At 65.5% G+C, this 55,551-nt stretch carries 57 protein-coding genes and 1 pseudogene (2 of these 58 only partly in view); 35 read left to right on the plus strand and 23 right to left on the minus strand.

Features of this window, described 5'->3' with window-relative positions; translation table 11 throughout:
* Together AC5RT8_RS06105 and AC5RT8_RS06110 are read right to left on the minus strand one after the other, a co-directional pair.
* A protein-coding gene (locus AC5RT8_RS06105) for an SDR family NAD(P)-dependent oxidoreductase (protein ID WP_494094822.1) crosses the window boundary here: on the minus strand, positions 1-119 show its start. 613 nt of this gene lie to the left of the window's left edge; the window shows 119 of its 732 coding nt (coding positions 1-119); it begins with the start codon at positions 117-119; its stop codon lies beyond the left edge, outside the window.
* A 29-nt stretch (positions 120-148) separates the two neighbouring features.
* Entirely contained in the window at positions 149-874 is a 726-nt protein-coding gene (locus AC5RT8_RS06110; RefSeq protein WP_494094823.1) for a DUF72 domain-containing protein, read from the minus strand.
* 128 nt (positions 875-1,002) lie between these two features.
* Between AC5RT8_RS06110 and AC5RT8_RS06115 the strand changes: the two genes are divergently transcribed.
* The 5 genes from AC5RT8_RS06115 (at position 1,003) to AC5RT8_RS06135 (ending at position 3,716) form a co-directional block, all read left to right on the plus strand.
* A complete protein-coding gene (locus AC5RT8_RS06115; protein ID WP_494094824.1) occupies positions 1,003-1,992 on the plus strand; it encodes an LLM class flavin-dependent oxidoreductase in 990 nt (329 codons plus the stop codon).
* A gap of 56 nt (positions 1,993-2,048) precedes the next feature.
* Positions 2,049-2,519: an acyl-CoA thioesterase gene (locus tag AC5RT8_RS06120; RefSeq protein WP_494094825.1), complete on the plus strand. Its 471-nt coding sequence runs from the start codon at positions 2,049-2,051 to the stop codon at positions 2,517-2,519.
* 16 nt (positions 2,520-2,535) lie between these two features.
* Complete coding sequence (locus tag AC5RT8_RS06125; protein WP_494094826.1) at positions 2,536-2,667, plus strand: hypothetical protein; 132 nt, start codon at positions 2,536-2,538, stop codon at positions 2,665-2,667.
* Positions 2,668-2,718: 51 nt separating this feature from the next.
* Entirely contained in the window at positions 2,719-3,264 is a 546-nt protein-coding gene (locus AC5RT8_RS06130) for a DUF421 domain-containing protein (RefSeq protein WP_494094827.1), read from the plus strand.
* 248 nt (positions 3,265-3,512) lie between these two features.
* Positions 3,513-3,716, plus strand: a complete 204-nt coding sequence (locus AC5RT8_RS06135; RefSeq protein WP_494094828.1) for a cold-shock protein — start codon at positions 3,513-3,515, stop codon at positions 3,714-3,716.
* A gap of 381 nt (positions 3,717-4,097) precedes the next feature.
* Here AC5RT8_RS06135 and glsA read toward each other — a convergent pair whose 3' ends face one another.
* Positions 4,098-5,912: a glutaminase A gene (gene glsA, locus AC5RT8_RS06140; protein WP_494094829.1), complete on the minus strand. Its 1,815-nt coding sequence runs from the start codon at positions 5,910-5,912 to the stop codon at positions 4,098-4,100.
* A gap of 207 nt (positions 5,913-6,119) precedes the next feature.
* Here glsA and AC5RT8_RS06145 point away from each other — a divergent pair, with 207 nt between their 5' ends.
* The 6 genes from AC5RT8_RS06145 (at position 6,120) to AC5RT8_RS06170 (ending at position 12,358) form a co-directional block, all read left to right on the plus strand.
* Positions 6,120-6,323 (plus strand): cold-shock protein, encoded by a 204-nt coding sequence (locus AC5RT8_RS06145; protein WP_494094830.1) that lies wholly within the window; start codon positions 6,120-6,122, stop codon positions 6,321-6,323.
* 283 nt (positions 6,324-6,606) lie between these two features.
* Positions 6,607-7,905, plus strand: a complete 1,299-nt coding sequence (locus AC5RT8_RS06150; protein ID WP_494094831.1) for an Nramp family divalent metal transporter — start codon at positions 6,607-6,609, stop codon at positions 7,903-7,905.
* A 184-nt stretch (positions 7,906-8,089) separates the two neighbouring features.
* A complete protein-coding gene (locus AC5RT8_RS06155; RefSeq protein WP_494094832.1) occupies positions 8,090-9,562 on the plus strand; it encodes a serine/threonine-protein kinase in 1,473 nt (490 codons plus the stop codon).
* Between the two features lie 28 nt (positions 9,563-9,590).
* On the plus strand, positions 9,591-10,004 hold the full coding sequence (locus AC5RT8_RS06160; protein WP_494094833.1) for a YchJ family protein: 414 nt from the start codon (positions 9,591-9,593) through the stop codon (positions 10,002-10,004).
* A gap of 148 nt (positions 10,005-10,152) precedes the next feature.
* Positions 10,153-11,208, plus strand: coding sequence for a zinc-dependent alcohol dehydrogenase family protein (locus tag AC5RT8_RS06165; RefSeq protein WP_494094834.1), 1,056 nt, complete (start codon positions 10,153-10,155; stop codon positions 11,206-11,208).
* Between the two features lie 133 nt (positions 11,209-11,341).
* Entirely contained in the window at positions 11,342-12,358 is a 1,017-nt protein-coding gene (locus tag AC5RT8_RS06170; protein WP_494094835.1) for a zinc-binding dehydrogenase, read from the plus strand.
* A gap of 62 nt (positions 12,359-12,420) precedes the next feature.
* Here the strand turns inward: AC5RT8_RS06170 and AC5RT8_RS06175 are convergent, their stop codons facing one another.
* Entirely contained in the window at positions 12,421-13,071 is a 651-nt protein-coding gene (locus AC5RT8_RS06175) for an NADPH-dependent F420 reductase (protein ID WP_494095182.1), read from the minus strand.
* Positions 13,072-13,228: 157 nt separating this feature from the next.
* Between AC5RT8_RS06175 and AC5RT8_RS06180 the strand changes: the two genes are divergently transcribed.
* On the plus strand, positions 13,229-13,978 hold the full coding sequence (locus tag AC5RT8_RS06180) for a sulfite exporter TauE/SafE family protein (protein ID WP_494094836.1): 750 nt from the start codon (positions 13,229-13,231) through the stop codon (positions 13,976-13,978).
* Between the two features lie 14 nt (positions 13,979-13,992).
* On the opposite strand, the gene AC5RT8_RS06185 is transcribed toward AC5RT8_RS06180, so the two are convergent.
* Positions 13,993-14,598: a hypothetical protein gene (locus tag AC5RT8_RS06185; RefSeq protein WP_494094837.1), complete on the minus strand. Its 606-nt coding sequence runs from the start codon at positions 14,596-14,598 to the stop codon at positions 13,993-13,995.
* A gap of 196 nt (positions 14,599-14,794) precedes the next feature.
* Here AC5RT8_RS06185 and AC5RT8_RS06190 point away from each other — a divergent pair, with 196 nt between their 5' ends.
* The gene (locus AC5RT8_RS06190) at positions 14,795-15,691 is read left to right on the plus strand and encodes a phosphodiesterase (RefSeq protein ID WP_494094838.1); all 897 of its coding nucleotides are present in this window, start codon (positions 14,795-14,797) and stop codon (positions 15,689-15,691) included.
* Here the strand turns inward: AC5RT8_RS06190 and AC5RT8_RS06195 are convergent.
* A complete protein-coding gene (locus AC5RT8_RS06195; protein ID WP_494094839.1) occupies positions 15,688-16,113 on the minus strand; it encodes a pyridoxamine 5'-phosphate oxidase family protein in 426 nt (141 codons plus the stop codon). The two genes, AC5RT8_RS06190 and AC5RT8_RS06195, sit on opposite strands and share 4 nt — an antisense overlap.
* A gap of 140 nt (positions 16,114-16,253) precedes the next feature.
* Between AC5RT8_RS06195 and AC5RT8_RS06200 the strand changes: the two genes are divergently transcribed.
* Positions 16,254-17,927, plus strand: coding sequence for a catalase (locus AC5RT8_RS06200; protein WP_494094840.1), 1,674 nt, complete (start codon positions 16,254-16,256; stop codon positions 17,925-17,927).
* Between the two features lie 80 nt (positions 17,928-18,007).
* Here AC5RT8_RS06200 and AC5RT8_RS06205 read toward each other — a convergent pair whose 3' ends face one another.
* Positions 18,008-19,501 carry a stealth family protein gene (locus AC5RT8_RS06205; protein ID WP_494094841.1) on the minus strand — a complete coding sequence of 498 codons (1,494 nt, stop codon included), beginning with the start codon at positions 19,499-19,501 and terminating at the stop codon, positions 18,008-18,010.
* Positions 19,502-19,789: 288 nt separating this feature from the next.
* Here AC5RT8_RS06205 and AC5RT8_RS06210 point away from each other — a divergent pair, with 288 nt between their 5' ends.
* Positions 19,790-20,461, plus strand: a complete 672-nt coding sequence (locus AC5RT8_RS06210) for a hypothetical protein (RefSeq protein WP_494094842.1) — start codon at positions 19,790-19,792, stop codon at positions 20,459-20,461.
* Here AC5RT8_RS06210 and AC5RT8_RS06215 read toward each other — a convergent pair.
* Positions 20,458-21,060, minus strand: coding sequence for a GNAT family N-acetyltransferase (locus AC5RT8_RS06215; protein ID WP_494094843.1), 603 nt, complete (start codon positions 21,058-21,060; stop codon positions 20,458-20,460). The genes AC5RT8_RS06210 and AC5RT8_RS06215 overlap by 4 nt on opposite strands.
* A gap of 259 nt (positions 21,061-21,319) precedes the next feature.
* On the opposite strand from AC5RT8_RS06215, the gene AC5RT8_RS06220 reads away from it, so the two are divergent.
* From AC5RT8_RS06220 to AC5RT8_RS06230, 3 genes are all read left to right on the plus strand, one after another.
* On the plus strand, positions 21,320-21,964 hold the full coding sequence (locus tag AC5RT8_RS06220) for a DUF6318 family protein (protein WP_494094844.1): 645 nt from the start codon (positions 21,320-21,322) through the stop codon (positions 21,962-21,964).
* A gap of 327 nt (positions 21,965-22,291) precedes the next feature.
* The gene (locus tag AC5RT8_RS06225) at positions 22,292-22,867 is read left to right on the plus strand and encodes a hypothetical protein (RefSeq protein WP_494094845.1); all 576 of its coding nucleotides are present in this window, start codon (positions 22,292-22,294) and stop codon (positions 22,865-22,867) included.
* A 46-nt stretch (positions 22,868-22,913) separates the two neighbouring features.
* Complete coding sequence (locus tag AC5RT8_RS06230) at positions 22,914-23,606, plus strand: DUF6318 family protein (RefSeq protein WP_494094846.1); 693 nt, start codon at positions 22,914-22,916, stop codon at positions 23,604-23,606.
* Here AC5RT8_RS06230 and AC5RT8_RS06235 read toward each other — a convergent pair.
* Together AC5RT8_RS06235 and AC5RT8_RS06240 are read right to left on the minus strand one after the other, a co-directional pair.
* Complete coding sequence (locus tag AC5RT8_RS06235) at positions 23,603-24,397, minus strand: MSMEG_6728 family protein (RefSeq protein ID WP_494094847.1); 795 nt, start codon at positions 24,395-24,397, stop codon at positions 23,603-23,605. The two genes, AC5RT8_RS06230 and AC5RT8_RS06235, sit on opposite strands and share 4 nt — an antisense overlap.
* Positions 24,398-24,474: 77 nt before the next feature.
* Positions 24,475-25,110 (minus strand): DUF1684 domain-containing protein, encoded by a 636-nt coding sequence (locus AC5RT8_RS06240; protein WP_494094848.1) that lies wholly within the window; start codon positions 25,108-25,110, stop codon positions 24,475-24,477.
* 23 nt (positions 25,111-25,133) lie between these two features.
* Here AC5RT8_RS06240 and AC5RT8_RS06245 point away from each other — a divergent pair, with 23 nt between their 5' ends.
* The gene (locus AC5RT8_RS06245) at positions 25,134-25,880 is read left to right on the plus strand and encodes a TSUP family transporter (protein ID WP_494094849.1); all 747 of its coding nucleotides are present in this window, start codon (positions 25,134-25,136) and stop codon (positions 25,878-25,880) included.
* 115 nt (positions 25,881-25,995) lie between these two features.
* Positions 25,996-27,246, plus strand: a complete 1,251-nt coding sequence (locus AC5RT8_RS06250; RefSeq protein ID WP_494094850.1) for a cell division protein PerM — start codon at positions 25,996-25,998, stop codon at positions 27,244-27,246.
* On the opposite strand, the gene AC5RT8_RS06255 is transcribed toward AC5RT8_RS06250, so the two are convergent.
* Complete coding sequence (locus AC5RT8_RS06255; RefSeq protein WP_494094851.1) at positions 27,243-27,674, minus strand: hypothetical protein; 432 nt, start codon at positions 27,672-27,674, stop codon at positions 27,243-27,245. The two genes, AC5RT8_RS06250 and AC5RT8_RS06255, sit on opposite strands and share 4 nt — an antisense overlap.
* Positions 27,675-27,714: 40 nt before the next feature.
* On the opposite strand from AC5RT8_RS06255, the gene purN reads away from it, so the two are divergent.
* Entirely contained in the window at positions 27,715-28,293 is a 579-nt protein-coding gene (gene purN, locus AC5RT8_RS06260; RefSeq protein WP_494094852.1) for a phosphoribosylglycinamide formyltransferase, read from the plus strand.
* Between the two features lie 7 nt (positions 28,294-28,300).
* On the opposite strand, the gene AC5RT8_RS06265 is transcribed toward purN, so the two are convergent.
* Positions 28,301-29,653: an MFS transporter gene (locus AC5RT8_RS06265; RefSeq protein ID WP_494094853.1), complete on the minus strand. Its 1,353-nt coding sequence runs from the start codon at positions 29,651-29,653 to the stop codon at positions 28,301-28,303.
* Between the two features lie 133 nt (positions 29,654-29,786).
* On the opposite strand from AC5RT8_RS06265, the gene AC5RT8_RS06270 reads away from it, so the two are divergent.
* The 4 genes from AC5RT8_RS06270 to AC5RT8_RS06285 all read left to right on the plus strand — a co-directional run bounded on the left by AC5RT8_RS06270 (position 29,787) and on the right by AC5RT8_RS06285 (position 35,111).
* The gene (locus AC5RT8_RS06270) at positions 29,787-30,812 is read left to right on the plus strand and encodes an endonuclease domain-containing protein (protein ID WP_494094854.1); all 1,026 of its coding nucleotides are present in this window, start codon (positions 29,787-29,789) and stop codon (positions 30,810-30,812) included.
* A gap of 197 nt (positions 30,813-31,009) precedes the next feature.
* A complete protein-coding gene (gene purH / locus AC5RT8_RS06275) occupies positions 31,010-32,623 on the plus strand; it encodes a bifunctional phosphoribosylaminoimidazolecarboxamide formyltransferase/IMP cyclohydrolase (protein WP_494094855.1) in 1,614 nt (537 codons plus the stop codon).
* A gap of 164 nt (positions 32,624-32,787) precedes the next feature.
* A complete protein-coding gene (locus tag AC5RT8_RS06280) occupies positions 32,788-34,023 on the plus strand; it encodes an NADP-dependent isocitrate dehydrogenase (RefSeq protein WP_494094856.1) in 1,236 nt (411 codons plus the stop codon).
* 125 nt (positions 34,024-34,148) lie between these two features.
* Positions 34,149-35,111 (plus strand): bile acid:sodium symporter family protein, encoded by a 963-nt coding sequence (locus AC5RT8_RS06285; RefSeq protein WP_494094857.1) that lies wholly within the window; start codon positions 34,149-34,151, stop codon positions 35,109-35,111.
* 299 nt (positions 35,112-35,410) lie between these two features.
* On the opposite strand, the pseudogene AC5RT8_RS06290 reads toward AC5RT8_RS06285, so the two are convergent.
* The 3 genes and pseudogenes from AC5RT8_RS06290 to AC5RT8_RS06300 all read right to left on the minus strand — a co-directional run.
* Positions 35,411-35,806: pseudogene (locus tag AC5RT8_RS06290) on the minus strand (Hsp20/alpha crystallin family protein); the annotation flags it as partial.
* A gap of 184 nt (positions 35,807-35,990) precedes the next feature.
* Complete coding sequence (locus AC5RT8_RS06295; protein ID WP_494094858.1) at positions 35,991-37,460, minus strand: glutamate-cysteine ligase family protein; 1,470 nt, start codon at positions 37,458-37,460, stop codon at positions 35,991-35,993.
* 6 nt (positions 37,461-37,466) lie between these two features.
* Positions 37,467-38,006, minus strand: coding sequence for a hypothetical protein (locus AC5RT8_RS06300; RefSeq protein WP_494094859.1), 540 nt, complete (start codon positions 38,004-38,006; stop codon positions 37,467-37,469).
* A gap of 231 nt (positions 38,007-38,237) precedes the next feature.
* On the opposite strand from AC5RT8_RS06300, the gene AC5RT8_RS06305 reads away from it, so the two are divergent.
* Genes AC5RT8_RS06305 through AC5RT8_RS06320 form a run of 4 tightly spaced genes read left to right on the plus strand, consistent with a single transcriptional unit; the run spans position 38,238 to position 40,326 of the window.
* Positions 38,238-39,017 (plus strand): hypothetical protein, encoded by a 780-nt coding sequence (locus tag AC5RT8_RS06305; protein WP_494094860.1) that lies wholly within the window; start codon positions 38,238-38,240, stop codon positions 39,015-39,017.
* Entirely contained in the window at positions 39,017-39,442 is a 426-nt protein-coding gene (locus AC5RT8_RS06310; protein ID WP_494094861.1) for a phage holin family protein, read from the plus strand. Before AC5RT8_RS06305 ends, AC5RT8_RS06310 begins: the two co-directional genes overlap by 1 nt.
* Positions 39,439-40,068, plus strand: a complete 630-nt coding sequence (locus AC5RT8_RS06315) for a DUF3618 domain-containing protein (protein ID WP_494094862.1) — start codon at positions 39,439-39,441, stop codon at positions 40,066-40,068. Before AC5RT8_RS06310 ends, AC5RT8_RS06315 begins: the two co-directional genes overlap by 4 nt.
* Positions 40,069-40,116: 48 nt before the next feature.
* Positions 40,117-40,326, plus strand: a complete 210-nt coding sequence (locus tag AC5RT8_RS06320; RefSeq protein WP_494094863.1) for a hypothetical protein — start codon at positions 40,117-40,119, stop codon at positions 40,324-40,326.
* 90 nt (positions 40,327-40,416) lie between these two features.
* On the opposite strand, the gene AC5RT8_RS06325 is transcribed toward AC5RT8_RS06320, so the two are convergent.
* The 7 genes from AC5RT8_RS06325 to purU form a co-directional block, all read right to left on the minus strand.
* Complete coding sequence (locus tag AC5RT8_RS06325) at positions 40,417-41,505, minus strand: Gfo/Idh/MocA family protein (protein WP_494094864.1); 1,089 nt, start codon at positions 41,503-41,505, stop codon at positions 40,417-40,419.
* A 189-nt stretch (positions 41,506-41,694) separates the two neighbouring features.
* Positions 41,695-42,777 (minus strand): substrate-binding domain-containing protein, encoded by a 1,083-nt coding sequence (locus tag AC5RT8_RS06330; protein WP_494094865.1) that lies wholly within the window; start codon positions 42,775-42,777, stop codon positions 41,695-41,697.
* 64 nt (positions 42,778-42,841) lie between these two features.
* Positions 42,842-44,122: a multiple monosaccharide ABC transporter permease gene (gene mmsB / locus AC5RT8_RS06335; RefSeq protein ID WP_494094866.1), complete on the minus strand. Its 1,281-nt coding sequence runs from the start codon at positions 44,120-44,122 to the stop codon at positions 42,842-42,844.
* The gene (mmsA, locus tag AC5RT8_RS06340; RefSeq protein WP_494094867.1) at positions 44,119-45,690 is read right to left on the minus strand and encodes a multiple monosaccharide ABC transporter ATP-binding protein; all 1,572 of its coding nucleotides are present in this window, start codon (positions 45,688-45,690) and stop codon (positions 44,119-44,121) included. Before mmsA ends, mmsB begins: the two co-directional genes overlap by 4 nt.
* A gap of 326 nt (positions 45,691-46,016) precedes the next feature.
* Positions 46,017-47,228: an ROK family transcriptional regulator gene (locus AC5RT8_RS06345; protein WP_494094868.1), complete on the minus strand. Its 1,212-nt coding sequence runs from the start codon at positions 47,226-47,228 to the stop codon at positions 46,017-46,019.
* Between the two features lie 49 nt (positions 47,229-47,277).
* The gene (locus tag AC5RT8_RS06350) at positions 47,278-47,805 is read right to left on the minus strand and encodes a gamma carbonic anhydrase family protein (RefSeq protein WP_494094869.1); all 528 of its coding nucleotides are present in this window, start codon (positions 47,803-47,805) and stop codon (positions 47,278-47,280) included.
* A 31-nt stretch (positions 47,806-47,836) separates the two neighbouring features.
* On the minus strand, positions 47,837-48,712 hold the full coding sequence (purU, locus tag AC5RT8_RS06355; RefSeq protein WP_494094870.1) for a formyltetrahydrofolate deformylase: 876 nt from the start codon (positions 48,710-48,712) through the stop codon (positions 47,837-47,839).
* A 45-nt stretch (positions 48,713-48,757) separates the two neighbouring features.
* Between purU and AC5RT8_RS06360 the strand changes: the two genes are divergently transcribed.
* Positions 48,758-49,294, plus strand: coding sequence for a GNAT family N-acetyltransferase (locus tag AC5RT8_RS06360; RefSeq protein WP_494094871.1), 537 nt, complete (start codon positions 48,758-48,760; stop codon positions 49,292-49,294).
* Here AC5RT8_RS06360 and AC5RT8_RS06365 read toward each other — a convergent pair.
* Positions 49,263-50,339 carry an FAD-dependent oxidoreductase gene (locus tag AC5RT8_RS06365; RefSeq protein ID WP_494094872.1) on the minus strand — a complete coding sequence of 359 codons (1,077 nt, stop codon included), beginning with the start codon at positions 50,337-50,339 and terminating at the stop codon, positions 49,263-49,265. The genes AC5RT8_RS06360 and AC5RT8_RS06365 overlap by 32 nt on opposite strands.
* Positions 50,340-50,641: 302 nt before the next feature.
* On the opposite strand from AC5RT8_RS06365, the gene glyA reads away from it, so the two are divergent.
* The 5 genes from glyA to AC5RT8_RS06390 all read left to right on the plus strand — a co-directional run.
* Positions 50,642-51,925: a serine hydroxymethyltransferase gene (gene glyA, locus AC5RT8_RS06370; RefSeq protein WP_494094873.1), complete on the plus strand. Its 1,284-nt coding sequence runs from the start codon at positions 50,642-50,644 to the stop codon at positions 51,923-51,925.
* A 101-nt stretch (positions 51,926-52,026) separates the two neighbouring features.
* Positions 52,027-52,920 (plus strand): bifunctional methylenetetrahydrofolate dehydrogenase/methenyltetrahydrofolate cyclohydrolase, encoded by an 894-nt coding sequence (locus AC5RT8_RS06375; protein ID WP_494095183.1) that lies wholly within the window; start codon positions 52,027-52,029, stop codon positions 52,918-52,920.
* A gap of 80 nt (positions 52,921-53,000) precedes the next feature.
* Positions 53,001-53,966, plus strand: a complete 966-nt coding sequence (locus AC5RT8_RS06380) for an ABC transporter ATP-binding protein (protein WP_494094874.1) — start codon at positions 53,001-53,003, stop codon at positions 53,964-53,966.
* Entirely contained in the window at positions 53,959-54,855 is an 897-nt protein-coding gene (locus tag AC5RT8_RS06385; protein ID WP_494094875.1) for an ABC transporter permease, read from the plus strand. Before AC5RT8_RS06380 ends, AC5RT8_RS06385 begins: the two co-directional genes overlap by 8 nt.
* Positions 54,852-55,551 carry the 5' portion of an ABC transporter permease gene (locus tag AC5RT8_RS06390; protein ID WP_494094876.1) on the plus strand. Its footprint extends 134 nt past the window's final position, so the window shows 700 of its 834 coding nt (coding positions 1-700); its start codon is at positions 54,852-54,854; its stop codon lies beyond the right edge, outside the window. Before AC5RT8_RS06385 ends, AC5RT8_RS06390 begins: the two co-directional genes overlap by 4 nt.

Consider the following 55,551-nt stretch of genomic DNA (forward strand, 5'->3'; position numbering starts at 1 on the left):
GGATGCTCCGGTCCAGGGACTTGGTCGAGGCTGACGACATGACCGGTTTCCGCGAGATACCCGGCGAGGGAGCGGCCTATTCCGCGACTGCCGCCGGTGACAACGAATGAAACCGCCATGGCCCTACCTCCGTTGGATAATTGCCGGCTTAGCCCAGCAGCTCCCGCAGCCGCCGGGCGTTCCGGACCGCGTTCCCCTCAAGGTCGTTGTTGAAGTAGGCGTACACGTCCTTGCCCGCTGCTTCCCACTCACGGATCCGTGCCGCCCACCACTGCAGGTCCTTCTCCGTGTAGGAGCCAACGTAGAGATGCTCCGGGTCCGGTCCGTGCAGCCGGACGTAGACAAACTCTGCCGTTGCGCGCAGGGTGCACGGCAGGTGTGCTCCGCTCATCACCGTGTACGCGGCACTGTGCTTCTCCAGCAGGCGGAAGACGTCTTCGGAATTCCAGCTGTCATGGCGGAACTCTACGGCGACCCGGATCTCCTTGGGAAGGTTCGACAGCACATAGTCCAACCGTTCGTCGTCGCGCTCCATGTCCGGGGAAAGCTGGAGCAGGAGCACTCCGCTGCGGTTCCCGAGCTCCGCAAAGCAGCGCGTGATGCGTCCGATCCACTCGTCCGGATCCCGCAGCTTGCGGGCGTGGGTCAGCCCGCGGGGCGCCTTGACGGAAAACACGTACCCTTCCGGCAGCCGGTCCCGGTAGGCCGCGAATGCCTCCTCGCGCGGCCAGCGGTAAAAGCTGCCGTTCAGTTCCACGGTGTCGAATTCGCCGGCGTACTGTTCCAACCACAACCGGGCCGGCACCCCCTTGGGGTACAGCACATTGCGCCAGTGGTTGTAGGCCCAGCCCGAAGTTCCGATATGGATGCTCACACCCTCCAAACTATCCGGTCCCGGCACCGTGGCGGCGAAGCATGAAATATCCCGGCCGCTGCCGGGGTTGCTACTAAGGCGCCCGGACAAAAAGGTCCGGAGCGCAGGCAACTGAAAGGCACGCTTCAATGACTGTTCCGCTCTCCATTCTCGATCTCGCCATCATCGATGAGGGCGAGACCGCACGTGATTCCTTTGCTTCTTCCCTGGCTCTGGCGCAGGAAGCGGAAAAGCTCGGCTACACCCGTATCTGGTACGCGGAACACCACAACATGCCCACCATCGCGTCCTCGGCAACCAGTGTGGTGATCGGCTACATCGCTGCGCACACGCAGAGCATCCGGCTGGGCGCCGGCGGGGTGATGCTGCCCAACCACGCTCCGCTGACCATCGCCGAGCAGTTCGGCACCCTCGAAACGCTTTTCCCGGGACGCATTGACCTGGGCCTGGGCCGTGCCCCCGGCAGCGACCAGAAAACCATGCGCGCCCTGCGGCGCGATCCGATGTCCTCGGACAGCTTCCCGCAGGACGTCCAGGAGCTGCAGGGCTACCTGACCGGCAACACCCTCATTCCGGGCATCCACGCGACGCCGGGCACGGGCACCAATGTGCCGTTGTACATTCTTGGTTCCTCCCTCTTCGGCGCAAAGCTCGCGGCTGCCCTGGGCCTGCCGTACTCCTTCGCCTCGCACTTCGCTCCGCAGGCGCTGCAGGACGCGGTCACCATTTACCGCCGCGACTTCAAGCCCTCGGCCCAGCTGGCCGAGCCGTACGTCATTGCCGGCGTGAACGTGGTGGCTGCCGAGACCTCCGAGGAAGCCCAGGAGTTGTTTACCGATTCCCAGCGCCGCCGCGTGACCCAGCTCTTCGGCCGCGACCGCACCTTTACCGATGACGAGGCAGATGCCATCCTGCAGTCGCCCGGCGGACAGCAGGTCAAGCAGATGGGCCGTTACTCCGCCGTCGGCAACCCGGAAGAAGTCCGGGATTACCTCGACTGGTTCACCGGACATGCGCAGGCCGACGAACTGATCGTTGCCACGCAGACCGCCACGGTGGAATCCCGGCTGCGTTCCTTCCAGCTGCTCGCGGAAGCCGCACTGCCTGTCAGTGCCTAACCCTCCGCGCCCGGCACGTCGTACGGAGAGTGTTACCCCTGTGCTAGATATGAAGGATGAGCTCTAAGTCCTATGTCATCCCCTGTTCCGTCGGCATGCGCTGGGGGGACATGGATGCGTACGGGCACGTCAACAACGTGGAAATTGTCCGCATCCTCGAGGAAGCACGCGTGCATGCCTTCGGCCCTCCCGGCGGAACGGGAGGGCCCGGGCGGCAGGCAGCGGTTCCGCTGTTCAGCGATGTTCCGCCCGGCACCCAGTCACTCGTGGTGGAACACCGGATCCGGTATGTCGCCGAACTGACCTACCGGAACATCCCCGCCGACGTCGACGTCTGGATCAGCGCGGTCAAGGGAGCCAGCCTCACCCTGGCCTACGTCATCCATGACCCGGTCACCCGGGAGGCCTGTGTGCGGGCCGAAACAACCCTGGCGTTCGTTGACGGCGCCACGGGCGCCCTGCAGCGACTGACGGCAGCCCAGAGGCAGATGGCCGCCGCCCATACCGGGCCCCCACTCTTCGCCTGACCGCACGGACCGGCCTGTGCCGACCTCCCACGGTGTGGACCAGCGGCACCCGGCCGACCAGCGGCACCTGGCCGACCAGCGGCACCCTGTCGACCAGCGGCACCCGGCCGACCAGCGGCCCCTGTCACCGGGCCGCTTCGGCCACTAGCATCTTCGGTAGCTACCGGCAGTTCCGTACCGGCTCCCAAGGAGATGCACCGTGTGGCACAACCTCGGCATCACCCCGTCCGAAGCACTCTGGGTTGTCCTGAGCGCCCTGGGCATTTATGCGGCCTTCTCCCTTCTGGTCCGCGGCTTCGGGCAGCGCGCCCTGGCGAGTTGGTCCACCTTGGACCGGGCGATCGTCATTGCCCTGGGGTCCGTCCTGGGCCGCGTCGTCCTCGGGTACACACCCACGCTCACGGCCGGCATCATCGCGCTGGCCACCATGTTCGGCATGCTGCGGGTGGAAGGCTACCTGCGTCGGAGCCGGCACGGTGCCTATCTCACCAGCCGGCCGATCCTTCTAATGGCGGGAAGCGAGGTCCTCGAGGAAGGACTCCGCAAGGCCCGCATCCTTGAGGAGGAACTGTACTTCCAGCTCCGGCAGTCCGGCATTCGGAACCGCTCCGAAGTGGCCGTGGCGATCCTGGAGCCCACGGGGGAGGTCAGCATCCTGCGCCGGGGCCAGCTCATTGACCCCCTGTTGTTGAGCAGAGTGCCTAACCAGGCCCGCATTCCCCGGGAGTTGCTCCAGCCGAAGTAGGGCAGGCCCCTTCCTGTCGACGGCTCCGGACAGCAGGCGGCAGCGGTCAAAACATCGGCCCGGGGAGCGGATTAGGTGTGTGGGCAGGACTCGTGTAGGCTGAAACGCAGTTGTTGTGTTGCGCATTTTGTATTTCAAGCGGCGAAACCCAAACGGGCTAGCCGCTTTTCTGTAAAAGCGGTAAAGGAACACCGCGACTGAAACCTCCCGAAAGTCGGGAAGTGTTTCAATCCAGAAGGAATATTAAAATGGCTACAGGTACCGTGAAATGGTTCAACTCCGAAAAGGGCTTCGGCTTCATTGAGCCCGACGACGGCAGCGCCGACGTCTTCGCTCACTACTCTGCAATCAACTCCAGCGGCTACAAGTCCCTGGACGAGAACCAGAAGGTTAGCTTCGACACCGAGCAGGGCCCCAAGGGCCCGCAGGCCTCGAACATCCAGGCCCTCTAATTTCTTAGAGACTTTGTAACGGCTTCCATGCCGTAACAGCATCAAGCAGGACGGGTTCGCCCGTCCTGCTTTTGCGTTAACTGCCCCGGTCGCGCATTCGTCCCCGGGCCCGGGACTATGCCAACCTGCCTATGCAGGGGTGCGGAGCGTCCGGGGGAGCGTGCCAGCGTAGCGGTGCGGAAGCGCGGGGTGCGTATCAGCGCAGCGGCGCGTCCGGGGGAGCGTGCCAGCGTAGCGGCGCAGGCGTCCGGGTAAGGCGGCTTTAATATTCCTGCGAGCTCTGCGAGCAAGGAATTTCGTTGCAGCCGTCCCGGACCCCGGAGCCGCGGACCCGGCCGCAGACCCAGCCGGGCACCGGAGCGGGGACACCGGCCTCGCAGACTAGTCGTGGATCCGCACTGCTGCCTCGCGCAGGTACTGCTCCACCCGGCTGTACGCGTCCTGGGTCAGCGCCTTCCACAGGTTCATGCTCAGTACCGGGTCCTTTTCGGCCAGCTCGTCGATGGACTCCGCCGTCAGCACCTTGACCTTCACGGGCCCGGACGCCTTGACGGTGGTTTCCTGGCGCTTGTCTTCGCCCATCGCCATTTCGCCGAAGGTCATGCCCGGACCCAGGGTGGCGAGTTTGACCCTGCTGCCGTCCGGGCCGGGCATGGAGGTGGTGATGTGGCCGGACACGATGAAGAAGACGCCGCCGAACCGCTGCCCCACGCGCCGGACCACGTCGCCGTCGTCATACGTCCGGTCCTCCATCATCTGCTGCAGCAACTGTGCCTCCTCAGGCTCCAGCGGGCTGAGCGCGGGGGAATCGGCTGGGTCGATGGTGTCCGGCAGGACGAGTTCGGTGCCGTAGCCTTCCAGCATCTTGTTCTCGCACCATTCAATGGCCGCAGACCGCGTGGTGAAGGAGGCCGTGTTCCGGCCCATCTCCTGCAGGGCGTCGGTCACCGACCCCTCGATGTCCACCAGGGCCAGCTCCCGTCCGCTCCGCCGGAGCATGTCCTCTGCCTCGGCCATCAGTCGGATGGCGACGTCGGACACCTCGTCGACGCTGCGCAGGTCGGCGACCACAAGGTCGACGTCGTCGGGTAGCTCGCTCAGGGCCCGCACCATGGATTCGGCGCCGGCGAAGAGCAGGTCGCCGTTGAGCTCCATGACCTGCACACGGTGCCCGTGTTCGGCCAGGATCTCGGCTGCCTCATCGGTGCGCCGGATGCCGGAGGGGGTCGAGGTGATGTCGTAGATGGCGCGGATGGCGGACCGGCCGGTCCGGGCGGCCCGCACGAAGTGCAGTCCGAGGTCATGTGACAGCCGCTGGCTGACCGCCACGCCGCGCACGCTGTTGCCGTGCTGGTCGAGGGGAGGGGAATAGACGGCCAGGCCCACCTGGCCCGGCAGCACGGCGAGGATCCCTCCGGCCACGCCGGACTTGGCGGGCATGCCGACACTGCTGATCCAGGAGCCGGCGTCGTCGTACATGCCGCAGGTGGTCATCACCGACAGGACGCGTTCCACCGACGGCAGGTCCAGGACCTCTTCCCCGGAGAGGGGATGCCGGCCGCTGTTGGCCAGGGTCGCCGCCATCAGGGCCAGGTCCCGCGCGTTGACCATGACCGAGCACTGCCGGAAGTAATCCTTGATGATCGGCGCGGGATCGGTTTCGATGATGCCGAAGGAACGCAGCAGATAGCCCAGCGCTGTATTACGGTGCCCGGACCGCAGCTCGGAGGTGTATATGCGCTGGCTGACGTCGAGGTCACGCCCGGCGAAGGCGGAATAGGTATCCAGGATGCGCTTGAAGCGGGACCTGCCGCCGGATCCCTTGACCAGGGAAGTGGCGGTCAGGGCGCCTGCATTGATCATGGCGTTGGCGGGCCGCCCGGTGCCTTCGGCGAGGGAAATCTCGTTGAACGAATCGCCGGACGGTTCCACGTCCACCTTCTCGTCCACCGCCTCCATGCCGCGGTCGGCGAGGGCCAGTGCGTAGGTAAACGGCTTGGAGATGGACTGGATGCTGAACTCCTCGCGGGTGTCGCCTACCTCGTAGACGAAACCGTCGGCAGTGGCCAAAGCTATCCCGAAGCAGTCCGGGTTCACGTTGGCCATGGCCGGTATGGCGCTGTACGGTTTGCCGTCTTTCAGGTCGGCGATCTCGGCGTGGATCCTGCGCAGGTAGTTCTCGATCGGGGAGTCCATACTTCCAGCCTAGGGGCTTGCGGAGGGGTGACTCTCCACGGGGTGCGCGGTATACTTTTGGTTGTTGCAGTGTTGTGCAATCTGTACGTTCAAGCGGCGAAACCCAGATCCAGGGCCAGCCGCTTTTTCTGTATTTTGCGCGGAAGGCACGGCAGCGTGAAACTCCCCGACGGTCGGGGCAGGTTTCGTTCAGAAGGATGATTAAAAATGGCAACAGGTACCGTGAAATGGTTCAACGCTGAAAAGGGCTTCGGCTTCATCGAGCCCGACGACGGCAGCGCCGATGTTTTCGCTCACTACTCCGCTATCAACGCCAGTGGCTACCGGTCTCTCGAAGAGAACCAGAAGGTCAGTTTCGACACCGAGCAGGGCCCCAAAGGTCCGCAGGCGGTAAACATCCAGGCTGTCTAGTCAGACATTAGGTCCGTTTCACGGGCCGGCTGGAATCAGGAGCAGGACGGGATCAAATCCGTCCTGCTTTTGTTTTGCCTGCCGCATTCTTTCCTTATCCGGCAGACAATAGCCAATTGTTTCCGGGCACGGAGAACTCCGCCCCGGGTGAGCAATCTAACTGACTATGACTCGAAGAATTCGAAGTTCGGCCTGCTTGGTGCGAAGATTGCCGGGCCGGACGTGAGACGCAGCACACACTCAGCTGTTTCCGGCCACACGCACCCAAGGTTAGGAATCAAGCATGTCTGCTGACACCCCACCCAAACGGCCCCTGGACCATTCCACCGCCGTGGACGACGACGGCGGCCGTCCCGCGAAATGGAAAGTGATCGGTCCCGGGCTGGTCGTCGCCGCCACCGGCGTCGGCGCCGCCGACATGGTGGCCACGCTGGTCGCCGGCTCCCGGTACGGATACGCGCTGCTCTGGGCCGTGGTCCTTGGGGTGGTGCTGAAGATCATCCTCGTGGAAGGCGCCGGCCGCTTCACCCTGGCCACGGGCCTGACAATTTTTGAAGGCTGGCGTTCCCTCGGGAAATGGACCACCTGGTACTTCGGCCCTTACATCATGATCTGGGGCTTCATTTACGGCGCCACTGCCATGTCTTCCGCAGCCCTGCCGCTGGCGGCCGTTTTCCCGGCACTGCCGCTGACGGCGTGGGCGGTCCTGATGGGACTGGCCGGTTTCGTGATGGTCTGGTTCGGCAGATATGCCACCTTCGAGAAAATCACCGCGGTGCTGGTCGGCCTGATGTTCGTCACCGTGGTGGGCCTGGCCGTGATTGCCGCCCCCAATATCCCGGCAATGTTCGCGGGCCTGGTGCCGATGATTCCCGAAGGCGGACTCTTCTACACGCTGGCGCTGGCCGGCGGCGTCGGCGGCACCATCACCCTGGCCGCTTACGGCTACTGGCTGCGTGAGAAGGGCTGGTACACCCCCAAGTGGATGCGGGTCATGCGCATCGACAATTCCATGGCGTACGTCATGACCGGAATCTTCGTGGTGGCCATGCTCATTGTCGGCGCCGAAGTGGTCCGCGCGGCAGGCGTGTCCATCTCCAGCGGCGACGCCGGCCTGCTGGACCTCTACGACGTGCTGAAGGCTGAATACGGCGATGTTGTCGGCACCGGTTTCCTGATCGGATTCTGGGCTGCATCGTTCTCCTCGATCATCGGGGTCTGGAACGGTGTCTCGCTGATGTTTGCGGACTTCTGGGGGAACATCCGCGGAAAGGAATCCGGGCACCCGGATACCCGCATCGGAGGAAAATATTTCCGCTTCTATGTCCTGTGGCTGACTTTCCCTCCGATGATCCTCTTCCAGCTCGGACAGCCCATCGGCCTGATCCTGGCATACGGTGTGCTCGGCTCGCTCTTCATGCCCTTCCTTGCCCTGACCCTGCTGGGACTGCTCAACGGCCGCCGCATCCCCAAGCAGTGGGCCAACAAACTCCACACCAACCTTGCCCTTGGCTTCACGGCGCTGCTGTTCGTTGCCCTGGGCATCCAGCAGCTCTGGGACAACATCGCCAAGGTGTTGTAACGCCACGGAATCCCCGGAACTCCCCGGGCACGCTAGCCCGCCGGCGGCCATTCGCGGCGGGCTAGTGTAGCTCAGAAAACGGGCTTCCACGAGAGGTAAAACAGAGTAAAAGAAAAGTCGTTACGGGCCATCTACGCAGCGAATCTGCTCCGCTACGCTATTAGCGGCGAGAGAAGGTTGCAGGATGGAAACCAGCGCAACGGGCGGCCCGGACAGGCTCATTGCAGGCCGATACCGACTCATCGAACCCATTGGACGCGGCGGCATGGCCACCGTCTACCGGGGCCAGGATGAAGCGCTCGGGCGCGACATTGCGGTTAAGGTCTTCCGCACAGGCGCCGCGGCTCCGGATGACATCGGGCGGCAGGAAAATGAAATACGCCTCCTCGCCTCGCTCTCGCATCCGGGCCTGGTCACCCTGTTCGACGCCGGCAAGGACGACGCCGCTGCCGGAGCGGACGACGCCGGGCCACGGTCCTTCCTGGTCATGGAACTGGTGGACGGACCGGATCTGCGCAAGCGGCTGCGCCAGGGCGGGGTGATGCCTGCGGATGTCCCCTACATCGGCGCCGAACTAGCCGGAGCCCTCGCCTACATCCACGACAGGGGCGTGGTCCACAGGGACGTCAAACCGGCAAACATCCTGCTGCCGCCGACGGTCGTGGGAACGCCGCCGCGGGCCAAACTCACGGATTTCGGCATTGCCCGTATCCTGGACGGTGCCCGGATCACCGCCGCCGGCGCCACCCTCGGTACAGCCAACTACCTCAGCCCAGAGCAGGCGTCCGGCCTCGGGGCAGAAGCCGCGAGCGACATCTACTCATTGGGCCTGGTGCTGCTTGAATCCGTCACCGGCCGGGTCGAGTTCAACGGCAGCGCGATCGAGGCAGCGGTTGCCCGGCTCAGCCGGGACCCGGAGATCCCTTCCACTCTCGAGCGCACCTGGCGCGGCCTGCTGGCAGCTATGACCAGCCGTGATCCCGACGTCCGGCCGACAGCGGCCGAGGTCTCCGCGTCCCTGTTGGACTACCGCTGGGCCGAAGGAATGGGGCAGTCGGGGAGAGTTCCGCAGTTATCGGCGGCGGTGCCGGGCGGTCCAGCCGATCAGGGAGGATCCGCCGATCGGCCAGGCACAGCCGGATCGGTCTGGGACCCCTGGAGCGGTCCCGCAACGGTGGAGGCGGGCGGGGAACCCGCACGGATCGACGGCGAACCGTCCCGGGGCGGCCCCGCAGGGACAAGCCCCGACCCGGCGGTGGCCCGCCCCGACCCGGCGGCACGGAGAACCGACGCCGACGCTGCCCGGGAATCGGCTACAGGGGACGGACAGTCCCTGGGGCGGCACCCGTCCGCTCCGCTGCCGTCGGTGCCTCCACCGATGGACCTGCCGGCCCTGTCCGGGCCGCTCGCATCGCCGCCGGCCGTCCCGCCGAGGGTAGGAACCGCCACGCCGGCACCGGAGCCGGCGCCGCGCATTCTCGCCGGGCCGAGGCTGTCCTCCTCCGGGCGCGCGCTGCTGGCAATCCTGGTGATGGCCGTGCTGACCGTAGCGGTGGTCCTGGTGCTGGGGCGCATGGGTGCATTGCCGGACCGGGGAGGCATTCCGGGGGATACCGGACAGAACGTTGAACGCCTGCAGGACAACTCCGGCCGGTAACCGGGGCCCGGCGCGGGATACTGGAGTCATGAGTTCCTCCCCGCGCGTCCCGCCTGCTGCCCTCACCGATGAAGATCGGTGTCCCTGCCTCAGCGGGGAGACCTATGGAAACTGCTGCCGGCGATTCCATTCCGGGACTGCCTCGGCGCCCACTGCGGAGGCGCTGATGCGTTCGCGGTACAGCGCGTTCGCCACCGGCAACGCGCCCTACCTTTTGGCCACCTGGCATCCCTCCACCCGCCCGGCGGAGCTGGAACTCGACGCAGGGATCGAATGGCGGCGGCTGGATATCCTCTCCACCTCCGGAGGCGGCCCCCTGGATGCCACGGGAACGGTGGAATTCCGTGCCCACTACCGGCAGGACGGTCAGCGCGGTACACAGGCCGAGAACAGCAGCTTCATCCGTGAACGGGGTAAATGGCTGTATGTGGACGGGCGATAGCCCACGGCTTCTTCCGGACCGCAGCGCACGCGGCCTAGCATTGAAGGCATCCGACGGCGGTGCCTGAGACAGGACCGCTCCGGGAAGCTCCCTGAATGCAGGCGCATTACAGGCCCTGCACCATGTCGGATGAGCAGGCGAGGACACTATGAAAGCACTCGTATACGACGGTCCCGGCCAGAAGTCCTGGAAGGATGTTCCCGATCCTCAGATCCAGGAACCACGCGACGCCATCGTCAAGATCGACACCACCACCATCTGCGGCACGGACCTGCATATCCTGAAGGGAGATGTCCCGGCGGTAACACCGGGCAGGATTCTCGGGCATGAAGGCGTCGGCACGGTAACGGAGACAGGCTCCGGGGTGAACGCCTTCAAAACCGGCGACAATGTGATCCTTTCCTGCGTGTCGGCCGACGGATCCTGCAGTTTCTGCAAGGAAGGCCTCTATTCGCACTGCACCGGTGCCGAAGGGCAGTCGGGCATCGGCTGGATTTTCGGACACCTGATTGACGGGACACAGGCTGAATACGTCCGGGTGCCGTACGCGGACACGTCGATGTACCGGCTGCCGGAAAACGTTTCGCAGGAGCACGGTGTCCTGCTCAGCGACATCTTCCCGACCGGCTTTGAAATCGGCGTGCAGTACGGGCATGTCCAGCCGGGCGACGTCGTCGCGGTGGTTGGTGCCGGCCCTGTCGGGCTTGCCGTGATTGCCACAGCCGGACTGTACGGCGCGGCCAAGATCATTGCGGTGGACCTGGATGCCAACCGCGTGGAGCAGGCCCGCAGGTTCGGAGCAACCCACGGAGTGAACTCCGGTGAGGAAAACTGGCGGGAGCAGATTATGGACCTCACCGACGGCTGGGGTGTGGACGTTGCGGTGGAAGCCGTGGGCATTCCGACGACGTTCGAGATGTGTACCCGGATTGTCCGGCCAGGCGGGAACGTGGCCAATGTCGGCGTGCACGGCACGCCCGTGAGCCTGGAGCTGGACCGGTTGTGGATTGAGAACATCGACATTTCCACCGGCCTGGTTAACACCAACACCCTCTCGATGCTGCTCAAGCTGATTGCGGAGGGAAAGCTGCCGGCGGAGGAGTTCATCAGCCACCGTTACCCGCTGGGCGACATCATGACGGCGTACGACACCTTCTCCAAGGCTGCGGAAACCAATGCCTTGAAGGTGATCCTGCAGGCCTGAGGCGTTTCCGACGGGCACAAGGGCGGCAGCCGGTACCGGCTGCCGCCCTTGTGTGCGCGCCGGGAGCCCGGGCAGATAATGGGACCTGCGGCCGCGTTTGCCACCGCAGTTCCCAGCTTAAAAGAGGTTTTCCATGTCTAACGGCACCATGATTGCAGGACGGCTCAACGTGGAGACGGGCACCTTCGCCATGAAGGAAGTTCCGATTCCCGATCCCGGACCGGGCTTTGTGCGCATCAAGGTAGGAGCTGCGGGTGTGTGCCTGTCCGACGTGCACCTGATCCAGGGCCTGCTCCGCCCGCAGTTCCTCAAGGGCAGCGAGGTGACCCTCGGCCACGAGGTGGCGGGCACGGTGGATCTTCCCGGTGCGGGCGTCACCTCGGTCGCTCCCGGCGACCGGGTGGTGGTGCAGGCCGGGTACGAATACAACGGCGTCACGCTGACCATGGGTGTTGATTACGACGGCGGGTGGGCCGAGTACCTCGTGGTTCCCGCCGGTGTGCTGGTGCCGCTGGGGGATGACATTCCCTTCGACCAGGCCTCCATCATTCCCGACGCCGTGTCCACCCCGTGGGGCGCCATTGCCTCCACCGCCGACGTGCGCGCCGGTGAAGCCGTGGGTGTCTGGGGCATCGGCGGGCTCGGTGCCCACGGTGTCCAGCTGCTGCGCCTGATCGGTGCCGCGCCCATCATTGCCGTTGATCCCATCCCCGAGGCCCGGGAGCGCGCCCTGGAATTCGGTGCGGATCTGGCCCTCGATCCGATGGCTGAGGACTTCTCGGACGCAATGAAGGCCGCCACCGCGGGCCAGGGGCTCGACGTCGCCCTGGACTTCGCCGGTGTCGACGCCGTCCGGGCCCAGGCCATCAACTGCCTGGGCAGGAGCGGACGCCTGGTGCTGGTGGGTCTGTCAGGCAAGCCGATGACCATCAATGACAGCACCGGTTTCTCCTACGCGCGCAAGCAGATCCGCGGCCATTACGGCTCGGACGCCCACCACGTGCCGCAGCTGGTGTCCCTTGCCCGGCTGGGCCGGCTCGATTTCGCCAAGTCCGTCAGCGCCCGCATCCCGCTGGCCGACGCCGAGCAGGCGGTCAAGGCGCTCGACGCGAAGGAAGGCAACCCGATCCGTCTGGTGCTGGTCCCGTAGCTGTCCCTTAACGGCGGCAGCCTCCCGTGTGGTGCGGCGGGAGGCTGCTGTTCGCTTTTGCGTCAGGGCATTTCGGTATACCGGACGGCCCCGGCCAGGGCTTGTTCAAGGCGCTTGCTGTCCAGTGCGGTGACGTAGGCCGGTGTGTCCCGCTGCCAGCGCCAGCCTTCGGCAAGGGGGCCGGCGTTGACGACGTCGAAACCGAATTCGTGAATCAGGGAAGTCACCCGTTCCTTGGATGCGGCGTCGTTGCCGGCAATCGGCAGCGCGCGGCGGTTGGGGGTTCCGGCGGGTGCGGACTGGGTCGCCAAATGACCGGCGGCGATGTTGTTGAAGGCCTTCACCACGTGCGAATCGGGAAGGTGGTTCTGCAGCAGTTCGCTGGTGGTGAGGGATTCGTCGTCGAGCTCGGCGATGTTCCCGTCCCGCTGCGGGTAATAGTTCATGGTGTCGATGACGGTCTTACCTCGCAGTTCCTCCACCGGCACCTGCGGGTAGTTCTTCAGCGGGATGCTCACCACCACCAGGTCCCCGGCCGCGGCGGCTTCGGCCGGGGTGGCTGCCCGGGCATGCTCGCCGAGGTCCAGCACGAGTGCCTGCAGCGTCTCGGGCCCGCGCGAGTTGCTGAGGACGACGTCGTACCCCTGCTTCACTGCGAGGCGCGCCAGCTGGGATCCGACGTTCCCGCTGCCGATGAAGCCGATGGTCCGAATCCGGGGCGTGCTCTCCAATGTGCTCATAAAGGCATAACCGGGGAAGGGCGCAAATATTCCTCCTCTTCACGGCACGTCCCGCTCGAGCCGCCGCAGGTACCGTCCGGTGACGGCAGGAAATTGGAGGCGGGGGGCCCAGCAGCCATAGACTTCGGCGGTGAGCTACGGACTGCTGCTGACCATACTGACCGCCGTCTTTGCCGGCGGCATCGCACAGCGGGTGGCCGGCATCGGCTTCGGGCTCCTGCTCGCACCGTTCCTCATCGTCGCCCTCGGCCCGTACCAGGGGGTGGTGGTCACCAATGTCTGCGGCGCGCTTGCGGCCGGACTGGTGATCCGGCACGTGTGGCGGCGCATCGAGTGGAGCATGTACGTCTCCCTGGCAGTGCCGGCGGCATTCGGCGTGCTGCTGGGCACCTATGCTGCGTCGGTGCTGCCGGCGGGGCCGCTGGAGATCGGCGTCGGCATTTTCATGCTTGCCGCACTGACATCCTCGATTCTGCTGAACCGCACGGAGACGGTGCTTAGCGGACGCACTTTCAAGACGGCAGCCGGCCTGCTGGCGGGAGTCAGCAACTCCATGGCGGGCGCGGGTGTTCCGGCAGTAAGCGCCTATGCGGTACTGGCCCGCTGGCCGCAGGCATCCTTTATGGCCACGATGCAGCCCTTTCTCGCGACGCTGAGTCTGACCACCTTGGCCGCCCACGCCCTGGTTGACCCGGGGGAGTGGCCGCAGCTTGCCTGGTGGACGTGGGCGGTGCTGTGCGTCGTCACCGCCGCGGGCCTGCGGGCAGGAAGCCTGCTCGCACCGCACGTCCCTGAAGCAACAGCACGCCGCATCGTCGTCGCCCTGGCGTATCTGGGCGCTGCCTCCGCCCTGGTTAAGGGAATCCTGGACCTGCAGTAACCCGCCCCGGGGGTTTACTTGCCGGAGGACTTACGGTCTTTGACTGACTTGGCCACTTTGGCGGCTGCCGCGACCTTCGCAGCCTTGGCGACTTTGCCTTTGCCGGCCTTGGCGGTCTTGCCCGCCGCCGCTGCTGCCTTGCCTGCGCCCTTGACGCCGGCGGCCGCCGCAGTGCCCATCACCGGCGTCGGAACCTTGACCACCTTCAGCTTGGTCTTGGGCCGTTTGCGGTCCAATATCAGCGCGGCGGCAATTCCCGCCATCCAGGTGTCCTTCGCCAGTCCCATGCCGTCCGGGCTCGGGCGGATGCCGTCCGCTTCGGTCATTCCCGGAGTCTTGAGGTACATCCGGATCATGCCCCCGGAGAAGCAGCCCAGGATAAGTCCCGCCAGACGGCTGGGAACGAACGGAAGCAGCAGGGACAACCCCACGCAGATCTCGGCGTTGCTCAGCAGTTTGCCGAACCTGGCGGGTTCAATGTCCTGAACCTGGGGAAAGGCGTTGGCAGCCATCTGCTGCAGGCCCGCCGCGCTTTCCGCGTCCAGGTTGCGCTTATTGAGGCCGGAGTTGAGGATGTACGCCCCGGTGGTCAGGCGCAGGGGAAGATGGCTGATTTTCATGGGAATCCCTTCACAGACGATGCACCTCCGAGCGTACGGCCGGAGTGGTGCCTGCGCCAGAGGAGGAGTGGGAACATGTGGGGAGCCGAGTAACCGGAAAAACCCCGAAACGCGCCGGCGCAGGTTACTCACCGGTTGCCAAGTCTGCTTTCATGAAGGGGTACGCAGCAGCAGTTGCCGACCCAAGAAGGTTCCGATGGAATTCCTCCCGGGCGAACACCCGCGCCCGCGCCATTTCCTCCTCCATCTCAGCGACACGCACCTGCTGGCGGCCAGCGGCAGGCTTTACGGCGCCGTGGACAGCCACGCGAATCTTCGGAACCTCCTCCACCGGGTGGAGAAGAGCGGAGAACCGCCCGAAGCCATCATTTTCACCGGCGACCTGGCAGACCACGGTGAAGCCGGCGCCTATGTCAGGCTCCGCGAGATTGTCCTCCCGGCCGCCGAACGGATGGGCGCCCGGGTGATCTGGGCCATGGGCAACCATGACAACCGGGCGGCTTTCCGCGAGGTGCTGCTCAACGAGGCTCCGGAAATGTCGCCGGTGGACCAGGTGCATCACCTCGACGGGCTGCGGATCATTACCCTTGACACCACTGTTCCCGAGCATCACCACGGAGAGCTCAGCGAGGGCCAGCTTTCCTGGCTGCGGCGGGAACTGCAGACGCCCGCTCCGGAAGGAACCATCCTGGCGATGCACCATCCGCCGGTTCCCGGTGTGCAGGACCTGGCCATCCTGGTGGAGCTGCGGCACCAGCACCGGCTCGCGGAGGTCCTGGCGGGCAGCGATGTCCGGACCATCATCGCCGGGCACCTGCATTACTCCACCTTCAGCACCTTTGCCGGGATTCCCGTTTCCGTAGCCTCGGCCACCTGTTACACCCAGGACCTTGCGACACCGGGAACCCGGGGCCAGGATGCCGGCCAGTGCTACAACATGGTCCACCTGTACGAGGACTCGGTGGTGCATTCCGTGGTGCCCCTGGAGGAGAGCAGCACGGTCGGGCAGCCCGTGGGACCGGCGGAAACCCAAACCCGGCTGGCCGAGGCCGGCATCCGGATTACGGACGCCCGCACAATGGCGTCTGCCTAATCCCGGGCCGGTTCCGGACCCAGATTGAAGAACCGCCCGGTCACGGACTCGGGCACGATCTCCACGTAGCGGTACTTCTCCGTCCGGACCCACGGCTGGAGGGGAAGCTGGTCCGCGGCTTCGATTTCGCCCGAGGTCTCCAGCATGCGGGTGGTCCCCTTCACGATGACGGACCAGGCCTGGTCGCTGTGCACCCCGTCCGCTTCGAAGGCGACATGGGCGTTGACCGCCATTTCCGCGAGCTTGGTGCCCGGCGCGGTGCGGAGGAGGATGACGCCGTCGTGCGCCAGATAGTTGATGGGATAGATGCTGGGCCGGTCCGCCACACTCACAGCGAGGCGTCCGTGATGGGTGTGTTCCAGATACTTCCAGCTTTGTTCTGAAGACAGTTCAACCACGGGCGGCAGCTCTTCATTAGTCATGCACACAGTGTGCCAACGGTGCCTTTCGCCCGCCACCATCAGGGTGCTTATGAACTTGACTCGGTCCCTTCCCTTGCAAGAGAGTGGAGTAGGTAGTATTGCCAGCCAGCAATAGACCTCACCACCGAGGAGCACATGTTATGACAGACGCAGAACAGCAGCATCCCGCTACCGCCCAGAACGGCGCCGGAGACCCGAAGACCCTCACCACCCGCCAGGGACACCCGGTCTACGACAACCAGAACACCCGGACGGTGGGTGCCCGCGGCCCGGCCACACTGGAGAATTACCAGCTCCTCGAGAAGATCAGCCACTTCGACCGTGAGCGGATCCCCGAGCGCGTAGTCCACGCCCGCGGTTTCGTGGCGTACGGCGAGTTCGAAGCGACCGGCAAGTGGGGCGACGAACCCATTGCCAAGTACACCCGCGCCAAGCTTTTCTCCGAACCCGGCAAGAAGACCGACGTCGCCATCCGGTTCTCCTCCGTGATCGGCGGCCGCGACTCCTCCGAAACCGCCCGCGACCCGCGCGGCTTCGCCATCAAGTTCTACACCGAAGACGGCAACTGGGACCTGGTCGGAAACAACCTCGGTGTCTTCTTCATCCGCGACGCCATCAAGTTCCCGGACGTCATCCACTCCCTGAAGCCGGACCCCGTCACCTTCCGCCAGGAACCGGCCCGCATCTTCGACTTCATGTCGCAGACCCCCGAGGCCATGCACATGCTGGTGAACCTCTTCAGCCCGCGCGGCATCCCCGCGGACTACCGCCACATGCAGGGTTTCGGCGTGAACACCTACCGCTGGGTGAACGCCGCCGGCGAGTCAAAGCTGGTCAAGTACCACTTCCAGCCGCGGCAGGGCGTGAAGTCCCTGACCGAGGAAGACGCCGCCAACATCCAGGCCAATGACCTGGGCCACGCATCGAAGGACCTCTACGAGGCCATCGAAAGCGGCAACTACCCGAAGTGGGACCTGTACGTCCAGATGATGGATGACCACGACCATCCCGAACTGGACTTCGATCCGCTGGATGACACCAAGACGTGGCCGGAGCAGGACTTCGAACCCAAGCTCATCGGCACCATGACGCTGAACCGCAACGTCACGGACCACCACAACGAAAACGAGCAGATCGCTTTCGGCACCGGTGTCCTGGTGGACGGCCTGGAATTCTCCGACGACAAGATGCTCGTTGGCCGTACGTTCAGCTACTCGGACACGCAGCGTTACCGCGTCGGCCCGAACTACCTGCAGCTTCCGGTGAACTCCGCGAAGAACGCACGGGTGGCCACCAACCAGCGCGGCGGCCAGATGTCCTACGGCACCGACCTCGCGCCGGGCCAGAACCCGCACGTGAACTACGAGCCGAACATCACCGGCGGCCTGCAGGAAGCACCCAAGCCGGAACAGGCCGAGGTTGGCCCCGAGCTCGAAGGCCGCCTGACCCGCGCACGCCTGCCCCGCACGAACGACTACATGCAGGCTGGCCAGCGCTACCAGCTGATGGAGCAGTGGGAGAAGGACGACCTGGTCGCCAACTTCATTGCCAACGTTGGCCAGGCAGTCCGCCCGGTCCAGGAGCGCATGCTCTGGCACTTCTACATGACCGACGACGAGCTGGGCGCACGCGTGGGCGAGGGTCTGGGCATCAGCCTGGACGAGATCAAGGACCTCGGCCCGCTGGCCACCCAGACGCTCAATGAGGAAGAAACCGAGCGGATGAAGAACCTGGGCCACAACGGTCCCCGGAACGTTGAAGGCCTCACCATGACCCACTGCGTACCTAACGAGCACGTAGTAGTCACCCGGTAGGGAACTTCCCGTCCCTTACGACGGCGTTTCCCTAACGACGGCGCGGGCGCACCTCGGTGCGTTCCGCGCCGTCGTCGTTTCTACTGTTCCCAGGGCGCCTTGATGGGGAAGTACTGCTCCAGGAACTGTGTGACCCGTTCGGCCCGTTCCGCTGACGGAACTTCCGGGAAGCTTCCGTCATTGAGGCAGAACATGTCCTTGTGGCGCTTGGCGAGCAGCCGGTCCATTCCCTTCAGCCCGGCGTAGCTTGTGGTGTCCACGTACCGGACCTTGGCCGTGTCTTGGGTAACTGCCCGGCCCGTCAGCAGCGCGTAGTAGTGGTAGAGGGAATTGGTCACCGAGATGTTGTCCTTGGCGCGGAAGGTGCTGGCCGCCGTGGCCGCGAACTCCGCAGGGAACTCGGCCTCCATTTCCAGCAGGACACTGCGCCGCAGGGGAGCGGCTGCATGTTCCAGATGGCGGGTGGTGACCCGGCCGAACCGTTCCCACAACAGCCGCCGGTTCACGCGCGCGGCGTTTTCGAAGCCGCTGCGCTCCGGGTCGTTGGCACCGAGGCCGATGCGGGTGCTGGCCTCGATGAACTTGGTGATCCCGCCGGGGGAAAAGAACATGTCCGGGGATACCGGGCGCCCGAAGAACATGTCGTCATTGGAGTACAGGAAGTGTTCGGCCAGCCCCGGAATGTGCTGCAGCTGGGACTCGACCGCCTGTGAATTGTGCGTCGGCAGCACGGAAGGGTTGCTGAAGTGGGCCGCCGCCGGAACGAAGGTCACGGACGGATGCTCGGCGAGCCAGTCGGGGCGTTCCGAATCCGAGGCAATGAAGATACGGCGGATCCAGGGGGCGAACATGTGCACCGAACGAAGGGCGTATTTCAACTCATTGATCTGCCGGAACCGGGCCTCGTGGCCATCGCCCTCGCCCACCACGGTGCCGTTCATCCGCGCGGCACGGGCTGCCTGGTATTCGGGGGAACTGCCGTCCACCCAGGAGAAGACCAGATCGATGTCGAACCGGATGTCCGTGGCGTGGTCGGCAAACATGTTTTCGATGGTGGGCCAGAGCCGTCCGTGCTTTTCCACGGTTCCCCGCACCGCTTCGGCTGCCGGGAGGGTGCGGCGGGTCAGGGAGTTTTCGACCGGCAGGGTGATATCCTCTCCCGCCAGGTCCCAGAGTTCAATCTGCACGCCGGCCGCGGCGGATATCAGCAGGTTGGAGTCCGTGAAGGACCGGGGCCGGTAGACACGGATGATCCGGGCCGTATCGCTGGAGGAGAGGCTGCCGTCGGCAATCAGCAGGGTCCGGCTCTTTTTGGTATCCACGGTGTGGGCGTAGAACGGTTCGTCGCGGCAGGCCTCGACCATCGCCTTCCGCAGCCGCTCGCGGCTCCGGAGGTCGACGGCGATGACGGGGCGCTGGTCATTGCCGCGGACCAGGAGGAAGGCCACGCCGGCGTCGTCCAGGACGCGGCGGACGAATAAGAGGTCTTCCACCATGGCTTCATGCGGCGTCAGCCCGGTATCCATGAGGGTCAGGCGCCCCCGGACGACGGCGACATTCGGCCGCTGCTCCACCCGATGGAGCACGGCGGGGGAAGCGGCCTGCAGCGCTTCCGGTTCGAGATCCGGTTCCGGGGCTCCGAAGTAGACGTCGTGTTCTGCGGCGGTGTCGGTAATGGGAACCTCCTAGGACGGATGCGGCGCCCGCTGCGCAGGCGCTGGTGGAGTGCAGCGCTGCACGGGAACTGCTGCCGGGGGTCCGGCGGGTCCTTCGGGATGCGTCCGAGATGCTGCGGGCGCTATGGGATCAACTGCGGGCCGCCAGTAGCATTGTCTTTGGACACGGACATTCCGGGAGTCGATGTGGCATACCGTAGCACCGCCCGGGGCAGCACCGCCCGCAACAGTGGCCTGCTGGCAGCAGTATTACTCCTGGCCATCTCATCCTGCGGCGAACCGCCGCAGGAGCGCCCGGCGTCGTCGTCCCGGCAATGGCCGAGCTATACAACCGCGGACGGCAGCCTGAGGTTTGAACATCCGCCGGAGTGGATGGTTACGGAGCTTCCGTCACGTGCCAACGATCCTGCGGGCGGGGTGTCCCTGGAGGTGCTCGACGACGGCGGCCGTACGCTTGCCCGCCTGGATACCGGCATCATCACGGACCTGACCTGCACGGAACCTACCGAACCGGCGTCGTACGTGGAGTATGAGAGCATCCCGATGCCGGACTTGGTGTCGCAACAGGGGTCGGACCAGCGTTTTGTCTACCGCTCGCTTGCCCCGTCCGGGCCACGGGCCGCCCAGGCGACGTACGCGGTGGTAAGCGGCCAGCAGCAGGCAGGCCAGTGCGGGTTGTTCGATTTCTTCACGTTGACCGAGTCCAGCGGAGGCCGGTTTGCGGGGGAGTACGCGGACGGTTCTTTGGGCTCGCGGGATGCCGATGCCTACCTGGAGGGTGCCGAAGGGTACCGGCAGACGCAGGAATACCGGGACATCAAGGAGATGCTGACGTCCCTGCGCAACGCGGAGCGCTAGGGCAGGTCCGCAGCCGTGCGCCGCCGTCGTGCCTTGCCCGGGGTTCGGAGAGCGAAACGGGACCAGTGCCTCCGTGGAATCAGTCCCTGATACTTAGGTTTTCCGGCGAGGTAGGTCCTGGTCTGCGGGCAGAAGGGCAGCACTGCGAGGCGGCGGCGCAGCGCGTTGGCCAGGACGTCTTCAATCAGCAGGACATGGACCTTTTTCCGCCGGTAGTCCGGGTCCACGCTGACCCGCAGGGCCCAGAGTTCGCTGCCGTGCATCTCGTATTTCAGGTGGGCCACCAGCGTCCCGTCGACGAAGAGTTCGTAGCGGCCGTGCAGGTGGTTGTTGTAGGTGGTGGTGTTCTGCCGCGTTACCTTTTGGGGTTTCAGGGCTCGTTCCCTGCCCCTGCTGGTGTCAGGCCGGCCTTCCAGTGCTGCCAGGACCGTCAGGTACCGTTCCTTGGCTGCACCGTCCTGGACACGGGCGAGGTCTTCGGCCGCGGAGGCCACAAGGTCCTGGAGGTCGCTGGTGGAGAGGCCACCGAGATTGTCGGGAAGGTCAGCAAGTGTCGGTGCGGACTCTGGGACGGCTTCGAGGGTGATGGGGGGATTCATTTGCAGGCTCCGCGGAAGTAGAACTTTGCGGACAGCTGCTGGACCACGTCTTGAGCATAGCCGCGGCGGCGGGTCTCAACAAATTTATAAGCAGACTGATCTTTCGTGACCACTCTGGTGCCCTGTGGATAAGCCGTTACTGTCTGTCCGGGCTGGCTACTATGGCCGGACCGGCTGCCCGATGGTGTGTTTCGCGGCCAACCCAACCTTGGGGGGTTTTCGAATGCGTAGAAGCTCTACTTCCCGCTACTCCTTGCGCATGAAGCTCGTAGCTGCCGTCGCTGCGGTGCCGGCGCTGTTCCTGGCGGCGTGTTCTGGGGCTGCCGGGGATCCCGGAGAGGGGCAGTCGCCTCCGGGGCCGACGTCCTCTGCGACGGCGTCGGAAACAGCGACGCCGACTCCGAGTCCTACGCCGACTCCCAGTGCTGTGTATAAGCCGGCCTCCGCTGAAGGTCCGGCGGAGAACGTGCCTCTGCCGGTGATGCCGGAGGAGGCGAAGGTGCAATCCAAGGAGGGGCTGGAGGCATTTGCTCGGTATTGGTACGAGGCAGCGAATTACGGATACGAGACCGGCGATGTTGGTCTGGTGCAAGCAGTAAGTAGCCCCGACTGCACCACATGCGCAAACTACTATGCCGTGGTGGACGAAGGGTTTCGTGATGGTGCATGGATGGCGAAGTCTCAGATCGACATTCGAGACTCATACTCAGAACTTCTCCTGACCCCCGAAAATCGGTATCAAGCGGTGGTGCAGTTGCGTCAAGACGACATGGAGTATTACGGGCCCGCAGGACATATTCGGACTGACGAGAGTCGGCCTATGCCTTCGGCTCAACTATTCGAGGCGACGTGGACGGATATGGAGTGGACGGCCGTAAACATTGTGACTCTAAAGGCTGGCTGACCCTGTATGAATATCCATGGTGCCGCTCGTCATTTCTCAATCTGGGTTGTCAGTTGTCTTTTCCTGCTCTGGACCGCTGGGGGTGCTGTCGCCACAACAAACGGGGACATCACGGGCAACGGCAATGTCCGGGGAACGACCTACCACGAGGATCCTGACAGCGGAATGTGGACTTCAATGCCAGTGGGTATTCCTGATGATCCTAACGGGTACCGATTTGAAGTCGTCTGTTTCGATGACCTTGCCGGAGATGTGGAGTGCCTTGCCGCGAACCAGGACGCCTGCACGGCTGGGAAAAACGGGAGGTTGGTCTTCTGGTTTAGCGGCTTGAAAACACGGGATCCAGCACTGTGGGAAAAGGTCGAGGAAACCCCCTCATGCGTCTATTCGGAAGAGCCCGTCGATGTGGGGGAGCGGATCCAGGAGCAGATCCTGACCGCATTCCAGGAGCACCCGATAGCTGCCGGGCAATTAGTCCTCCAGCCCAGCCCGCACACGCTGGTGGGGATGGAAACCAACGTCTACATCGACGCCGCTGAGCAGGTCTTCGAGATGGTCCTTCTGGATCAGACCATCAGGATTATCGCGACCCCAACCGAATTTGAAATCGACTACGGCGACGGGTCCGTATACGGTCCCACCAGTGTGCCAGGAGCACCGCTGCGGCAGGACCGGTGGGGCGAGCAGACCCAGACAAGCCACAGGTACGCGGCCAGCGGGGACTATCTGGTGGGAGCGACGGTCCATTTCTCGGGAACGTACTCGGTGAACGGCGGGCCGATGATTCCCATCGACGGACGGGCAGCTGTCTCCTCCGAACCTCGGACCCTGCAGGTGTGGCGGGCCGAAACCCGCAGCGTGGCGGATAACTGCCTGATCAACCCCAGCGGTGTCGGATGTTGAGCCCGAGACCGGTCCTGTCTTCGGCCCTGGCGAGTGAGGATTCATAATGCGCAGACGTCATGCTGGTCATCGTGTTCGACTCATGGTTGCCGTTCCGATGCTGTTCCTCACGGCGTGTTCGGGGGCTGCCGGGGATCCCGGGGCGGGGGAATCGCCTCCGGGCTCGACATCCTCTGTGACGGTGTCGGAAACCGCCTCTCCGACTCCGACGCCCACGCCGACCGCCGAGTACAAGCCGGCGTCAGCTGAGGGGCCCGCGGAGAACGTGCCGCTGCCGGTGATGCCGGAGGAGGCGAAGGTGCAGTCCAAGGAAGGGCTGGAGGCCTTTGCCCGGTATTGGTATGAGGCAGCGAACTACGGATACGAGACCGGCGATGTTGGGCTAGTCCAGGAGATAAGCAGCCCGGACTGCACGACATGCGCGAACTATTACGAAGTGGTGAACCTCGGGTATGTGGATGGCGATTGGATTGCGAACGCGACGATAAGAATTCGGCAGGTTCATTCAGATTACGTATTAACCCCGGATGGGCGTTATCAGGCGTTGGCACAACTTCAACAGGATGCAATGGAGTATTACGGTCCGGAAGGGTTGCAAACCAGCGAGGAAGTCGACATGACGCCTTTTGTCCAACTCTTCGAAGCAGTATGGATGGAAGACCATTGGGTTGCCGACAACATCGCGACCATGCAAACACCTGGCATGTGCATGGTGGACCCAACAGATGACAGTTGCTAGAGCGACTCCGGGCGGGGCACTGCAAACAGGGTCCGGGGATCCTGGAGCACGGCAGGGTAACCAAAGGCAGTCCGGGGGATCTCATCCGTCAGCTTCACCCGCCGCACCGCCGTATCGTTCGTGAGCTCCACCGGACCGGCACGGCCCAGCAGCAGACGGGTCCGGTCAGCCGGAGGAAGGACCGCCACCGTGTCGCCGTCGTCCATATCCTCCAGCAGCCGCACCAGCTGCCGGCCCTTCTTTCCCGTGACCGGCGTGCCCTTCACGGAAAGCATCGGCAGCACAATGGCAGCGGAATTGCCCTCGGGAACGGCGCGCGCCACCCACAGGGCCCTGTCGGGTGCCGGATCCGCCGGGTCGGGGACCTCCAAAGGGGTCGGCCAGACGTAGGGAAGGCCGCCGTCGGTGTCCGGAAACAGGGGGCCGTAGACCTCCGGGGATTTGTGGATCAGGTTCGAACGGTGGCTGCGGTGCAGCTCCTCGTCACCAATCCAGGGCGGAAGGTCGACGTCGGCGTCCGCAGCCTCCGGCGCGAACTCCAGGATCTGTTCCCGGACGGTATCTGCGTGCCCGCGCGCGACCCACTCGTCCGTCATGGCCAGCCCGTAGGAGGTCAACGCCGGCACGAACCCTTTCCACATCAGCAGGGCCGGATGGCGCTGCCAACCGTAGTCGGGCACCACCAGCCCGCGCAGCAGCTGCAGGGTTTCCACCCGCTGCTTACCGAGCCGCGCCTGGTCCAGGACGGCAGCACTGCGGGCGAAACCCGCGTACGGAAGGAAGGTCTGCACGGGGCTAGTCTGTCACTCCCGGCAGCCGGGAGCCGGCTGCTGCGGGGTTACGTCGTGGCACAGCGGGCGCAGCACTATCAGTACCGGGCGTACAGCTCGCCCACCTGCAGGGCGGTGTCGACCGTATTGTCCGGACCCGGCAGCGGGCAGGCCCACGCCTCGTCATAGGCGCAGGACGGGTTGTAGAGGAAGTTGAAATCCAGCACCAGGCTGCCGGGCAGCCCGCCGGTTCCGAGGTTCGCGCCCTTGATCGTGTCCAGCAGGTACCGCCCGCCGCCGTAGCTGCCGCCGTCGACGCCGGAGGTGGCATCGCGGACGGGAATGAAAATCCCGCCGCCGTAGGAATCCAGATGCCATACCGCGAGGCTACCGACGCCCTCGGCCCGGACAGTGCCCAGCCGGGTGAACGGCACCACGCCGTCCGTGCCGGTGGCGACCTCCATCTTCTGCCCGGCGCCGTCGTCGTCAATGACTGCCTCGAACCGGAACGCCGGATCGTAGCGGGCCGTCCGTAGCCCGCGGAAGCGGCGGCGCGTGTCTTCGGGAAGGGGGGACGCAGGGTGGGTGCCGAAGAGCCGGTCCCGTCCGGTGGCCCACAAGGCATGGGAGTGCGACGCCGACATGCCGTCGGCTGCGCGGCGCGCCTGCTCATACAGGGCGAACACATGACGGCGCCAATCGGCGGTGGCCAGGGCTGTGACAGGGGAATCCATGCATTCAGCGTAGTGTGTTCCGGGTGACTACCGGACTCCTCATTGTGGTGCTCGTCGCCATCTTCATCGGCGCGATCGCACAGCGGATCGCCGGCCTGGGCTTTGCGCTCCTGATTTCCCCGTTCCTTGTGATCATCCTCGGCTCCCACGGGGGAGTGCTGATGGTGAACATCTGCGGCTTGGTTTCCTCGCTGCTGATCATGTTCCGTGTCTGGCGGGACGTGGACTGGTCCATGTATCGGTGGCTTGCGGTCCCCGCGGTAACAGCCAGCATCCCGGCTTCCGCGGCAGCGGTCTTCCTGCCGTCGGCCCCGCTGGCTGTGACGGTGGGCGCCGTCGTTCTCGTGGCGCTGAGCATCTCCCTGTTTCTGCAGCGCACCTCGGTGGTGCTCACGGGCAACGTTCCCAAGGCAGTGGCCGGCTTCGCCTCCGGAATCACCAACGCGATGGCCGGCGTTGGCGGGCCCGCGGTGAGTGTGTACGCGCTGCTGTCCCGCTGGCCGCAGCGGCCGTTTGCCGCCACTCTGCAGCCCTTCTTCGTCACCATCGCCACCGTCACCCTCACCTCCAAGCTGCTGCTGGACCCGGGACAGATGCCCCCGTTCCAGCCCTGGGCTTGGGCGCTGGTCGGGCTGATGATCGTGGGCGGCATCTACGCCGGCGAAAAACTGCAGCGCTTCATCCGTGATGATCAGGCCCGGATGGCCGTCATTGTGATTGCGTTCATCGGTGCGGCAACGGCGCTGGTGAAGGGCCTGGTCGACCTGTAGCGCTGGCGGGAGTTACCCGACTCACGCCGGGGCCTCAACGGGCTGTGCATGCCCGGATGGAAAGATAGAAGCGATGAAAATATTATTGCGGCCGAAGAAGCCGGGTGTGCCGCCCATGCCACTCTGGTTGCAGGGGACCTTCGAACTGGGCCAGGCCGCAGTGCTTTCCGCCCTCCTGGTCCTCCTGCCGCTCATCGGCGTGTGGTTTACCAACGGTTTCACCGATCTGGATTTCGCTTCGCTGGCCCGTCTCGGCGGCCAGGCCTGGCTGCTGATGCATGGGGTGCCGCTGTCGCTGACCTTCCCTGCGGGGGAGCTGGGCGAGGCACCCGCCTCCGGGTTGCTTTCCTTCTTCCCCCTGGGGCTGACGCTGATTCCGTTCTTCCTGTCCTGGCGGGCCGGACGCAGGCTGGCCCGCGCCTCCTACACCGACCAGCTCTGGCAGGCGCTGCTGGGAGCCCTGGGCACCTACGCGCTGATCGGTGCGGCAGCGGCGTATTTCTGCAGTACCGACGGGGTTCGGATTTCGGTGGCAGCGGGGGCGTTGGTGCCCCTGATCGCCGCCGGTGCCGGACTCATTGTGGGCGCCCGGACAGAAGCCGGTTCCTGGGTGCGGCTGATCGGCATGGACCTGACCGACTGGATTGCCCGCACCAGCCAGCATTCCCGCTGGGCAGGGTCCTACATGTGGGCCGCGCTGCGTGCCGGTGCCGTGGGCACCGTCGGCGCATTGGGCCTCTCCGCTGTGTTGCTGGTAGCCGCGCTGGCCGTGAACTGGGCCGAGATAACCGCCGTTTACGAAGAGCTCGACGCCGGCGCCGTCGGCGGGGTTGTGCTCACCGTGGTGGAACTGGGGCTGATGCCCAACTTCATGGTGTGGACCTTGGGCTGGGCCTCCGGCGCCGGTTTCTCGCTCGGCACCGGCAGCATGATCAGCCCGCTGGAAACCACCGTGGGTCCGCTGCCTGCGCTTCCCGTCCTGGCTGCACTCCCGGTCGGGACCATGGAATACGGTTACGCAGCCATGCTGATCCCGGTGGCAGCCGGCATCCTGGCGGGCTGGTGGTTCCTGCGGGAAGGGGAAAACCACTTCGATGAATGGCTTTCCATCAAAATCCGCGCCCGCTGGTTCACCGCACCCGTTTCCACGCTGGTCCTCGGTGCCATCGTCGGCCTGGTCTCCGGGGTGCTGGCGGCCGGCGCCGGCTGGCTGGCCCAGGGATCCCTGGGCATCGGACGCTTTGTAGGGCTTGGACCGGACCCGCTGTGGCTGGGACTGTGGGTGGCCGCGGAGGTCGGAATCGGCGTCGTCATCGGTTACGCCGTAGGCCCGTGGCTTGAGCGCGAACCCAAACTGGACGCTTAGCGGACCTGCTGGAACGGCAGATACTCTGCCTCGCAGGCATCCACGCCGTCCAGGGTCAGGGCGGACCGCATGCAGGATTCATAGGTCATGGTTTCGTCCCAGAGCAACACCATTCCCGTCAGCCCCAGGGTGGTGAGTGCGGTAACGACCAGGCCCAGGGAGATCAGGACCGGCATCAGCGGCCCCATCCGGCGTCGGGCCAGCTTGACCAAGGCGATGACGCCCACCACCAGGGCGGCAAGTCCCAGGGCGAGCGGAACGAGCTTCCAGGGCAGGACGAGGTTGCTGCTCAGCAGCATTGCCGCCAGCAGAAGCCAGAAGATCCGTACGTACTGGACCGCGCTGCGCTTTTGTTCCTCGGTGGGCGCGGGGCGGCCCGAGGGTGCGTGCGGGGCGGGGGTCTGGTGCTGGGTGCCGTGGTCAGTCATGGGTTTAAGCCTAGGGGACGCCGCCGCCTATGGTGGACGCATGCGCATCGTCGTCCTCGTGTCCGGTACCGGTTCCAACCTCCAGGCTGTGCTCGACGCCGTCCGTGACGGACGGCTCGACATCGACATTGCGGCCGTCGGCTCCGACCGTCCGGGAACCTACGGGGTTCAGCGCGCCGCCGACGCCGGCTACCCGACCTTTGTGGTCCCGTTCCGGGAGTACCCGGTGCGGGCGGACTGGAACCGCGCCCTCACGGAGAAGGTGGCATCCTACGCCCCGGACCTGGTCCTCTCCTCCGGCTTCATGCGGATTGTGGACGAGCATTTCATCAATACCTTCGAGGGGCGCTACCTCAACACCCACCCGGCGCTGCTGCCGTCCTTCCCCGGCGCGCACGGGGTCCGCGACGCGCTTGCGTACGGCGTGAAGGTCACCGGCTGCACGGTCCACCTGGCCGACGCCGGCGTCGACACCGGGCCGATCCTCGCCCAGGCCGCCGTCGAGGTCCTCGACGGCGACACTGAGGAAACGCTGCACGAACGCATCAAGGTGCAGGAACGGCGGCTGCTGATCGACACGCTGGACCGGATCAGCCGCGAGGGCCTGCCTGCGCTCTAGCCTTCGGCTAGTCCAGTGCGGCACCCTTTGTCTCGGGAGCGAACCGTGCCATCCAAAGCACGGCCGCAAGGACCAGGACCCCGGCCAGGGCGAAGGACAGCGGCAGCCCGAGGTACGGCCACAGCACCGACACGAAGAGCAACGGTCCAAACCCGGCGCCGATCCGGGAAACGGTGGACGCCCAGCCGAAACCGCTGCCGCGCAGGTTCGTCGGGTACAGCTCCGAGACATAGGCATAAAGCACGGGAATGGCCACCTGCACCACAAACCCGTAGACCAGCAGCCAGATGGTCGCTGCCGTGGGAACGTCAACCACCAAGGCCACAATCACCAGGATGGCCGCGGACAGGGGACCGGTGATCGCCAGGATCCACTTGCGGCCGACCTTTTCCACCAGCAGCGCGGCGGCAATGACGCCCAGCAGGCCGACGGCGGCCATCCCGGACGTGGTCAGGAACGCCCGGTACTCGGCGAACCCGGCGTCCACGAGGATCTTCGGCATCCACTGCAGCGCCAGGTAATAGACCAGCAGGATGGTCAGGAACAGGGACCAGGCAGCGATGGTGGTTTTCGTGCTGAACCGCCAGAGGTCCGCGAGCTGGGTGCCCATGGTGCCCAGGGACAACTTTTCGGGTGCCTGCGGTTCGGGCAGGCGCCATTCGGTCTGCGTTCCGCCGGTGCGCCGGACCAGGTCATCGATGACCGCGGAGGCTTCGGCGGCGCGGCCCTTGCGGACCAGGTAGAGGGGGGATTCCGGGACCGAGCGCCGGACCCAGAAAACCAGGAAAGCCGGAATCACCATGATGAGCATGGTGTAGCGCCAGTCCGCGAAGGTGGCCATGATGACCGCTGACGTGACGCCGCACAGCGCCGCTCCCACCGGCCACCATCCGTCCATGCCGGTGAGCACCCGCCCCCGCTGTTTCTTGGGAGTGAACTCGCCTACCAGGGCATAGTCCACCGGGACGCAGCCGCCCAGCCCGAAACCTGCCATGAACCGGAAGATGCAGAACCAGACAATGTCCGGGGAGAAGGCGCCCAGCACCGTGAAGACCGAGAACACCAGCAGGGTGGCGGAAAAGGCCCGCTTCCGCCCGATTGCATCGGCAATGGAGCCCCAGACGAAGGCGCCGATCGCCATACCGAGCAGGTTGGCCGTGCCGATCCAGGCAGCCTGCGCCGGGGCCAAAGCCCACTCCTTGGACAGCAGCGGAATCAGGACACCGTTCAGCGTGACGTCCCAGGCATCGAACATGAAGCCGAGGCCGCCGATGAGGAAGATTTTGCCCTGAACCTTCCACCGCCAGGGCAGGTTCTGGACCACCTGGTCTCCGGTGGGCAGGGCATGGGTTACGGACATCGAGTGAGTGGCCTTTCGGAAGGGAGGATCGCGGGTCCGGGGAAACGATACCTGCTAGATGCCCGGACCCTGTGGATAGAACCACAGGACTCGCGCGGGAAGGGATCATGTGGCCATGGCCTGATCACAGGCAGTGACTCCCAGGGGCCTGCCCGGGCCCGTGTTCTCGGTGGCGGAGGCCCGGGAACGCGGGATCCCCGTGTCCGATTTACGGCGTAAGGAGTACGACGGCGCCGGGCACGGCCTGCGCTCTGTCTTCGGTGCCCAGCCATCCCTGCTGGATTCGGTGCGTCCGCTGGTCCCGCCCTCGGGCCGCACGGTAGCCAGCCACACCACGGCCGCGGCCTTATGGGGAATGTGGCTGCCGCGCCGCTTGGAATCCGGGCCCCTGCATTTGACCCGGCCGATGCGGTTCGCCAGGCCGAGGCGAAAGGGTGTCGTGGGGCACCAGGCTCCGCTCCTGCAGCAGGACGTGGTGCAGATCGGCGGGATCATGGTGACCTCGCCGGCCTGGACCTGGTGCGACCTGGCGGCCATGCTGCAGGTGGCGGACCTGGCGGTGGCAGGAGATTCCGTGCTGCGGCGCGTGGACGCACCTTCCCGGGGCGGATTCCTGCAACGGCCGGACCCGCTCTGTCGGATCCAGGACCTGCTGGACGTTCTGGACCGGAGAGCGGGAACGCGGGGTGTGTCGACCGCCCGGATCGCTCTCGGACTGCTCCGCCCAGGAGCGGATTCCGCCCCTGAGACACGGCTGCGGCTCCTTATTCACCAGGCAGGCCTGCCCGAACCCGAGGTGAATCAATGGATCATCGGTGCCGATGGGTTGCCGCTGTCCCGCCCGGACCTCCAGTACCGGGCACTGCGGATTGCCCTTGAATACGAAGGGGAACACCATCTGCTTGACCCTGCGCAGTGGCACCGTGACATTGAGCGGGATGACCGGCTCCGGCAACTTGGCTGGACGGTGCTGCGGTTCAGCAAACAGCACCTGCGGGAAGAGAACCGCGCGGGCACGGAGGAGAAGATCCGTACCGCCCTCACAGCCCGCGGCTGGCGGCCGGGAATGCCCGTCCGATTCTGTCCGAGTGGGGTATCGGGGGAGTGGAGCGGGAATCGAGAAGGCACAAATTACCGAAATTCGGGTCAAAAACGGTAATTCGTGCCTTCTCGATCCCGGGAACGGTAATTTGTGCCTTCTCGATCGCGCGAGGCGGGAGGGGCAAGCGGGGCAGCAGGATTTCGCCGAAGACGGGTTGTTACCCGCAGTCCGGGGACCGCAACCAGGCGAAGGCATAAACTTCTCGTGGGCCGCACGGCCTGCGCACCGATCACCGACCACCTGGAGTGTCTGCTGTGAGCAATCCTGTCCTCGACCGTGTTCCTATCCGCCGGGCCCTGATTTCGGTCTATGACAAGACGGGGCTGACGGAACTCGCGCGGGGCCTGGCCTCAGCCGGCGTCAGCATCGTCTCCACCGGCTCCACCGCCAAGCAGATCGCCGCCGCAGGCATCGCCGTCACCGAGGTTTCCGAGGTCACCGGATTCGCTGAATGCCTGGACGGACGCGTCAAGACGCTGCATCCCCGGGTCCACGCCGGGATCCTCGCCGACCGGCGGCGGGAAGACCACATTGCCCAGCTGGCCGACATGGAAATTGACCCCTTCGACCTGGTGGTGGTGAACCTTTACCCCTTCGTGGAAACCGTCCGGTCCGGTGCCGGGCAGGACGACGTGGTGGAGCAGATCGATATCGGCGGACCGTCCATGGTCCGCGCCGCTGCGAAAAACCACCCTTCGGTGGCCGTGGTGGTGGATCCGGGCAAGTACTCGGATGTGGTCACCGCCGCCGCTGAGGGCGGGTTCGATCTGGCCCAGCGGCGCCGGTTGGCGGCTGAGGCGTTCGCCCATACGGCCGCCTATGACACCGCCGTGGCCACCTGGACCGCCGAGCAGTTCGGGGACGGGACTCAGGACGGCGCCAAGTGGCCGGCCTACACCGGGCTCGCGCTGGAACGGGCAGAGGTGCTGCGTTACGGAGAAAACCCGCACCAGGACGCCGCACTGTATGTGGACAAGTCGGCACAGCCCGGCGTCGCCCAGGCCGACCAGCTGCACGGTAAGGCCATGTCCTACAACAACTACGTGGACGCCGACGCCGCCCTGCGCGCCGCCTTCGATTTCGCTGAACCCGCTGTCGCCGTCGTCAAGCACGCCAACCCCTGCGGCATCGCCGTGGCCTCGCCCGGCGCCGCGGACCCGATCGCGGACGCACATGCAAAGGCCCACGCCTGCGATCCGGTCTCGGCCTTCGGGGGAGTCATCGCCGCGAACCGCACTGTCACCGCGGGCATGGCGGAAACCGTGAAGGACATCTTCACCGAGGTGGTGATCGCCCCGGACTTCGAGCCGGAAGCGGTGGAGATCCTCTCGGCCAAGAAGAACATCCGCCTGCTGACGCTGCCGGACGGCTATGCCCGCAACGACACTGAATTCCGGCAGGTGTCCGGCGGGATGCTGCTCCAGAAGGCGGACCGCCTGCAGGCCGAGGGTGATGACCCCGCGAACTGGACCCTGGCCGCGGGGGAGGCCGCGGATGAGGCGACCCTGGCCGATCTGGCCTTTGCCTGGTCGGCCGTGCGCGCCGCCAAGTCCAACGCGATCCTGCTGGCTCGGAACGGCGCCTCCGTCGGCGTAGGCATGGGACAGGTGAATCGAGTGGATTCCTGCCGGCTTGCCGTGGAGCGGGCCAATACCCTCGGCGGTGACGGTGCGGAACGTGCCCGCGGCTCGGTGGCCGCCTCGGATGCCTTTTTCCCGTTCGCCGACGGGCTGCAGATCCTGCTCGACGCCGGCATCCGCGCCGTCGTCCAGCCCGGCGGGTCCATCCGCGACAACGAGGTCATCGAGGCCGCGGCGGCGGCCGGCATCACCATGTACTTCACCGGGGCACGGCACTTCTTCCACTAGGCGCAGGCCCGGAACGGCGGGGCGGTGCGGGTAATGTGCCGCCCCGCGGTTTAGGGTGCCGATAGTGGGCTGTGGCATAGTTGGACTCAAATAAAAGCCAAAAAGACGGGTTCCGTCATGCCACAAGACATGCTCCGGTGCCCACCAACACACAAGGAGATCGTGTGGCTGAGAAAATCAAGGTTGTGGGCTCTGTCGTAGAGCTCGACGGCGATGAGATGACACGCATCATCTGGCAGTTCATCAAGGATCGCCTGATCAACCCGTACCTGGACGTAGACCTGAAGTACTACGACCTCTCCATCCAGAACCGCGACGCGACGGATGACCAGGTCACCATCGATGCCGCCAACGCCATCAAGGAACACGGCGTAGGCGTCAAGTGCGCCACGATCACCCCCGACGAAGCACGCGTCGAGGAATTCGGCCTGAAGAAGATGTGGGTTTCCCCCAACGGAACCATCCGCAACATCCTGGGCGGCGTGGTCTTCCGCGAACCGATCATCATCTCCAACATCCCGCGCCTGGTCCCGGGCTGGAACAAGCCGATCATCATCGGCCGCCACGCCCACGGCGACCAGTACAAGGCCACGAACTTCAAGGTTCCCGGTGCCGGTACCCTGACGCTGACCTACACCCCGGCTGACGGCGGCGAAGAAATCAAGCAGCAGGTTGTGACCTACCCCGAAGAGGGCGGCGTCGCCATGGGTATGTACAACTTCAACGAATCCATCAAGGACTTCGCCCGCGCTTCCTTCGCCTACGGCCTGCAGCGCAACTACCCGGTGTACCTCTCCACCAAGAACACCATCCTGAAGGCCTACGACGGCCAGTTCAAGGACCTGTTCCAGGAAGTCTTCGACGCCGAGTTCAAGGACCAGTTCGAAGCAGCCGGCCTCACCTACGAGCACCGCCTGATCGATGACATGGTTGCCTCCGCGATGAAGTGGGAAGGCGGCTACGTCTGGGCCTGCAAGAACTACGACGGCGACGTCCAGTCCGACACCGTGGCCCAGGGCTTCGGATCGCTCGGTCTGATGACCTCCGTGCTGATGACCCCGGACGGCCAGACCGTCGAGGCTGAAGCAGCACACGGTACGGTCACCCGCCACTACCGCCAGCACCAGCAGGGCAAGCCCACCTCCACCAACCCGATCGCCTCGATCTTCGCGTGGACCCGTGGCCTGATGCACCGCGGCAAGCTGGACAACACCCCCGAGGTCACCAACTTCGCCCAGACCCTCGAAGACGTTGTCGTCAAGACGGTCGAATCCGGCAAGATGACCAAGGACCTGGCACTGCTGGTCGGACCGGACCAGCCGTACCTGACCACGGAAGAGTTCCTCGCCGCACTGGACGAGAACCTCAAGGCCCGCCTGGGTGCCGAGGTCGCAGCCTAAGCATTACTGCACCGACGACGGCGCGCTGCCCCCTTTCCGGGGCGGCGCGCCGTCGTCGTTAACCGGCGTGTGAAGCGGACGCGTAATAACTAGCGCCGTTGCATGCGCGGTGCCACCATGTGGGAATGTCGAACTCCACCACAGCGCCGCCCGCCGCGAAGAGCGCCGAAGAGCGAAGCGCCCGCATCGCGGTAACCGTGTTCCCGCTGCTGATAGTTGCCGGGGGAGCGGTGGCCCTGTTCTTCCCGCAGCCCTTCACGGGCCTGTCCGCGTACATCAACCCCGGCCTGATGCTGATCATGTTCGGCATGGGACTGACCTTGACCCTGCCGGACTTTGCGCTGGTTGTCCGGCAGCCGCTGCCCGTCCTGCTGGGCGTGGTGGCGCAGTACCTGATCATGCCGCTGCTGGGGTTCGGCATCGCCTGGGCCCTGCAGCTCAGCCCCGAACTCGCCGCCGGCGTGATCCTGGTGGGCTGCGCGCCCGGCGGCACGGCGTCGAACGTGGTGACCTACCTGGCACGAGGCAACGTGGCCCTCTCCGTGGCCATGACATCGGTGTCCACCCTGCTTGCGCCCCTGCTGACGCCGATCCTCGCGCTGTGGCTCGCCGGGCGGTACATGGCGGTCGACGCCGAGTCCATGGCCTGGTCCATTGTGCAGATTGTCCTCATTCCGGTGGTGCTGGGCCTGGCCATCCGGTATCTGGCACCCCGGGTGGTGGACCGGATCCTGCCGGTGCTGCCGTGGATCTCGGTAGTCGCCATCACCTTCGTGGTCATTGCCGTGGTGTCGGGAAGCGCCGAGGCCATCTTCACTGCCGGCTGGCTGATCCTGCTGGCGGTGGTGCTGCACAACGGCCTGGGCCTGGGGCTCGGTTACGGAGCCGCGAAGCTGTTCCGCCAGCCCATCCCCTCGCGGCGGACCATGGCCATCGAGGTAGGCATGCAGAACTCCGGCCTGGCGGCGGGACTGGCCAAGCAGTACTTCGCGCCGGAAGCGGCCCTGCCCGCAGCGGTCTTCTCGGTGTGGCATAACGTCTCGGGAGCCCTGATGGCCGCCATCTGGCAGCGGAGGCCCTCCGCCTGACGGTAGGGGCGGGACGGGACGGCCGGAGCTATCGGCACCCGGAAAACGCCGCAGGCCCCGGACCACTGGTCCGGGGCCTGCGGTACGGTGCCGCTGCGCTAGATGCCCGCGCCCCTGTCGCCGGACGAGGAAGGCCCGCCGGAGCCGCCGGACGACCCCGACATCCCGGAGCCGGAGACTCCGGAACCAGAGGAACCAGAGGAACCCGAGCTGCTGCTGGGCGAACCCGAGCCGCTGCTGGAGGAGACGGACGCGGGTTCGGACGTCGACTGTCCGGAAATGGTGTTGCCGTCCTTATAGGCCGCTGCCACCTCGATCTTGCGCGGCTTGGAGCGTTCGCTCACGGGGATGAACACGCTCAGCACGCCGTTCTCGTACTTGGCGGAAATAGCCTCGATATCAATGCCCTGCCCAAGGTTCAGCTGCCGCAGGAAACTTCCGCTTTCCCGTTCCCTGGTCAGCCAGGTTGCGCCCTCGGTGGTGTGGATGGTCCGCTCGGCCCGGATGGTCAGCAGCTGCCCGTCAACGTCCACGTCCACCGACCCCGGGTCAATGCCCGGCAGGTCCGCATTGAGGATGTAATGGTCGCCCTCGCGGTACAGGTCGATAGGCATAAGCCGCAGCCGCTGTCGCGGGTCGAGGAGTGCGCCTGCAACCCGGTCGAGCTCGCGGAATGGATCAAACTTCATCGCCATTGTCATCAACTCCTGTTGCGCCGGCGCCCGCAGGGCACCGGCGGTTGGAATGCCGTTGTTGGAAAAGGGTCGATAAAGGTTGAGTCCCCATGACTCAACGATGGAAATCAGGCTAGCACTCGGCAGTTTTGAGTGCTAGGTCATAGCAGCGGTTTCTGCCCCTTGTCCGCCTGTTTTTCTACTGTCAGCCGATCGGCCAGGCGTGCACGGCCGTGTTGGTGTGCATGTTCTCCCAGTAAAGCCTGGAGAGCTCGCCCAGGGCTGCTGTACGCTGCATCCCCGAGGCTTCCAGCCTGCGCAGGGTGGCGATCTGCCAGGCTGCTCCGTTCTGCTCCGTGCGCGCACGCTCGGCCACCACCGCCAGGTAGCGGTCGATCAGGGATGAATCGACTTTCAGTTCCCGAAGCCCCTCGGCAGCCTGCGGAATGAGGTGGCGCAGAATCAGTTCCGCCACCGGGATCTCGCCGATGCCGGGCCAGTACACAGACGCTTCCAGTCCGTGCCGGGCACAGTTGAGGAAGTTGTCCGACGCTGTCTTGAAGGCAATCCGGCTCCACAGCGGGCGGTCGGCCGTGCGGAGGTATTCCACGAGCCCGTAGTAGAACGCGGCGTTGGCCACCACATCCAGGACGGACGGCCCGGCCGGCAGGATCCGGTTCTCCAGCCGCAGATTCGGCGTCCCGCTGCCCGGATCGTAGATCGGCCGGTTCCAGCGGTAGACGGTGCCGTTGTGGAGGCGCAGTTCAGGCAGCAGCGGTGCCCCGAATGAAGTGGTTTCCGATCCGGTGCCCGACAGCTCCGGCAGCAGGGCGGGGAAATAGCGCACGTTCTCCTCGAAAAGATCGAAAATCGAGGTGATCCACCGCTCCCCGAACCAGACGCGCGGGCGGACGCCCTGGTTGCGCATTTCCGGCGGGCGGGTGTCGATGGACTGCTTGAAGAGTTCGATGCGGGTTTCGTGCCAGAGCACATGCTCCATGAAGATCGGTGAATTAGCGGCGAGGGCAACCTGCGGGGCGGCAATCATCTGCGCCGCGTTCCAGGCCGGCGCGAACTGGTCCGGCGATACTTCCAGATGCAGCTGGACCGAGGTGCACGCAGCCTCCGGTGCAATGTTCTGGGCGTAGAAGGACAGTGGTTCCGGCCCCGACAGGTCCAGGAGGACGTCTTCGCCCCGGGCCTGGAGCACTGAGGTGTTCAGGGCGGCGTAGCGCTGGCCGCTGCTCAGCCAGTCCCAGCCGTCCATGAAGCGGGGGGTCAGGGTGGGAAGGATTCCCACCATCATGATGTCGGCAGCTTCCTGGGCTGCCCGCTTATCCGCACGGTTCAACTGCAGCCGCAGGCTGTCCTCGAGCTCCTTGAGTCCGAACTGTCCCACCGGCATGGCCGGGTGGTTCATTTCGATGTTGAACGCGCCGATTTCGGTCTGGAAGGCCGGATCAGCAATCCGCTCGAGGACAGCCTGGTTGCGCAGGGCCGGTGAGAAGTCCCGGTTGGTTAGGTTCAGCTCAAGTTCCAGGCCGATGCTGGCCGTGTCCGCAAACTGGGCGGTGGACAGAAAATGAGCGAAATGGTCCAGGTTTTCCAGCAGGCGCTGCCGGTAGGCTGTGCGCTGCGCGCGGCTGAAAGTCTTGCTCGTGACTTCTGCACCCATGGCCCGTTACTTCTTTTTCAGGCCTTCAAGGACATGGGCGGGCCGCTGCATTTCACCGTGCTGGGCGCCCATGACAATTACGGCGCCGGAAAGTGCCGGAATGCTCCACTGCAGGATTTTCAGTTGGCGCTGGGCCGTCTTCAGTTCCTTGGAGGCGCCTTCCCGGGGCTCGGTGGCCCCCTGGCTGCCCTGCTCGGAGAGCTTCCCGACCTTGCCGCCGAGGATGCCCGAATAGAGCGTGACCACGGCTGCCACCACGGTGACCGCGGTCTTATAGGCGGTGAGCCGCGCTACCCCTTCCTGCTGGGACACACGGGTTTTGTTGTCTCCGATAAGCGCAAGTCCGGCTAGGAAGTGGAGGCCGATCGCGCCTGCCTGCACCGGAGCCCACTTTTTCCAGCCGAGGGCGGAAAGCCGGGTACGTTCAGTCGGGTCCGCTGCTGCAGCGGCTGCACCGTTCAGGCCCACGGCTCCCATCAGGGAGCCACCGAACCAGGCCGCAGCCGTCAGATCATGGACAGAGCGTGCTATGAGGTTTGCCGCCAATGTAATGCTCCTGTGGGTAGTGGGCCGGGGTCATTTCGAACCGGGCATCCGGCACGGAACGGCCTTCCGCGGCCTCTTCTGATCGGTGCAAAAAGACAACCACGCACGGGAGGTAATAGCAAGGGCACTTACGATCCTAACACGCTACACATTCGTAACTAAGTGTGCTTATTATCGATGCACGGAACATTCGATCTTGATCAGCAGTTGCAATGACGAAAGAGAGCGATGATGACAGAGAATTTCACTCCGCGTGACGGAAGCCATGCAGCATCCCCGGCCGGAAGCACCAGTGATTCCACCGCCGCGGCCAAGGCCGACGCGGCCAAGCAGCAGGCAGGTGACCTTGCCCAGCAGGCCAAGGGCAGCGCGGCTCAGGTAGCGGACACCGCTAAGTCTGAAGCTGCCGGAGTTGCCTCCGAGGTGAAGACCAACGCCAAGGACCTGTTCACGCAGGCCCGTTCCGATCTGACCGAGCAGGCAGGTGCCCAGCAGCAGAAGGTGGCTGAAGGACTCCGCTCGGTGGCAGATGAACTGCATACCATGGCCCAGTCCGGACAGTCCGGCGTAGCTGCGGACCTCGTGGGCCAGGCAGCAACCCGTGCGTCCTCCGTCGCCAGCTGGCTTGACGGACGCGATCCGGGATCCCTGCTGGACGAGGTCAAGGGCTTTGCACGCCAGCGCCCCGTCGCCTTCCTCGCCATCGCCGCAGGTGCCGGCTTCCTGGCCGGCCGCCTGAACAAGGGCCTGAGCGCCGGCCTCCCGAGCCAGGGCACGTCGGCAGCCGGATCCACGGGCCAGCACGTGGCACCGCCCGTGCCGCCGGTGACCCCGGTGCCGCCGGCACCGGAGACGCAGCCCGCCGTCGGCACCACGGGAACCGTCGCCGACCCGTTCGCTACCGAACCGGTACGTCCGGCCGGCACCGGACCCGCGTCGGCGCAGACGCTCCCGCCCACCCCCTCCACCGGTGTTCCGGCAGCTGATCCCTACAGCGGTGGTCGGCACTGATGAGCACCGAACTTCCTCCCACCCCCGCGCAGGCGAAGGCGGAATCCACGTCGCTGGGCGATCTGCTTGGCCAGGTGACGCAGGACATGTCCACCCTGATGCGCCAGGAAGTGGAGCTGGCAAAGGTTGAGCTGAAGCAGTCCGCCACCCGTGCGGGCAAGGGCGCCGGAATGCTCGGCGGAGCAGCCGTAGCGGGGTACTTCGTACTCCTCTTCCTGTCCGTCGCCCTCTGGTATGCACTGGGCACGACGGCGATCGGCTTCGGCTGGTCCGCTGTCATTGTGGCGGTCATCTGGGCCATTGCCGCCGCCATCCTGGCCTCACGCGGGCGCAAGGAAATGAAGAAGATCAAGGGCATGCCGCAGACGTCGGAGACGCTGCAGGAGATTCCCCAGACCATGAAACCAAGCGAGGAGACACGATGAGTGAAAACCCGGATGAAATCCGCGCCGACATCGAAGCAACCCGCCGGCGCCTTGGCACCAACGTGGACGCAGTGGCGGATAAGGTAACTCCCTCCCACATCGTCCAGCGCCAGACGGACAAGATGAGGGACAAGGTATTCGGAGTGAAGGACAAGGTGATGGGTGTGGCCGATTCAGTGGGCAACAGTGCGAGTAACACCGGCAGCAACATCAGCAGCAGCGTCTCCGACATGGGCGGAAGCGTGTCCGACAGCGTCTCGGCCGCCGGTTCGGCTGTCCAGGGTGCCCCGGCCAAGCTCGCCGGGCAGGCACAGGGCAACCCGGTCGCTGCAGGCCTGATCGCATTCGGTGCCGGCCTGCTGGCAGCAACCCTCATCCCCGCCAGCGACAAGGAACGCGTCGCTGCGGACAACCTCAAGACTGCGGCGCAGCCCATGACGGAGGAGCTGGCCGGAGCCGCAAAGGAAATGGCCGAGGGGCTCAAGGAGCCGGCGCAGGAAGCGATGGAGAACATCAAGGCCACCGCAACGGACGCGGCGCAGACCGTGAAGTCCGAAGGCCAGGCCGCGGCTTCCGACGTCAAGGACTCCGCTTCGGAGGCTCCGCAGAACGTCAAGAACGCGTAAGGCAGTACCCAACAGCCGGAGCACGCAGTACTCAGCAAGGAGGACCTGATGCAGATCGACAAGCAGCAGATTATCGAATTCCTGAAGAACCGCGGCGACAGCTCGAAGGCAGGCCAGGCGGAGTCTGACCTGCCGGACAAGGTGGATACCGATAAAGACTCGGGTCTGCTGGAGAAGCTGGGCGTGAGCCCCCAGGACCTGCTGGGGAAACTACCCGGCGGCCTCGGCGGAAAGCTCCCGGGCGGTCTGGGCGGATAGCCCGGACACAGAACGACGGCGGTGCCGCACCTGCGAAGGTGCGGCACCGCCGTCGTTTGTGCTTCCGGCTTGTACGTCAGACAGGCCCGATCAGCGGGGAACGGCCGCTTCGTCATTGGCGTAGAGCACGCCGATCTGGGCCCGTACGGCGTCAAAGAGCCGCATGGTCCGCAAGGTATCAGCCCAGGTCATTGTGGGGCTTTCGACAAGGCCGGACTGGATGCAGCGGGTCACTTCGCGCAGTTCGTAGGCATACCCGTTGCCGACCTGCGGAAAGCGTTCCACCCGGGGTTCCCCGGCGTGCGGCACGACCGTCAGTTCCACCGGGTTGTGCAGGGGCGAGCCCGTGCGGAGCCATCCCTTGGTGCCGGAAATGACGGCGGTCCGCGGCGAGGAGGAGACCAGCGAGGACGTCAGCTGCGCCAGTGCGCCGGAGGCATAGCCGAGCGTCAGCGCATTCTGGGAATCCACGCCGTCGGGGTTGATGCTGCCCACCGCATGTACGGTTTCGGGGTAGCCGAGCGCACCCAGGGCAAAGGTCAGCGGGTACACGGTGAGGTCCAGCAGCGCTCCGCCGCCCGCCGCCGGATCCCAGAGCCTGCTGGCCGGATCATAGGGGGCAGGGAAGCCGAGGTCCGCCTGCACCCAGTTGATGTCTCCGAGCTCGTACGAGGCAATCAGTTCCCAGATGCGGTTGATGCAGGGCAGGAACCGGGTCCACACCGCCTCCATGAGGAAAACGTTGCGGGACCGGGCAAGCTCGATCAGGTCCTCGGCCTCGCGCGCATTGACGGTCAGGGATTTTTCACACAGCACGTGCTTGCCGGCTTCCAGTGCACGCCGGGCAATCCGATAGTGCTGGGCATGCGGGGAAGCAATGTAGACCACATCGACGTCGGGGTCGGCGAAGAGCTGGTCGTACCCGGCGGTGCCGTCCAGGTCGTAGTAGCTGCTGGCAAACCCGAAGCGTGCCGCGAAGTCCTTGGCAGTGCTTTGTCCGCGGGAACTGACGGCCTGCAGGACGGCGTCTTCGAGCCGGGCGATGTCTTCAGTGACACGCTCGGCAATGTTTCCGGTGGCGACTACGCCCCACCGCAGGGTCCGGCCCGTGGACTGTACGGGGCTCGGTGCCCCGGGCTGTACGCAGGGCGGGGTGGGAATGTGTTGAACGGCAGTCATGGTCCTCATCTTCCGCGTCGTTGCAGGGAGTAACCCCTACTCTATGGTCGCCGCAGGCCGGAGCCTAGGGCCGGTCCCGGAGTACTTCCGGCAGGTTCGCCGGAGACCCGGGTAGACAGATGGAACAGCCCGGGTCTCCACAGAGGGAAACCCGGGCCGTACCGCCCCGAGAGGGGATGGATATGTTGCTTACTTGGTCAGCTTGGAGAGCGCGGGATCGTCGGCGTAGGCCTCGGAAGCGTTCGCCTTGGTGACGATGACCGGCTCGAGCAGGTAGGCCTCAACAACCTTCTTGCCGTTGTCGTAGCTCTCCTTATCGTTGATCTCGACCTCGCCGCCGTCAGCCAGGGTCTTGACCATGTCGATGCTCTGGTTCACCAGGTTGCGGGTGTCCTTATTAATGGTGGAGTACTGCTTGCCTTCCATGATCAGCTTCACGGATTCCACCTCGGAGTCCTGGCCGGTGATGACCGGCAGCGGCTTGCCGGCGCCGCTGACCGAGGTCAGTACGGCGCGGGCCAGGGTGTCGTTGGGGGAGAGGACGCCGTCGAGCTCTTCGGTGGAGTAGGTGCCCGAGAGCAGGTTGTCCGCACGCTTCTGGGCCTCTTCGGCCTTCCAGCCCTTGGTGGTGGCCTGGGTGAAGTCGGTCTGTCCCGAGACCACCTTGAGGGTGCCGGCTTCGATTTCCGGCTGCAGCACGCTCATGGCGCCGTCGAAGAACACCTTCGCGTTGGCGTCATCGGAGGAGCCGGCAAACAGTTCAATGTTGTACGGGCCCTCGGGCTTCTTTTCCTTGAGTCCGTCCAGGAGGGCCTGGCCCTGCAGCTCGCCGACCTTGAAGTTGTCGTAGGCCACGTAGTAGTCGACATTTTCGGTGTTGGTCAGCAGGCGGTCATAGGCGATGACGGTGATTCCGGCCTCCTTGGCTTCCTGCAGCTGCGAGCCGAGCTGGCTGCCGTCGATGGCGCCCACAATCAGCACCTCGACACCGTTGGTGATCATGGAGCTGATCTGGTTCTGCTGTTCGGACACGCCGCCGTTGGCGAACTGGACCTGGCCCTCGTAGCCGGCTTCCTTCAAACCGTCCTTGAACAGGGTCTCTGCCAGCACCCAGTTTTCCGAGGTCTTCTGGGGCAGGGCTACGCCGATGGAGGCTCCGTCTTCGAAACCTTCCTCGGTTCCGGAGGCGGACTCTTCGGCCCGGCCGCAGGCAGACAGCGACAATGCTGCCACCGTGGCCACAACGGCGAAGGACTTTGCGAAATTACGCATGGTGTTTCTCTTTCTTGATACCGGTTGGAGCGATTAGTGCTGGGTGAATGGAACGGTTGGGGCGTCAGATGACGGTCTTGGTGCCGGTGGGCATTTCGGGCGTGGCGTCGACGACGGCGGGTGCGGTCTTGGCCTTGGTGTTCCCGAAGCCGCGCATCAGCAGTCCGGTGATGGACGGCTTGCCCTGCGTCTTGTTGTAGACGTCCAGCGCAACGGCCAGCAGCAGGACCAGTCCCTTGATCATGGAGGTCAGGTCGGCGCCGACGCCGAGCAGCTGCAGCCCGTTGTTCAGGACGGCCATGACGAGGCCGCCGACGATGGAGCCGACCACGGTGCCGACACCGCCGGAGACGGCTGCGCCGCCGATAAAGACCGCGGCAATGGCATCCAGTTCCCAGTTGGTGCCGTCAAACGGTCCCGAAGCGGTGGAACGGGCAACGAAGATCATGCCGGCCAGGGCGGCCAGGATGGACATGTTCATCATGACCAGGAAGTTCACCTTCTTGCCCTGCACGCCGGAGAGTTCGGCGGCGTGCCGGTTGCCGCCCACGGCGTAGACGTGGCGGCCGAAGATGGTCTTGTTGGAGACGAAACCGTAGAAGAGGACCAGCAGGCCGAGGATGATGCCCGAGACCGGGAAGGAGGTGCCCGGCCGGCCGGTGGCGAACAGGTACGTTGCGTAGAGGATGACGGCGCAGAGCAGGCCGATCTTGACCGCAGGCACCCAGGCGGGAGGGTTGATGCTGCCGAGCTTGGCATTGCGGGCGCGCTTGCGCATTTCGCCGTAAATGACGGCGGCGCAGAGGATCAGGCCCAGCAGCAGCGTGAGGTTGTTGTAGTTCGGGATGGGCCCGCCTTCGGGCAGGTAGCCGGCTCCGATGAACTGGAATTCGGAGGGCACCGGCACGGTGTTGGACTTGCCGACCCACTGGTTGGCGCCGCGGAAGATCAGCATGCCGGCCAGGGTGACGATGAAGGCGGGGATGCCGATGTAGGCGACCCAGAAGCCCTGCCAGGCCCCGATCAAGGCTCCCACCACGAGGCCGAGGACGATGCCCATGTACCAGGGCAGGCCCCAGTCCCGCATGGCCATGGCAACGACGATGCCCGAGAAGGCGGCAACCGAGCCCACGGAGAGGTCGATATGGCCGGCAATGATCACGAAGACCATGCCCACGGCGAGGATCAGGATGTAGGAGTTGCCGTTGAAGAGGTTGATCATGTTCGTGGACGTCAGCGTCTTGCCCCCGGTGAGGGCCTGGAACAGGCCAACCAGGATGGCCAGGGCGAAAATCATCCCGAACTGGCGGCCGTTGCCGCCCAGGAGTTGCTTGATGGCGTTCATGAAGGGGTTCCTTGTGTTGCGTAGTCGGCGGACTTCCGGGCGGGAGAGGTCATGAGCCGCATGAGGTTTTCCTGGGTGGCTTCCGCCTTGGAGACCTCGCCGGTGACCGCGCCTTCGAAGATGGTGTAAATGCGGTCCGAGAGCCCCAGGAGTTCGGGCAGCTCCGAGGAGATCACGATGATTCCCTTGCCCTGGTTCGCGAGCTGCTGGATGATTCCGTAGATTTCGTACTTGGCGCCGACGTCGATGCCGCGGGTCGGTTCGTCAAGGATCAGCAGGTCCGGATCCGTGAACATCCACTTGGCCAGGACAACCTTCTGCTGGTTGCCGCCGGAGAGCTTGGCGACGCCTTCGTCCACTGTCGGCGCTTTGGTCCGCAGGCTTTTGCGGTATTCCTCCGCGTGGCGGAACTCGGCGTCGTCGTCGACCACCAGCCCGCGGGTGATCCTTTTCAGGTCGGCCGAGACCGTGGTGGCCTTGATGTCGTCCAGGAGGTTCAGGCCGAGGGTCTTGCGGTCCTCGGTGACGTAGGCCAGGCCGTGGTCGATCGCCGAGTGCACCGACTTGAGCGTGATCTCCTTGCCGTCCTTGATGATGCTGCCGGAGATGAAGTTGCCGTAGGAGCGGCCGAAGATGGACCGGGCCAGCTCGGTGCGTCCGGCGCCCATGAGGCCGGCGAAGCCGACAATTTCACCGCGGCGGACGTGGAAGTCCGAGCCCTTGCAGACCAGGCGGTCAGGGACAGTCGGATGCCCGACGGTCCAGCCGCGGACCTCGAAGAACGTTTCGCCGATGGTGGGGGTGTGGTCCGGGAAGCGGGACTCCAGCGAACGGCCGACCATGCCGCGGATGATGCGGTCTTCGTCGGCGCCCTCGGCGGCGACGTCGATGGTCTCCACCGAGCGGCCGTCACGGATGATGGTGATGGAGTCCGCGATCTGCTCGATTTCGTTGAGCTTGTGCGAAATCATGATGCAGGAAATTCCCTTGTCCCGCAGCCCCGACATCAGGTCCAGCAGGTGCTGGGAATCCGTTTCGTTGAGTGCGGCAGTGGGCTCGTCGAGGATCAGCAGCTGCACGCTCTTGTTCAGCGCCTTGGCAATCTCCACCAGCTGCTGCTTGCCGACGCCCAGATCCTTGATGGGAGTGGTGGGGTCCTCGTTCAGGCCCACCCGTTCCATCAGGTCCAGGGTGTCGAAGTTGACCTTGTCCCAGTCGATGACGCCGAATCGGGTGGGTTCATTGCCCAGGAAGATGTTCTCCGCAATGGACAGCTCGGGGATCAGCGCCAGTTCCTGGTGGATGATGACGATTCCGGCGGCCTCGCTGGACCGGATATCCCGGAACTGGACCGGGGTGCCGCGGAAGACGATGTCCCCGGTGTACGTGCCGTGGGGGTAGACCCCGGAAAGAACCTTCATCAGCGTGGATTTTCCGGCACCGTTTTCACCGCAGATCGCGTGGATCTCGCCGGCCCGGACGTTCAGTGCGACGTCGGCAAGGGCCTTTACGCCCGGGAATTCCTTCGTGATGGAGCGCATTTCGAGAATGTTGGGACTAGCTGACATGTGTGGTGTCCCTGCCGTGGTGGCAGGCGGCGCACCGCGCGCCTACTGCCGGAGCTGCTGCTGCTGCTCGCATGAGTGCCTCCGTGTGACCTCTTTGTCGTGACATGGCCCACAGGGTGAGCCGATAAGGAAGTTAACAGGGTCACACGTGCTGTCGTCAAGTCTTGAACACAAGACCCCGGAGCGGCGGGACTTTTATGGAGGCGGGTGGCGGCCAGGGAGTCGGGCGGTGAGGCAGTGTGCCGCCCTTCGCCGGGAGGTCGGACAGCCGGGACGGGAGGCAGCCTGCGGCACGGAGCCGGGAGGCAGGCCGCACCTTCGGGAGGCTACGCGGCCGCGCCCTGTTCCTGGAGAACGAGTGCTGCTCCCCCCAGGGCCTCGGCCCGGTCCCCGAGCGAGGACATCAGGACCGTCGAGGTCTCGCCCACGAGCGGTACGGCGTGCCGCAGCAGGCCGCGGCGGATGGGCTCGAGGAAGGTGTCGCCGAGGTCCGTCAACGGCCCCCCGATGATGATCAGTTCGGGGTTCAGGGTGTTTGCGAGGTTCGCGGCGGCCCGGCCAACGGCCATGCCGGCGTCGTCAATGACGCGCAGGGTGGCCGGATCCAGGGTCTCCGCGCGGGAGAGGATGTCCGCGGTGGTGACGGTGCCGCCCGAGGCGCGGCTGAGCAGCTCGATCATGATCGAGGTTGAGGCGATGGTTTCGAGGCAGCCGCGGTTTCCGCAGCGGCAGATGAGGCCCTGGTCGAAGATGGTGGCATGGCCGATTTCGCCGGTGACTCCGACGTTTCCGTAGTACAGCGAACCGTTGATGACCAGGCCGGCACCGATGCCGGAGGCAACCTTGATGAAGATGAGGTTTTCGCTGCAGCCGTGCGGTCCCCAGGTCACTTCCGCCAGTGCGCCGAGGTTGGCGTCGTTGTCGATGAACACGGGCATGCCGAGCCGTTTGCCGAGGTCTTCGCGCATGTTGATGCCCACCCATTCGGGCAGGATCGCGCCCTGGACAACCGTCCCGGTCCGCCGGTCGATGGGGCCAGGGATGCCGACGCCGGCGCCGAGCACCGCGCTGCGGTCCACGCCTTGGCGGTCCAGCAGCCGCTCCAGGAGCGAGGCCGCGGCGTCCATACCCTCCGCGGCGCTGTGCCCCAGCGGCAGGAGGATGGACTCCTCCTGCAGGATCCGGTGCCCCAGGGAGGCCAGGACCACCCGTACATGGCGCCGGCCGATGTCGATGCCTGCGGCCACGGCTCCGGTCTCGTTCAGCCGCACGGACTGGGCCCGGCGCCCGGAGCTGGTGGTGGGCTCGGTGACCACCAGGCCCCGCTCATGCATCACCCGCACGATGTTCGACACTGTGGCGCTGGACAGGCCAGTCTGCCGGGAGATGCCGGCCTGCGTCAGCGGACCGGAGGCCAGCAGGGCCTCGGTGATCCGCTGCCGGTTGCGTTCACGCAGGGCGCTCTGGGAACCGGGTTTGGGCGCGGCGCTGCCCGGTGCGCGGGCAGGCCTCGGCGTTGAGGGCGAATCAGCTGGCATTGGTTAAGAGTCCTACATCACACTGTTGTCGTCAAGAAGTGAACGCAAACTAGGCGCCGGTGCTCACGGCTGCCCGGTGGTCGGCGGCGGTGCGCCGGTAGTTCTCCGCGTTTTCCCGCACCCCGGCAAACTCCTCATCGGTGAGGCTCCGGCGGACCTTTGCGGGGACTCCTGCCACCAGGGAACGCGGCGGCACCACCGTGCCCTCCAGGACGAGCGCGCCGGCGGCTACCAGCGAGCCGGCACCGATCACGGCACCGTTCATGATGGTGGCGCTCATTCCGATCAGGCAGTCGTCTTCGACGGTGCACCCGTGCACCACGGCGTTGTGCCCCACGCTGACCCGCGCGCCGACCGACGTCGGGAAGCCCGGATCGGCGTGCAGGACCACGTTGTCCTGCAGGTTGGTTCCCTCACCCACCCGGATGCTGTTGGAATCGCCGCGCACGCAGGCTCCGTAGAACGCGCTGGAGCCTGCCGCCATGCTGACATCGCCGATGAGCGAAGCGGTGGGGGCGAGGAAGACGCTGGGATCAACGGACGGGGTCTTGCCCCGGAGTTCAATAATGTGTGCCATGTCACCCAGCGTAGCGGCGCCTGTCCGGATATCAGTTGAAGACGATGGTCCGCTTGCCGTCCAGCAGTACCCGGTGCTCGGCGTGCCACTGCACTGCCTTGGCCAGGGCCCGGCCCTCGACGTCGCTGCCCAGGGCGGCAAGCTGGGCGGCCGAACGGGCATGGTCCACCCGGATGACTTCCTGCTCGATGATGGGCCCCTCGTCCAGGTCGGACGTGACGTAGTGTGCCGTGGCGCCGATCAGTTTCACGCCGCGGGCATGTGCCTGGTGGTACGGGCGGGCACCCTTGAAGGACGGCAGGAAGGAGTGGTGGATGTTGATGGCCCGCCCGGCGAGGTCCCGGCAGAGGTCGGTGCTCAGGATCTGCATGTAGCGGGCGAGGACCACCAGTTCAATGTCCAGCTCGGCCATCAGTTCCCGCAGGCGTTCCTCGGCCTGGACCTTCGTGTCCGCAGTGACGGGGATGTGGTGGAAGGGCACGCCGTAGAAGTCCGCCAGGGACTCGAGGTCACGGTGGTTGGAGACGATGGCCGGGATCTCGATCGGCAGTGTTCCGGCACGCTGCTGGAAGAGCAGGTCATTGAGGCAGTGGCCGGCCTTCGAGGCCATGATCAGGGTGCGGGTCGGCCGGCCGGCGGTGTGCAGCTCCCACTCCATGCCAAACGCTTCCGCCGTGGGTGCGAGCCGGGCATGGACCTGCTCATGGGAGTTGGGGGAGCTGAAGTCCACCCGCATGAAAAAGGAACCTGTCTCCGGGCTGCCGAACTGGGCGGACTCGATGATGTTGCCTTCGGCCGCTACCAGCGAGGCGCTGACGGCATGGACAATGCCCGGCCGGTCCGGGCAGGACAGCGTCAGGGTGTAGGCGTTGCCGGCCGCGGAGGGAACGGGAATCGAAAAGGTCACGATGCCTAGGTTACCGGTTTCCGTCCCCTGGCCTAGGGTGGGCACATGGATGTGATGTTCCTGCCTTTCTCCGACAAGGACGAGGAAGAGCTGGTCCGTTTCCTCACGACCAACAGCTTTCCGTATCACCGCATCAAGGCGCCGCCCGAGGGCCTCGTGCGGCGCCTGCTGATCGAGGGGCGGTTCGACGGCGACGGGGTACGCACCTTCTGGGTGTTCGGCGACAACCACCGCATGGGCCTGGCCATCCTGGAAGACCTGGGCACGAACACCCCGGTGCTGGACCTGCGGCTGGTGGAGAAGTTCCGAGGGAAGGGCAACGGAGTGCCGGTGCTGAAGGCGCTGACCGGAAAAGTTTTCACGGATTACCCGGAAGCGCACCGGTTCGCCGGGCGCATGCGGGAGGACAACATTGCCATGCGCAAGACACTGATCCGCTCCGGTTTCCTGAAGGAAGCCCATCACCGCGAAGACTGGCCGCTGGAGGACGGGCGGCGCGTGGCCACCGTGATCTATGCCATTCTGCGCCGAGACTGGGAGCAGGGTACGGTTACGCCCTTTGAATGGGAAGAGATCCGGTAGCCACCTGCTGCACCGCCGCGAGTGCCGCGGCCCGGCCGGCGCGGGTGGCCCCCAATGTGGAGGAGGATTCCCCGTAGCCCACGAGCAGCAGGCGGGGCTCACGCACTACCCGTACGCCGTCCATCCGGATTCCGCCGCCGGGTTCACGCAGGTGCAGGGGGGCCAGGTGATCCAGTGCGGCGCGGAAGCCGGTGGCCCAGAGGACCGCGTCCACGGACTCCCCGGACCCGTCCGCGAAAACCACGCCGGTTGCGGTAAGGCGGCGGATCGGTCCGCGGGATACCAGCACGGCGTCCTCGATGCCCCTGCGGTATTCGTCCGTCAGCGGCAGCCCCGTGGCGGAAACGACGCTCAGCGGCGGCAGCCCGGCACGGGTCCGGGCGCTGACCTTCGCCTCAACGGCGCGTCCCCATTCGGCGTCGAACGGGCGCAGGGTGAACTCCGGGGGGCGGCGCGTGGACCAGAACGTCCGGGCCCCGGCCCGGTGCAGCTGCAGCAGGAACTGCACGGCGGACGTCCCGCCGCCGACAACCAGCACCCTCTGTCCCGCGAACTCCGCCACGCTGCGGAAGTCCCGGGTATGCAGCTGCCGGCCGCCGAAGGATTCCCGGCCGGGGTAGTACGGCCAGTAGGGGCGGTCCCATGTCCCGGTCGCGTTGATGACCGTACGCGCCTGCCACGTCCGTCCGTCCGCCGCGGCGACGGACAACCGTCCGCCGCTGCCCTCGGACACCGCGGACACGGCAACCGGGCGGACAACGTCGAGTCCGAACGCACGCTCATACCGCCCGTAATACCGGGTGACCACGGCGGAGGCCGGTTCGGCAGGGTCGGGGGTCCCCAGCGGCATGCCGGGAAGATCATGCAGCGCATGCGCCGCACCGAAGGTCAGCGAATCCCAGCGGTGCCGCCAGGCTCCGCCCGGACCCGGGTTCGCGTCCAGCACAGTGAACCCCGCGCCGGGCCGCAGGCCCCGGCGGCGCAGGTGATAGGCCGCGCTGAGTCCGGCCTGGCCGGCGCCGATCACCAGTACGTCCGTTTCCACCTCGTTGCTCCTTCTGCCTTTGGAAGCCTAACCGCCGGGACGGTGCGCCTATTCCGCTGCGCCCTGCGGACAGGAGACAGGTACGGCTAGGATGGAGAGCGTCGCGACTGGCGTTAGGTGGGTTACCACCAGGGAGCGGCACGGGACCCCTGAAGGGTGTCCTTATCGACCACGGATCGCACGCCTGGGCCGCGGGTCACGCGCGAAACTGTTGTGCCCTGCCCGGACTGTCCAGCTGACCGGACCTCACGGGCGCCGGCAGGTAGCCTGACCTATTGAGAACCTCTTCCCAGGAGATCCACGTGAGAGTATCCACCCAGAGCGTCACCAACGCGCCGCTTATCGATGTTGATCCCGAAATAGCGGCTGTCCTGCAGGATGAACTGTCCCGCCAGCGCGGCACCCTCGAGATGATTGCCTCCGAGAACTTCGCGCCGCGGGCCGTCCTGGAAACCGCCGGCTCCGTCCTCACGAACAAGTATGCCGAAGGGTATCCCGGGCGCCGCTACTACGGCGGCTGCGAGTATGTGGACGTGGCGGAAAACCTGGCGATCGACCGGGCGAAGTCCCTCTTCGGCGCCGAGTTCGCCAACGTACAGCCGCATTCCGGAGCGCAGGCCAACGCGGCGGCACTTGCGGCCCTGATGAAACCGGGGGAGAAGCTGATGGGCCTGGACCTGGCCCACGGCGGGCACCTGACCCACGGCATGAAACTGAACTTTTCCGGCAAGCTGTACAACGTTGCCGCCTACGGCGTGGACGAGCAGACCTACCGGGTGGACATGGACCGGGTCCGCGAACAGGCACTGGCCGAACGCCCGCAGGTCATTGTCGCCGGCTGGTCCGCCTACCCGCGACAGCTGGACTTCGAGGCTTTCCGCTCCATTGCCGACGAGGCCGGTGCCTACCTCTGGACGGACATGGCGCACTTTGCCGGCCTGGTGGCCGCCGGACTGCACCCGAACCCGGTGCCGGTGTCCGACGTCGTCACCTCCACCGTGCATAAGACCCTTGCCGGACCGCGCTCGGGCATGATCTTGGCTCGGGAGGAGTACGCGAAGAAGCTGAACTCCGCCGTCTTCCCCGGCCAGCAGGGCGGTCCGCTGATGCACGTGATCGCCGCCAAGGCCGTGGCCTTCCGGATCGCCGGTACCGAGGAATTCCGGGAACGGCAGGAGCGCGTGCTCGAGGGGGCGCGCATCGTCGCCGAACGCCTGAACGCGCCCGACGTCGCCGAACACGGCGTCTCGGTGCTCACCGGCGGCACCGACGTGCACCTGGTCCTGGTGGATCTGCGCCACTCCGCCCTGGACGGCAAGCAGGCCGAAGACCTGCTGGAGTCCGTCGGCATCACGGTGAACCGCAACTCCGTGCCCTTTGACCCGCGGCCGCCGATGGTCACGTCCGGCCTGCGGATCGGCACGCCGGCACTCGCCACCCGCGGCTTCGGCGCCCCGGAATTCACTGAGGTGGCGGAGATCATCGCAGCCGCACTGAAACCCGCTCCCGACGTCGAGGCCCTGCGGAACCGCGTACGGGCGCTCGCAGACAATTTCCCGCTTTACCCAGGACAGGAGGAATGGTAGCCGTGGAGAAAGGAACCAATATGGAGGGCGCCGTGACCGGTGAGGACACCAGCGTGAACCTCGGCTGGGACGTCAAGGAGAAGACCGAATTCGGTACCCCGGTGGCGGCGAAGATCCTGGACGGCCGCGCCGCCGCCCGGGAGATCAAGGATGACCTGGCCGAACGGGTGCGCGCACTGAAGGAAGAGCACGGCATCACCCCGGGACTGGGTACCGTGCTGGTGGGGGACGATCCCGCCAGCCACTCCTACGTGGGCGGCAAGCACAAGGACTGCAAGCAGGTGGGAATCAATTCCATCCGCCGCAACCTCCCGGGCGACATCAGCCAGGCAGACCTGGAAAAAGTCATCGACGAACTCAACGAGGACCCGGCCACCACCGGCTACATTGTGCAGCTGCCGCTGCCGGCACACATCGACGCCAATGCCATCCTGGAACGGATCTCCCCGGACAAAGATGCGGACGGACTGCACCCGGTCAACCTGGGCCGCCTGGTCCTCAACGTCAGCGAACCGATGACATCTCCGCTGCCCTGCACCCCGCACGGAATCGTGCAGCTGCTGGTCCGCAACGGCATCTCGCTGAACGGCAAGAAGGTCCTGGTGGTGGGACGCGGCGTCACCGTCGGACGGCCGCTCGGGCTGCTCCTGACCCGCCGCCCGATCAACGCCACGGTCACCCTGGCCCACACCGGGACCGCGGACCTGTTCGAGCACCTGCGGACCGCCGACGTGGTGGTGGCGGCTGCCGGCTTCCCGGAAATGATCCGCGCCGAGGAACTCAAGCCCGGCGCCATCGTGCTGGACGTCGGCGTCACCCGGGTCACCGATCCGGAGACGGGCAAGACCACCCTGACCGGCGACGTCGATCCCGCGGCGGCCGACGTCGCCGGCTGGATTTCACCCAACCCCGGCGGCGTGGGCCCCATGACCCGCGCCATGCTGCTGGCCAACGTCGTGGAGGCAGCTGAACGGCAGGCCGGAATCCTGGTGTAGGCACGGCATCTGCCGACCCGGGACGGACCTCTGCCCGCGGGCATGCACCGGTCGGTCCCGGGTCCACTACACTGTCGTGAGTGTCGCAGATCACATCAAGCAGGACCGAACCCGAAACCCGCTCCGACTACGTTATTTCCGCACGGAACCTGACCAAGTCCTACGGCGGTTTCACCGCCGTCGACGGCATCTCCTTCGACGTGCCGCCGGGGGAGTCCTTCGGGCTGCTTGGGCCCAACGGCGCAGGCAAATCCACCACCATGAAAATGATCGGCGGGGTCTCCCAGCGCAGCGCCGGAGAGCTCAGCATCATGGGGCTGGACCCGAACAGGTACGGACCCGAAGTCCGGGCCCATCTGGGCGTCGTACCCCAGCAGGACAACCTGGACGAGGACCTGCGCGTGCGCGACAACCTGCTGGCCTACGGACGCTACTTCGGCCTGCCCAAGAGCTACCTTCAGCCCAAGGCGGACGAACTGCTGGAATTCGCGCAGCTCACCGATAAGGCCAAGGCCCGGGTGGACTCCCTCTCCGGCGGCATGAAGCGCCGCCTGACCATAGCCCGGTCCCTGATCAATGACCCGAAGATCCTGCTGCTGGACGAACCGACCACCGGACTGGATCCGCAGGCCCGGCACATCCTTTGGGACCGGCTGTTCCGGCTCAAGGAGGCCGGGGTGACGCTGATCCTCACCACCCACTACATGGACGAAGCCGAGCAGCTGTGCGACCGGCTGATCGTCGTGGACAAGGGCGCGATCATGGCCGAAGGGTCGCCGGCGGCCCTGATCCGGGAACATTCCACCCGGGAGGTGGTGGAGCTGCGGTTCGGTTCCGAGCGCAACACCACGGTGGCGGCGGAACTCGCCGGCATCGGAGAGCGCCTGGAAACCCTTCCGGACCGGGTACTGATCTACGCCGACGACGGCGAAGCCGCCCTGGACGCCGTGACCGGCCGCGGACTGCGGCCCATCACGTCGCTGGTGCGCCGCTCCTCGCTGGAAGACGTGTTCCTGCGCCTGACCGGGAGGAGCCTCGTTGACTAAGCCGGAGCCCGCTGCCGAAGCCGCGCTCCAGCGCCACGAGGTGCTCGGCCTGCGGTCACCGCTGACCCCGCAGCAAACGGCCGCCAGGGCCCGGCGTTTCGGCAGCCTCTACTACGCGGACATGTGGATCCGGCGGATGCGCGGCTACCAATGGACCGTGCTGATGACCGCCGTCGGCACCCCGCTGGTGTACCTGCTGGGCATGGGCACCGGCCTCGCCGTGCTGATTGACGGGAACTCCACTGCGGGCTTCCCCGGCGGCGACGGATCGACCGTGTCCTACCTGGTGTTCCTGGGGCCCGCGCTCGTGGCAACAGCGGCACTGATGATTTCCAGCGAGGAAAACACCTACACCGTCATGGGCGGGTTCAAATGGCACCGGACCTACTACGGGCCCAATGCTTCGCCGCTGGCCAGCGGGCAGATTGCCCTCGGGCATGTCCTGGGACTCACCGTCCGCATCCTGCTGACCACCGGAATCTACTACCTGTTCCTGCTGCTCTTTGGGGCCGTGATGCAGCCGGCGACGGGCTGGCTGATGATTTTCACTGCCCTCCTGGCGGGACTTGCGTTCGGGATGCCGCTCCTGGCCTTCAGCGCGACCCTGAAGGAAGACAAAGGACAGTTCGCCATGGTCCAGCGGTTCATCGTGATGCCGCTGTTCCTGTTTTCCGGAACGTTCTTCCCGCTGGACTCGCTGCCGCTGGCCGTCCGCTGGATCGGCTGGATCTCGCCGCTCTGGCATTCCACCGAACTGGGCCGGGTGCTCAGCTACGGCCACCCTGAGCCGGCGGCCATGACCGCTGCGCACGTGGCATACGTGCTGGTCCTTACTGTCGGCGGGCTGCTCCTGGCCCGGCGGAACTTCACAAGGAGGCTCGCCGGATGAGCATCGAGAACCGTACCGCGCCGACCCAGCTTGTCCCGCAGGGCCGGTTCCTCGGGTCGCTGTACGGGCGGAACATCCGTGCAGTGATCGCCCGCGGACTCAAGGCCACGTGGGGGACCAACTGGAGCATCATGGTCAGCGGGTTCGTGGAACCGGTGCTGTACCTGGTGGCCATGGGGATAGGCCTGGGTGCCCTGGTGGGAACCGTCGCAGGCCCCGGCGGGCAGGAAATGGACTACGCCAACTTCATCGCGCCGGCGCTGCTGGCCGTGTCCGCCATGAACGGCGCCGTGTACGACTCCACCATGAATGTGTTCTTCAAGCTCAATTACGCCCGGCTCTATGAAGGCATGCTTTCCACTCCGCTGGGTCCGCTGGACGTGGCGATGGGCGAAATCTTCCTGGCACTGCTGCGCGGCGCCCTCTACGCCACCGGCTTCACCGCGGTCATGGGGGCCATGGGCCTGATCACTTCGCCCTGGGCGCTGCTGATGATCCCCGCCGCCGTGGTCATCGCCTTTGGCTTCGCCTCGTTCGGCATGGCAGTGACCAGTTATATGAAGACCTTCCAGCAGCTGGACTGGGTCAACATGATCATGCTGCCCATGTTCCTGCTGTCGGCCACCTTCTATCCGCTGAGTGTCTACCCCGAGGCGGTGCAGTCCGTCATCCAGGCCCTGCCGCTGTGGCACGGCG

It is taken from the genome of Arthrobacter sp. Ms25 (genome assembly GCF_059090365.1).

What these genes read in the sequence shown, in the direction of transcription:
- AC5RT8_RS06115 (WP_494094824.1), top strand. Translation starts at nt 1,003, where the DNA reads ATGACTGTTCCGCTCTCCATTCTCGATCTCGCCATCATCGATGAGGGC.
- AC5RT8_RS06120 (WP_494094825.1), top strand. Translation starts at nt 2,049, where the DNA reads ATGAGCTCTAAGTCCTATGTCATCCCCTGTTCCGTCGGCATGCGCTGG.
- AC5RT8_RS06135 (WP_494094828.1), top strand. Translation starts at nt 3,513, where the DNA reads ATGGCTACAGGTACCGTGAAATGGTTCAACTCCGAAAAGGGCTTCGGC.
- glsA (WP_494094829.1), bottom strand. Translation starts at nt 5,912, where the DNA reads ATGGACTCCCCGATCGAGAACTACCTGCGCAGGATCCACGCCGAGATC.
- AC5RT8_RS06145 (WP_494094830.1), top strand. Translation starts at nt 6,120, where the DNA reads ATGGCAACAGGTACCGTGAAATGGTTCAACGCTGAAAAGGGCTTCGGC.
- AC5RT8_RS06150 (WP_494094831.1), top strand. Translation starts at nt 6,607, where the DNA reads ATGTCTGCTGACACCCCACCCAAACGGCCCCTGGACCATTCCACCGCC.
- AC5RT8_RS06155 (WP_494094832.1), top strand. Translation starts at nt 8,090, where the DNA reads ATGGAAACCAGCGCAACGGGCGGCCCGGACAGGCTCATTGCAGGCCGA.
- AC5RT8_RS06160 (WP_494094833.1), top strand. Translation starts at nt 9,591, where the DNA reads ATGAGTTCCTCCCCGCGCGTCCCGCCTGCTGCCCTCACCGATGAAGAT.
- AC5RT8_RS06165 (WP_494094834.1), top strand. Translation starts at nt 10,153, where the DNA reads ATGAAAGCACTCGTATACGACGGTCCCGGCCAGAAGTCCTGGAAGGAT.
- AC5RT8_RS06170 (WP_494094835.1), top strand. Translation starts at nt 11,342, where the DNA reads ATGTCTAACGGCACCATGATTGCAGGACGGCTCAACGTGGAGACGGGC.
- AC5RT8_RS06185 (WP_494094837.1), bottom strand. Translation starts at nt 14,598, where the DNA reads ATGAAAATCAGCCATCTTCCCCTGCGCCTGACCACCGGGGCGTACATC.
- AC5RT8_RS06190 (WP_494094838.1), top strand. Translation starts at nt 14,795, where the DNA reads ATGGAATTCCTCCCGGGCGAACACCCGCGCCCGCGCCATTTCCTCCTC.
- AC5RT8_RS06195 (WP_494094839.1), bottom strand. Translation starts at nt 16,113, where the DNA reads ATGACTAATGAAGAGCTGCCGCCCGTGGTTGAACTGTCTTCAGAACAA.
- AC5RT8_RS06200 (WP_494094840.1), top strand. Translation starts at nt 16,254, where the DNA reads ATGACAGACGCAGAACAGCAGCATCCCGCTACCGCCCAGAACGGCGCC.
- AC5RT8_RS06215 (WP_494094843.1), bottom strand. Translation starts at nt 21,060, where the DNA reads ATGAATCCCCCCATCACCCTCGAAGCCGTCCCAGAGTCCGCACCGACA.
- AC5RT8_RS06220 (WP_494094844.1), top strand. Translation starts at nt 21,320, where the DNA reads ATGAAGCTCGTAGCTGCCGTCGCTGCGGTGCCGGCGCTGTTCCTGGCG.
- AC5RT8_RS06230 (WP_494094846.1), top strand. Translation starts at nt 22,914, where the DNA reads ATGCGCAGACGTCATGCTGGTCATCGTGTTCGACTCATGGTTGCCGTT.
- AC5RT8_RS06240 (WP_494094848.1), bottom strand. Translation starts at nt 25,110, where the DNA reads ATGGATTCCCCTGTCACAGCCCTGGCCACCGCCGATTGGCGCCGTCAT.
- AC5RT8_RS06250 (WP_494094850.1), top strand. Translation starts at nt 25,996, where the DNA reads ATGCCACTCTGGTTGCAGGGGACCTTCGAACTGGGCCAGGCCGCAGTG.
- AC5RT8_RS06255 (WP_494094851.1), bottom strand. Translation starts at nt 27,674, where the DNA reads ATGACTGACCACGGCACCCAGCACCAGACCCCCGCCCCGCACGCACCC.
- purN (WP_494094852.1), top strand. Translation starts at nt 27,715, where the DNA reads ATGCGCATCGTCGTCCTCGTGTCCGGTACCGGTTCCAACCTCCAGGCT.
- AC5RT8_RS06265 (WP_494094853.1), bottom strand. Translation starts at nt 29,653, where the DNA reads ATGTCCGTAACCCATGCCCTGCCCACCGGAGACCAGGTGGTCCAGAAC.
- AC5RT8_RS06285 (WP_494094857.1), top strand. Translation starts at nt 34,149, where the DNA reads ATGTCGAACTCCACCACAGCGCCGCCCGCCGCGAAGAGCGCCGAAGAG.
- AC5RT8_RS06295 (WP_494094858.1), bottom strand. Translation starts at nt 37,460, where the DNA reads ATGGGTGCAGAAGTCACGAGCAAGACTTTCAGCCGCGCGCAGCGCACA.
- AC5RT8_RS06305 (WP_494094860.1), top strand. Translation starts at nt 38,238, where the DNA reads ATGACAGAGAATTTCACTCCGCGTGACGGAAGCCATGCAGCATCCCCG.
- AC5RT8_RS06310 (WP_494094861.1), top strand. Translation starts at nt 39,017, where the DNA reads ATGAGCACCGAACTTCCTCCCACCCCCGCGCAGGCGAAGGCGGAATCC.
- AC5RT8_RS06315 (WP_494094862.1), top strand. Translation starts at nt 39,439, where the DNA reads ATGAGTGAAAACCCGGATGAAATCCGCGCCGACATCGAAGCAACCCGC.
- AC5RT8_RS06320 (WP_494094863.1), top strand. Translation starts at nt 40,117, where the DNA reads ATGCAGATCGACAAGCAGCAGATTATCGAATTCCTGAAGAACCGCGGC.
- AC5RT8_RS06325 (WP_494094864.1), bottom strand. Translation starts at nt 41,505, where the DNA reads ATGACTGCCGTTCAACACATTCCCACCCCGCCCTGCGTACAGCCCGGG.
- AC5RT8_RS06330 (WP_494094865.1), bottom strand. Translation starts at nt 42,777, where the DNA reads ATGCGTAATTTCGCAAAGTCCTTCGCCGTTGTGGCCACGGTGGCAGCA.
- mmsB (WP_494094866.1), bottom strand. Translation starts at nt 44,122, where the DNA reads ATGAACGCCATCAAGCAACTCCTGGGCGGCAACGGCCGCCAGTTCGGG.
- mmsA (WP_494094867.1), bottom strand. Translation starts at nt 45,690, where the DNA reads ATGTCAGCTAGTCCCAACATTCTCGAAATGCGCTCCATCACGAAGGAA.
- AC5RT8_RS06345 (WP_494094868.1), bottom strand. Translation starts at nt 47,228, where the DNA reads ATGCCAGCTGATTCGCCCTCAACGCCGAGGCCTGCCCGCGCACCGGGC.
- AC5RT8_RS06350 (WP_494094869.1), bottom strand. Translation starts at nt 47,805, where the DNA reads ATGGCACACATTATTGAACTCCGGGGCAAGACCCCGTCCGTTGATCCC.
- AC5RT8_RS06360 (WP_494094871.1), top strand. Translation starts at nt 48,758, where the DNA reads ATGGATGTGATGTTCCTGCCTTTCTCCGACAAGGACGAGGAAGAGCTG.